Source organism: Xenorhabdus griffiniae (assembly GCF_001028135.1).
In the GTDB taxonomy this organism is placed as follows: domain Bacteria; phylum Pseudomonadota; class Gammaproteobacteria; order Enterobacterales; family Enterobacteriaceae; genus Xenorhabdus; species Xenorhabdus bakwenae.
Map to the genome: position 1 here is coordinate 1 of NZ_LDNM01000047.1, position 44,336 is coordinate 44,336.

Annotated in this window: 22 protein-coding genes and 2 pseudogenes; 19 read left to right on the plus strand and 5 right to left on the minus strand. The window is 42.1% G+C overall.

Annotated elements, in window-relative coordinates:
* Positions 1-297: 297 nt before the first annotated feature.
* The 4 genes from metA to aceK all read left to right on the plus strand — a co-directional run bounded on the left by metA (position 298) and on the right by aceK (position 6,400).
* Positions 298-1,227, plus strand: coding sequence for a homoserine O-acetyltransferase MetA (metA, locus tag AAY47_RS11280; RefSeq protein WP_047769922.1), 930 nt, complete (start codon positions 298-300; stop codon positions 1,225-1,227).
* Between the two features lie 310 nt (positions 1,228-1,537).
* Complete coding sequence (gene aceB / locus AAY47_RS11285) at positions 1,538-3,133, plus strand: malate synthase A (RefSeq protein WP_369813284.1); 1,596 nt, start codon at positions 1,538-1,540, stop codon at positions 3,131-3,133.
* A gap of 150 nt (positions 3,134-3,283) precedes the next feature.
* Positions 3,284-4,591 carry an isocitrate lyase gene (gene aceA / locus AAY47_RS11290; RefSeq protein ID WP_047769925.1) on the plus strand — a complete coding sequence of 436 codons (1,308 nt, stop codon included), beginning with the start codon at positions 3,284-3,286 and terminating at the stop codon, positions 4,589-4,591.
* Between the two features lie 84 nt (positions 4,592-4,675).
* Complete coding sequence (aceK, locus tag AAY47_RS11295; protein ID WP_047769927.1) at positions 4,676-6,400, plus strand: bifunctional isocitrate dehydrogenase kinase/phosphatase; 1,725 nt, start codon at positions 4,676-4,678, stop codon at positions 6,398-6,400.
* A 223-nt stretch (positions 6,401-6,623) separates the two neighbouring features.
* Here the strand turns inward: aceK and iclR are convergent, their stop codons facing one another.
* Both iclR and lysC read right to left on the minus strand, forming a co-directional pair.
* Positions 6,624-7,454, minus strand: a complete 831-nt coding sequence (iclR, locus tag AAY47_RS11300) for a glyoxylate bypass operon transcriptional repressor IclR (protein WP_047769929.1) — start codon at positions 7,452-7,454, stop codon at positions 6,624-6,626.
* Positions 7,455-7,663: 209 nt separating this feature from the next.
* Positions 7,664-9,037, minus strand: coding sequence for a lysine-sensitive aspartokinase 3 (gene lysC / locus AAY47_RS11305; protein WP_047769931.1), 1,374 nt, complete (start codon positions 9,035-9,037; stop codon positions 7,664-7,666).
* A 277-nt stretch (positions 9,038-9,314) separates the two neighbouring features.
* Between lysC and pgi the strand changes: the two genes are divergently transcribed.
* From pgi to ubiA, 3 genes are all read left to right on the plus strand, one after another.
* On the plus strand, positions 9,315-10,961 hold the full coding sequence (gene pgi, locus AAY47_RS11310) for a glucose-6-phosphate isomerase (RefSeq protein ID WP_047769933.1): 1,647 nt from the start codon (positions 9,315-9,317) through the stop codon (positions 10,959-10,961).
* A 183-nt stretch (positions 10,962-11,144) separates the two neighbouring features.
* The gene (ubiC, locus tag AAY47_RS11315; protein ID WP_047769935.1) at positions 11,145-11,657 is read left to right on the plus strand and encodes a chorismate lyase; all 513 of its coding nucleotides are present in this window, start codon (positions 11,145-11,147) and stop codon (positions 11,655-11,657) included.
* A 41-nt stretch (positions 11,658-11,698) separates the two neighbouring features.
* On the plus strand, positions 11,699-12,553 hold the full coding sequence (gene ubiA, locus AAY47_RS11320; RefSeq protein WP_047769936.1) for a 4-hydroxybenzoate octaprenyltransferase: 855 nt from the start codon (positions 11,699-11,701) through the stop codon (positions 12,551-12,553).
* 57 nt (positions 12,554-12,610) lie between these two features.
* Here the strand turns inward: ubiA and plsB are convergent, their stop codons facing one another.
* The gene (gene plsB / locus AAY47_RS11325) at positions 12,611-15,079 is read right to left on the minus strand and encodes a glycerol-3-phosphate 1-O-acyltransferase PlsB (protein ID WP_047769938.1); all 2,469 of its coding nucleotides are present in this window, start codon (positions 15,077-15,079) and stop codon (positions 12,611-12,613) included.
* A 138-nt stretch (positions 15,080-15,217) separates the two neighbouring features.
* On the opposite strand from plsB, the gene AAY47_RS11330 reads away from it, so the two are divergent.
* Positions 15,218-15,589 (plus strand): diacylglycerol kinase, encoded by a 372-nt coding sequence (locus AAY47_RS11330; RefSeq protein WP_047769940.1) that lies wholly within the window; start codon positions 15,218-15,220, stop codon positions 15,587-15,589.
* Between the two features lie 119 nt (positions 15,590-15,708).
* Positions 15,709-16,326 (plus strand): transcriptional repressor LexA, encoded by a 618-nt coding sequence (lexA, locus tag AAY47_RS11335; RefSeq protein ID WP_047769942.1) that lies wholly within the window; start codon positions 15,709-15,711, stop codon positions 16,324-16,326.
* Positions 16,327-16,474: 148 nt separating this feature from the next.
* Here lexA and zur read toward each other — a convergent pair whose 3' ends face one another.
* Positions 16,475-16,987 carry a zinc uptake transcriptional repressor Zur gene (gene zur / locus AAY47_RS11340; RefSeq protein ID WP_047769944.1) on the minus strand — a complete coding sequence of 171 codons (513 nt, stop codon included), beginning with the start codon at positions 16,985-16,987 and terminating at the stop codon, positions 16,475-16,477.
* Positions 16,988-17,453: 466 nt separating this feature from the next.
* Here zur and AAY47_RS19995 point away from each other — a divergent pair, with 466 nt between their 5' ends.
* Both AAY47_RS19995 and AAY47_RS20000 read left to right on the plus strand, forming a co-directional pair.
* Positions 17,454-17,969: a hypothetical protein gene (locus AAY47_RS19995; protein WP_053014266.1), complete on the plus strand. Its 516-nt coding sequence runs from the start codon at positions 17,454-17,456 to the stop codon at positions 17,967-17,969.
* Between the two features lie 21 nt (positions 17,970-17,990).
* Positions 17,991-18,605: pseudogene (locus tag AAY47_RS20000) on the plus strand (DUF1266 domain-containing protein); the annotation flags it as partial.
* A 106-nt stretch (positions 18,606-18,711) separates the two neighbouring features.
* Here AAY47_RS20000 and AAY47_RS11350 read toward each other — a convergent pair.
* A complete protein-coding gene (locus tag AAY47_RS11350) occupies positions 18,712-19,836 on the minus strand; it encodes an IS4 family transposase (protein WP_072059781.1) in 1,125 nt (374 codons plus the stop codon).
* 365 nt (positions 19,837-20,201) lie between these two features.
* On the opposite strand from AAY47_RS11350, the pseudogene AAY47_RS11355 reads away from it, so the two are divergent.
* From AAY47_RS11355 to AAY47_RS11385, 8 genes and pseudogenes are all read left to right on the plus strand, one after another.
* A pseudogene (locus tag AAY47_RS11355) lies at positions 20,202-21,466 on the plus strand (IS4 family transposase).
* A gap of 583 nt (positions 21,467-22,049) precedes the next feature.
* Positions 22,050-26,648 (plus strand): AMP-binding protein, encoded by a 4,599-nt coding sequence (locus AAY47_RS22720; RefSeq protein WP_235428345.1) that lies wholly within the window; start codon positions 22,050-22,052, stop codon positions 26,646-26,648.
* Entirely contained in the window at positions 26,645-29,986 is a 3,342-nt protein-coding gene (locus tag AAY47_RS22725; protein WP_235428346.1) for an AMP-binding protein, read from the plus strand. Before AAY47_RS22720 ends, AAY47_RS22725 begins: the two co-directional genes overlap by 4 nt.
* 394 nt (positions 29,987-30,380) lie before the next feature.
* Positions 30,381-31,253 (plus strand): 3-hydroxyacyl-CoA dehydrogenase family protein, encoded by an 873-nt coding sequence (locus tag AAY47_RS11365; protein ID WP_047769946.1) that lies wholly within the window; start codon positions 30,381-30,383, stop codon positions 31,251-31,253.
* Complete coding sequence (locus AAY47_RS11370; protein WP_152669804.1) at positions 31,253-32,314, plus strand: HAD-IIIC family phosphatase; 1,062 nt, start codon at positions 31,253-31,255, stop codon at positions 32,312-32,314. Before AAY47_RS11365 ends, AAY47_RS11370 begins: the two co-directional genes overlap by 1 nt.
* A 12-nt stretch (positions 32,315-32,326) precedes the next feature.
* Complete coding sequence (locus AAY47_RS11375; RefSeq protein ID WP_047769949.1) at positions 32,327-32,584, plus strand: acyl carrier protein; 258 nt, start codon at positions 32,327-32,329, stop codon at positions 32,582-32,584.
* A 7-nt stretch (positions 32,585-32,591) separates the two neighbouring features.
* Positions 32,592-33,743, plus strand: coding sequence for an acyl-CoA dehydrogenase family protein (locus tag AAY47_RS11380; RefSeq protein WP_047769951.1), 1,152 nt, complete (start codon positions 32,592-32,594; stop codon positions 33,741-33,743).
* A gap of 208 nt (positions 33,744-33,951) precedes the next feature.
* The gene (locus tag AAY47_RS11385; protein WP_047769952.1) at positions 33,952-44,223 is read left to right on the plus strand and encodes a type I polyketide synthase; all 10,272 of its coding nucleotides are present in this window, start codon (positions 33,952-33,954) and stop codon (positions 44,221-44,223) included.
* The last annotated feature ends 113 nt before the right edge of the window (positions 44,224-44,336 follow it).

Genomic DNA, 44,336 nt, shown 5'->3' on the forward strand with positions numbered 1-44,336 from the left:
CAGTTGATGAGCTGTTTACAGAGCATATTGAATATGCCATGTTATGATGATTTTGCTATATCAAGTTATGAACTCTGCCTATCTTTAATTTCACTTATGAAATATTGATATTGGTCACATCGTATTGCGACTAATATCGGCTTAATTTTTCTTCCTTATTCTGATAACTATTTCCTATATAATAAAATGAAATAATTTCAATTTGAGTACAATAACTCGACATTTAACTTCCATTTGGGGTAAATTTGGCTATCTGGAAGTCTAAATACACAAGTTCAATAGTCGAGGTTTTAAGCAATGCCAATTCGTGTACCAGATGAATTACCTGCGGTGAACGCTCTTTGCAATGAAAACATTTTTGTGATGACCTCAACACGGGCCAGTATTCAGAATATTCGTCCATTGAAGGTATTGCTCCTCAACCTAATGCCAAAGAAGATAGAAACAGAAAACCAGTTTATTCGGTTATTGTCTAACACACCGCTTCAAATCGATATTCAATTGCTGCGTATTGATAGTCGCCAATGCAAAAATACTCCCGCTGAACATTTGGATACTTTTTATTGTGATTTTGATTCAATAAAAGATCAAAATTTCGATGGGTTGATTGTCACAGGCGCTCCTTTGGGACTCATTGAATTTGAGGATGTGGTTTATTGGAGCGAGGTTGAAAGAATAGTGATGTGGGCAAAAGAGCACGTTACCTCGACATTTTTTGTTTGTTGGGCTGTTCAAGCAGCATTGAAAGTGCTTTACCACCTTCCTAAATATACGCGAAAAACTAAACTCTCTGGCGTTTATTCCCATTCAACTTTAGATCCTCTGGCATTGTTAACCCGTGGATTTGACGAAACATTTTTTGCCCCCCATTCGCGTTTTGCTGATTTTCCTGAATCGTTGATTCGTGGACATACAGATTTGGCTATCTTAGCCAGCTCAGAAGAAGCAGGCGCTTATTTATTTGCCAGTAAAGATAAAAGATTAGTATTTGTGACAGGGCACCCTGAATATGGCGCAGGTACATTGGCCGCAGAATATTGGCGTGATCGTTCTGCTGGTCTGGAACCGGAATTACCGGTTAATTATTTTCCAAATAACGATCCTGCAAATAAACCTATTGCGTCTTGGCGCAGTCATGGTCATTTACTATTTTCAAATTGGTTGAATTATTATGTCTACCAAATTACGCCATATGATCTGGCTGTTATGAATCCCACCTTAGATTAAATCCAATTTGAGTTTTAAATAAAAATGAGCGGTTGCTGAAGCGAGCCACTTCTCATTTTTTTAATTTTCCTTCCGTTGCTGTCGTTCAATAGTCATTCGTTATTTTTCATGCATAACAAAAACTTAACATTGTTGCGTGTTATTTTTTAGAATTCATTTCCCAGATTTTTTTATCTTTTATGTACCTTAATTTGTTGATTTTAATTAATTAATTTTCATTATTAAAAATAATGGAAACTGTTTTTGATTTATTTTCTTAATTGATTACTCTTAAGCAGATGAGTGTTTAAAAGTGAGAAGTGGGGAGATTATGCAGCAGGCATTAGCAACAAAATTAACTTTTATTAAACCTTTTGGAGAGGAGGAGAAACAGGTGTTATCACCTGAATCTATTCGCTTTTTAGAGGATTTAATTATCGAATTTTCTGACAGACGTACAAAATTATTGGATGAGCGTGTACATTGGCAGGAAAAGATAGATAGTGGCTCATTACCTGACTTTATTTCGGAAACAGATTCCATTAGAGGTGGGGCTTGGAAAATTCAGGGAATACCCGATGATCTCAAAGATCGTCGGGTTGAAATAACAGGTCCTGTAGAGCGCAAGATGGTCATCAATGCCTTAAATGCCAATGTAAAAGTATTTATGGCAGATTTTGAGGATTCATTAGCGCCTGAATGGGATAAGGTCATCAATGGACAAATTAACTTACGGGATGCCGTTAATGGGACGATCTCATATACCAATGAGCAGGGTAAGCGTTATGAGTTGAAAGCAGATCCCGCAGTATTGATTGCCCGGGTTAGAGGGCTGCACCTGCCAGAAAAACATATCCTCTACAAGAACGAACCGATTTCTGGTGGACTGTTTGATTTTGCTCTCTATTTCTATTTGAATCATAAGAAATTACTGCAAAAAGGCAGTGGTCCTTATTTTTATCTACCCAAAATACAGAGCTACCATGAAGCACAATGGTGGAGTGATGTTTTCAGTTTTACAGAATCACGTTTCAATTTGCCAATAGGTACGATTAAGGCAACGGTTTTGATTGAAACATTGCCAGCCGTATTCCAGATGGATGAAATTCTGTATCACTTGCGTCATCACATCGTTGGCCTGAATTGTGGGCGCTGGGATTATATTTTCAGTTATATCAAGACACTGAAAAATCATGCTGATCGCGTTTTGCCGGATCGTCAATCCGTTACGATGACACAACCTTTCTTGAGTGCTTACTCTCGCTTACTGATTAAAACCTGTCATAAACGTGGGGCATTTGCAATGGGAGGAATGTCGGCATTTATTCCTAGTAAAGATCCTGTGCAAAATCAGCAAGTTTTGGACAAAGTCAGAGCGGATAAAGAGCTGGAAGCCAATAACGGCCATGATGGTACATGGGTTGCGCATCCAGGGCTTGCAGATATTGTCATGGAGGTCTTTGACGCAAAACTGGCCGAGCGTCAAAACCAATTAACCGTTTTACGTGAAGAAGATGATGTGATTACGGCTGAACAATTGCTGGCGCCTTGTTTGGGAGAAAGGACAGAAGAGGGAATGCGCGCAAATATTCGCGTTGCCGTTCAGTACATAGAAGCCTGGATTTCGGGGAATGGATGTGTACCGATTTACGGTTTGATGGAAGACGCGGCTACGGCAGAGATTTCCCGAACGTCTATTTGGCAATGGATTCGCCATGAAAAATCACTCTCTAATGGTAAAAAAGTGACAAAGGAACTGTTCAGAGAAATGTTGAAAGAAGAATTAGATGTGATTAAACAGGAAGTTGGGGAGCTGCACTTTAATCAAGGACGGTTTATGGAAGCTTCTGATTTAATCGAAAGAATTACCACTCAGGACAACTTAATTGATTTCCTAACATTACCTGGTTATCAGTTATTAGACTAAATAGCGTTTCAAAATGATAGGAGTATTCCTCACCCCGCGCGGGGTGAGGAACTCCAACATCTGATACTCTCAGTATTATGAAAACCTATTTAGCTTAAAGACAATAATGGCAAAAATATCCGATTAATTAAGCATAGGAAGTAGAACATCATGACCATATCCCGGAAACAACAAATCGCTCAATTGGAACAAGAGTGGCAACAACCGCGTTGGAAAGGTATCACTCGTCCATATAGTGCTGAAGATGTCGTCAAATTGCGGGGTTCGATTAATCCTGAGCATACTTTAGCGCAACTGGGGGCGAAAAAGTTGTGGAACTTGCTGAAGGGTAACTCGAAAAAAGGCTATGTGAATGCGCTTGGGGCGCTGACAGGCGGGCAGGCACTTCAGCAAGCTAAAGCTGGTATTGAGGCGGTTTATCTTTCCGGTTGGCAAGTGGCGGCAGATGCAAATACCGCAGCGAGCATGTATCCCGATCAATCATTGTATCCTGTTGATTCTGTTCCTAATGTAATCAAACGTATTAATAATAGCTTCCGTCGTGCAGATCAGATCCAATGGTCAAATGGTATCGATCCAGATAGTCAAGAATATATTGACTATTTCCTGCCGATTGTCGCAGATGCGGAAGCGGGATTTGGCGGGGTACTGAACGCATTTGAATTGATGAAAGCGATGATCGAGGCGGGTGCTGCGGCTGTGCATTTTGAAGATCAACTGGCCGCAGTGAAAAAATGTGGACACATGGGCGGCAAAGTCTTGGTTCCGACTCAAGAGGCTATTCAGAAGCTGATAGCAGCACGGTTAGCAGCGGATGTCTCCGGTGTACCCACCTTATTAATCGCACGCACCGATGCAGATGCAGCAGATTTGCTGACTTCAGATTGTGATCCTTATGACAAAGCGTTCATTACGGGCAAGCGAACCTGTGAAGGCTTCTATTGTACTCACGCTGGTATTGAACAAGCTATCAGCCGTGGGTTAGCTTATGCCCCTTACGCCGATGTTGTCTGGTGCGAAACCTCTACACCGGATATTGAAGCAGCTCGTTATTTTGCTAAAGCCATCCATGCTAAATATCCTGGCAAGTTGTTAGCTTATAACTGCTCACCTTCTTTCAACTGGAAAAAGAATCTGGATGATAAAACGATTTCCAGTTTTCAAGAGCAGTTATCTGCTATGGGATATAAATTCCAGTTCATCACACTTGCGGGCATACATAGCATGTGGTTCAACATGTTTGATTTGGCCTACGATTATGCACGTGGTGAAGGAATGAAACATTATGTTGAAAAAGTTCAGGAACAAGAATTTGCTGCCCTTGACCGTGGTTATACATTCTCCTCACATCAGCAGGAAGTGGGAACGGGATATTTTGACAAAGTGACCACGATTATTCAGGGAGAAGGGGCTTCTGTTACAGCATTAACCGGTTCGACAGAAGAACAGCAATTCTAAGTTCATTATACTGATTGGGATAATAAACTGTGGGGGAATTCCCAAAAGGGATACCCCTTTACGTGCCGAGTAAGGTGGCTAAATATGGAAATAGATCTCGCACATTTAATTGCACAAACCATTTTGCAGGGATTTGATGCGCAATATGGTCGATTTCTGGAGGTCACTTCTGGGGCACAGCAACGTTTTGAACAGGCCGACTGGCCGGCTGTACAGCAGGCCATGAAAAAGAGAATTAACTTGTATGATCATCATGTTGGATTGGTGGTGGAGCAATTGAAGCGCATTCACACTTCATTACAATATGATGAAGATTACATTGCTGAAGTTAAAGCGGTTTATACCCGTTTATTGCCTGATTATCCGCGTTTTGAAATTGCCGAAAGTTTTTTTAATTCGGTTTACTGTCGCTTTTTTAAACATCGCAACTTGAAACCAGAAAACCTCTATATCTTTTCTTCCCAACCCTCTTCCCGTTTTCGTCATATTTCTCGCCCATTATCCCGGGATTTTTTTCCTAATGATAATCTTGCAGCAACGTTGCGAACCATCTTAAATGATTTGCCATTACGCCTTAAATGGGAGAATTTGGATCGGGATATTAGTTATATCACGCAATATTTACAGAATACATTTTCCCAATCTGATTTATTACACGCCACATTCCAGATCGCGAATGAATTGTTTTACCGCAACAAGGCAGCCTGGTTGGTAGGAAAGATCAGGATGGGGGCGATTGTTTATCCCTTTTTGTTACCGATTCATCACAATGAATCGGGGGGAGTTTTTGTTGATACCTGTCTGACCCATTACGATGATGCCAGCATTGTTTTTGGTTTTGCCCGTTCCTATTTTATGGTTTACGCGCCCTTGCCTGCCGCTTTAGTTGAGTGGTTGCGTGAAATTATTCCGACGAAATCCACAGCAGAACTCTACATGGCGATAGGCTGTCAAAAGCACGGTAAAACAGAATACTACCGTGAATATCTGACATTCATCAATTCCACTCAGGAACAGTTCACAATTGCACCGGGTGTGAAGGGCATGGTCATGCTGGTTTTCACTTTCCCGTCATTTGATCGTGTATTTAAAGTGATTAAAGACAAATTTGCACCACAGAAAGAGGTTTCTCAAGAGCGTGTTCAGGAGTGCTATCGTCTGGTAAAAGAGCATGATCGTGTTGGAAGAATGGCTGATACTCAGGAATTCGAAAACTTTGTGATTGATAAACGCCATATTAGCCCTGAGTTAATGGAGGAATTGCAAAAAGAGATACCAAAAAAGTTAGAGGATTTAGGCGATAAGCTCTTGATAAAGCATCTTTATATGGAGCGTAAAATGATGCCGTTAAATATTTATATGGAACAGATCAATGATGAGGAGCAATTGAAGGATGTGATTGAGGAATACGGAAATGCCATTAAGCAACTGGCTGCGGCAAATATTTTCCCTGGTGATATGTTGTTTAAAAATTTTGGTGTTACACGCCACGGAAGGGTGATTTTCTACGATTATGATGAAATCTGTTATATGGACGAAGTGAATTTTCGGGATATTCCTCCGCCACGCTACCCAGAAGATGAATTAGCGAGCGAACCTTGGTTTAGTGTTGCTGTTAACGATGTTTTTCCAGAAGAGTTTCGGCATTTTTTATGTACTGACAAACGTATTCGACGTTATTTTGAAGAAAGTCACAGTGATCTGTTTAAATCAGATTACTGGCGGGCATTGCAAGAGCGTATTACAAACGGATATATAGAAGATGTTTTTGCGTATCGCAGTAGACAGAGATTTAGTCAACGTACTTAAATAAACCAAATAAGAAAGATATACCAATCCAACTTCAAGATGCGTGTTATATCTCCCCGTGCAGCGGGGAAATATAAGGCCTCGCGTCATCTTGCAGATTGCAACTTGAAGTTTATCGAGTATAAGCCGTGATATTATGTTAGCTGTTAAAAACGACCGCAGGTGTTTCAATAACTTGACATAATTCGCGGCATGATGAGGCCTGGTTATTTTTTGGCGAAAATTACTTAATGCCACCGTATTCCCGGCTAATTGCCTTTGCTGCCCGCATGACAAGAGCGCCAAGTTCAGTCACTCGATCATCAGAGATACGTGATACTGGGCCGGAGATGGAAATAGCGGCAAAGGCTTCATGATGCTCATCATAGATACAGGCAGCAATACAGCGTAATCCTAACGCATGTTCTTCATCATCAAATGAAAAACCCTGCTTGCGGATCTGTTCGAGATTTTCTGTTAATGCTGCGGCGGTGGTACAGGTATGCTGGGTATAAGCGTGCATTCCTTTTTTATGCAGCAATTGGAAGCGTTTTTGTTCAGAGAGGGTAGACAGCAGGGCTTTTCCAGCGCCGGAAGCGTGCATCGGTAGATTGCCACCAATGGGAGCAGACATTCTCATCAGCGCATTGCATTGCACTTGATCAACAATCACGGCTTCATATTCGTCCAGATTAAGGATAGCAAGGTTGACGGTTTCACCGGAGTCTTCCATTAACTGACGCAATATCGGATGAACCAGCACCATCAGATTACGGCTTTGTAAGAAACTACTCCCAACGACAAAAGCATGGGAAGCGATCACCCATAACCCTAGATCACCTATTTGGCGAACAAAACCATGTTGCTGCAAGGTGGTCAAAAGACGGTGGGTCGTAGAGTTGGGCAGACCGGCTTGTATCGCCAGATCAGTCAAAGCAACACCAATCGGCGAATCGGAAATGTATTCCAAAAGTGTCAGTCCTCGGCTTAAAGACTGAACCTGACCGCTTGCAGCGGCACTATTTGTCATCATTTTCGTTTTTTTTGTGCGTTTGCTGGCAACGGCTGTGCTCATAAGATTCCCTCTGAATAATTGTCTGCTTGCAGCAACGATAGCTGCGATGGACAAAAAATGGAATTTATTTTCGTTTTCTTATTATGAATGATAAAGAGGGGAAAAACACATCCGATGTGTTGTGGTTTGATTAATTAATCCTCTTTGCAAGATCAAGAAAACCCGCTTTTCATGCGGGTTTTTCTGGCTCGATGTTTGACTTTATTTTGTCATCCTTCAAACAAACTCTGATGCAATGTCTGAATGACTTGTTCTGCATCGTTACCCGGAACGAGCAGACAGACATTATGGCTGCTTGCACCACAGCTAATCATGCGGATATTAAAGGGTTCCAACACGCCAAAAATTCCTTTTCCCAATCCTTTTGCTCGTGAAAGTTCATTACCGATAATTGCTACTAATGCCATATCTTCCTCGACTTCCACATGGCACAATTTAGAAAGTTCAGTGAGTAATGCATTGGTCAGCAGGTTGCCATTAGTGCTGGTGGAACCTTTAGTATCCAGTGTCAGGGCGATGCTGACTTCTGATGTAGTAATCAAATCCACCGAAATATTATGGCGTGACAGTAGGGTAAAAACTTCTGCCAGAAAGCCCCTGGCATGCAGCATTTTCAGGCTATGTAATGTCAGTAAAGTCTGTTTACGGCGCAAGGCCAATGCACGAAACAGCGGGGAATTTTCTGTTTTATCACAAACCACCGTACCGCCTGCTTGTGGATCTTTGCTGGAGCCGACAAATACCGGAATGCCACAGCGAACAGCCGGTAGTAATGTGGCCGGATGGAGGATTTTGGCACCAAATGTTGCCATTTCTGCCGCTTCATCAAAGGCAATTTTATTGATGCGTTTAGCGGTAGGAACAATACGGGGATCGGTTGTGTAGATGCCGGGAACATCTGTCCAGATATCAACACGTTGTAAACCAAGTGCTTCACCCAGTAAGGCTGCGGTATAATCACTGCCGCCTCGTCCCAGCGTAGTTGTCCGTCCTTTTTCTTCTCTGCCAATAAACCCCTGAGTGATGACGATTGTGTTATTCAGGCGAGGATGAAGGTACCTCATTGCCAAAGTATGGATCTGGCGTATATCTGGCTCTGCCCGCCCAAAGTTATCATTGGTTCGCATGATCCGACGGATATCAAACCATTCGGCACCCATATTGCGTTGACGTAGCAACTCTACAAACAATAAGGTAGACATCACTTCACCGTGGCTAACCAATTCATCCGTCAGTGCTTCTGATGTGGCGAGCGATGCGGCTTCTGACAGCATCTCAATATTTTCCAGCAGGCGATCAATTTCCCCACGGATCACATCGGCTTCATTCAAGCGGTCAATAATGGCATATTGAATGTCACGGATCTGTTTCAGGTAACTCTCCCGTTTGTCATTCCCGCAGCCAGCCGCCAATGCAACCAGCAAATTAGTTACGCCAGCAGAAGCTGACAGAACGACCACCCGGACATTTGTGTTCGCCAGGATAATGTCGGCGCAATTATTCATGGCATCAAAATCTGCCACACTAGTACCACCAAATTTTGCTACTACATACTGCGAGTTAGGAGATGAAACAGCACACATGGATGATAACCCTTTGTTTGGAGAATAGTTCAGAGAATAGGCTGTTAGAAATATCGGGTTAGGCGTACGGAGTCAATATTTGACAATAAAGCATAAATAATTTTCATGATGGAAAGGAAATTATCGTTTTTGCCTATCTCAACAATTAAGACTGGAAATCATGAGCTATTTTGACCAATATCAGTAATTACAAGGAAAAGGAGATCAATCACAGAATTAAGCCGTTACAATCTGTGCATTCCTATTATTTATTGACAGTTGATAGAGAGCATTATTCATGAAAAGCATCAACCCTAGCCAGACCGAAGCCTGGAAAGCATTGCAGCAGCATTTTGAGCAAATGAAAAATGTGCATTTGCGGGATCTGTTTGAACAGGATAAAAAACGATTTACGGCATTTTCTGCGACATTTGATCAGCATATTCTAGTGGATTATTCCAAAAACCGCATTACGACGGAAACACTGGAGAAATTACACGCATTGGCACAAGAAACCGATTTAGCCGGTGCAATTCGCAGTATGTTCTCTGGTGAGAAAATCAATCGTACTGAAGATCGTGCGGTGCTGCATATTGCCCTACGTAACCGGAGTAATACCCCGATTATGGTGGATGGGGAAGATGTGATGCCGCAAGTTAATGCGGTGCTGGCGAAAATGAAATCATTCAGTGAACGCATCATTAGTGGTGAGTGGAAAGGCTATACAGGCAAAACCATTACAGATGTTGTCAATATTGGTATTGGTGGTTCTGATCTTGGTCCTTATATGGTGACTGAAGCACTGAAAGCGTATAAAAATCACCTGAATATGCACTTTGTTTCCAATGTTGATGGAACCCACATTGTTGAAACGCTCAAAAACTTGGATCCAGAAACCACCTTGTTCTTGATTGCTTCCAAGACGTTTACTACGCAAGAAACCATGACCAATGCACATTCTGCCCGCCATTGGTTCCTGCAAAGTGCCGCTGATGAAGCGCATGTCGCAAAACATTTTGCGGCATTATCCACCAATGAACAAGAAGTGAGAAAATTTGGTATCGATCCCCAAAACATGTTTGAGTTCTGGGATTGGGTAGGGGGGCGTTATTCGCTCTGGTCTGCAATTGGTTTATCTATTGCGATTTCCATTGGTTATGAAAATTTTGAACAGCTGTTGAGTGGTGCTCATGCTATGGATAAACACTTTCAGCAAACCGCTTTCGAGCAGAACATTCCTGTTTTGCTGGCACTGATCGGCATCTGGTACAACAATTTCTTTGGGGCAGAAACTGAAGCGATTCTGCCTTACGACCAATACCTGCACCGTTTTGCTGCCTATTTTCAACAAGGCAATATGGAATCAAATGGTAAGTACATCGATCGTGATGGCAATCCGGTGAATTACCAGACAGGGCCAATTATCTGGGGCGAGCCTGGCACCAATGGTCAACATGCGTTCTACCAGCTTATCCATCAGGGAACTAAATTGATCCCGTGTGATTTTATTGCGCCAGCAATTAGCCATAATCCAGTGAGTGATCACCACAGTAAACTGCTCTCTAACTTCTTTGCACAAACTGAAGCATTGGCATTTGGTAAAACACAGGCTCAGGTGGAAGCTGAATTTGCACAAGCAGGAAAAAATGCCGAAGACGTGGCGAATGTTGTGCCATTCAAAGTGTTTGAAGGTAATCGTCCGACCAACTCTATTTTATTACGTGAAATTACCCCATTCAGTTTGGGGGCATTGATTGCTATGTATGAACATAAGATCTTTGTTCAAGGCGCCATTTTGAATATCTTCTCATTTGACCAATGGGGCGTAGAATTGGGCAAACAATTGGCGAACCGTATTTTGCCTGAACTGCACGATGCAGACGCTGTAACTAGCCATGACAGCTCTACAAATGGCCTGATTAACCAATTCAAAGTGTGGCGTTAATCTGAGCTTCCATATTATCTAATCTTTTCTCACCTTAATAACAACTGTTGTTAAGGTGAGTTTTTTTGTGATTTACATAATTTGTTATCAACTTTTAATTTTATTGGTCTGCAACATGATATCCTCACTCCCCATTCGTTGTGCTGTCGGGGAAATTGCTCTTCCCCGCAATGGGAAAATGATATGGCAGATGACACAATATTAAATTCAACCCCCATCCACTGGTTATCATCAAATGAGACTGACCTTCTGCCTGAATCTGTTTTAGATTGGTTGATGGAAGTCGGCTCAATGACACGTCGCTTTGAACAACATTGTCAGCAGGTATCGGTTGCACCTTTCCGAGAAGATTTTATTACTCTGGCAGAGTTAAATGATGAAAGTGAGCACTTACCTGTAAGTGGAAAATATTGGTTACGTGAAATTGTCTTGTATGGAGATAACATCCCGTGGCTTTTGGGGCGCACAGTGATCCCTGAGGAAACACTCACTGGCCCAGATAGAAAATTGGTGGATGTCGGCACGGTTCCACTTGGACGTTATCTTTTTAGTGGTCATAATTTAACGCGGGATTATATTCACATAGGCCGGCAGGGGGATCGTTGGGCGCGTCGTTCTTTATTGAGGCTGTCGGGCAAGCCACTGCTGCTCACAGAGGTTTTTTTACCGAATTCACCTGTATATAAAGAGAATTAAGATCAACAGAACTAAAAGGGAGAAATAGATTGAAGGTCAGTATGACGCGGGATAAATGGCGTGCTTATTGTCGTTTAATGCGTATCGATAAACCGATTGGCACATTATTACTATTATGGCCAACCTATTGGGCATTGTGGATCGCCGCAAAAGGTATGCCAGATTGGCACATAGGGTTAGTCTTTACTCTCGGTGTGTTTTTCATGCGTGCTGCGGGATGTTGCATTAATGATTTTGCAGACAGAAAATTTGATGGGTATGTAGAACGGACAAAATCTCGTCCTCTTCCCAGTGGCGATATTACCGAAAAAGAAAGTAAAATCTTGTTTGCCACACTGATACTTATTTCTTTCGCGCTGGTTCTGACACTGAATAAAATGACGATTGCATTATCGGTCGTTGGTCTGGCACTGGCGTGGGTTTACCCTTTTGTCAAGCGTGTTAGTCACTTGCCACAAGTTGTGTTAGGTACTGCTTACGGCTGGTCAATTCCTATGGCATTTGCCGCAATCAGTGAGTCCTTACCTTTAGAATGCTGGCTGTTATTTTTGGCTAATATCATTTGGTCTGTCATTTATGATACACAGTATGCCATGGTTGATCGTGACGATGACCTGAAAATCGGCGTGAAATCGACCGCCGTGCTTTTTGGGCGCTTTGATAAACTGATCATTGGCATTCTGCAATTCATCATGCTGGGCATTTTGGTTTTAGTTGGCGGGATGGTGAATCTGGGGGGAATCTATTATTGGACGGTATTGCTGGCAACCGCATTATTCGGTTATCAGCAGAAACTGCTCACAAATCGGGAAAGGTCTGCCTGTTTTCAGTCATTTATGAACAATAACTACGTTGGTTTAGTTCTATTCCTCGGCATCTTTTTTAGCTATGTCTAATATAACGGGCGGTAAACCGCCCGTTAATTTCTTGTTGCCATCACCAGCCTGGCATTGTTATGGTTGATCTTGTGCTATCTGTATAGGTTCATTCTGTTCTGGTGGCATACTGACACTTTCAATCGTCAAGCGAATTTCAGGTGACATCAACTCACTCAATACATGATAGAGTTCCTGGGCACTGGTGGTGATCATATCGCCGCTGTCTTGAATATAACCCTCTTCACGCAACGTATTGACCGAGCAAGCAAAAACGGCCTTATCAAAGAACTCTGGCGCATTGATGCCATGCAGAACTGACAGACGTTGTGCCAGCATCCGGCTCTCTTTTTCCAGTACACCACGGCTGATTTCAGGAGTGGCATTCAACAAAGAGAGCGTTATGGCATAACGTTGCAGCGTTTCCCTGATGCCTGCTGCCAGCAATTGCAGTGGGCGAATACGCGCAGGATTCAGCACCAGCATTTCTTGCTCTTTGTTGCAGATAAGGCATTGGCGCGCAAGCTCATCAATCAAGGTATTGACGACGTCCGGGAGCGTTTCCTTACTGTAACGCATGAAAAGTTCCTGCTTGATCAGCGGATAAATCAGTGCTACCTGTCTGAGCAATTCACTGCGACTAATGCGGCGGTGATGCATAATAATACTGGTAATCAGGGATGGCAGGATCAGTAAGTGCTGGATATTATTACGATAATAAGTCATCAGTACCGCGCTTTCACGTGGCAGGATAATAATATCGCCCAGGCCGTCTTTCTCAACCTCAAACTTATTCATCATAAGAGCGTGATCTAACAACTCTTCTGCGGTTTGGTTTGGCACCGTGATATCGTTAGTGTAAGGCACATTACGCAGTAATTGCAGATAGCAATCTAACTGCTCAATAAGTTGCTCGCGTGTAAGTGCTCGCTGACGTGATGATAACAGTGCTGTAGTGCATAAATTGATAGCATTAGCTGCGGCAGCATTATTGATATTGACCATAATATTGTTAGCCAGTTTACTGACTGTTGGCGTCAGCCATGTTGGACGCTGAGATTCTATCGGGTCAATGGAGTCACGCCACTCTGGTACATGCTGATTCAGGTATTGTATCAACGGGATCGGTTCACCAAAATTTACGTAACCTTGTCCCAGATTACGTAATTTGCGCAACCCTCGAACCATCTGGAAAAAGCTTTCTTTTTCCTTGGTGGCCCCGCGCAGCTCTTTGGCATACGTTGCCACTTCCATCACATATTCATAACCGATATAGATCGGCACAATCGTGATGGGACGAGATTCTCCCCGCAGCATGGCTTGCAAGGTCATGGAAAGCGTCCCCGTTTTGGGATCAAGCAAACGACCAGTACGGGAGCGTCCTCCTTCGACAAAGTATTCAACTGAATAACCGCGGGTAAACAACTCACCGAGATATTCCCGAAAGAGGGTTGAATAGAGCTTATTGCCTTTAAATGTACGGCGGATAAAGAACGCACCAAGACGACGGAATATCGGCCCGGCAGGCCAGAAATTCAGGTTAATACCCGCAGCAATGTGCGGTGGAACCAGCCCTTGGTGATAGAGCACATAAGAGAGCAGAAGGTAGTCCATATGGCTGCGATGGCAGGGAACATACACCAGTTCATGACCATCCTGTGCCAACTGGCGAATTCGTTCGGCGTTATGGACATTGATGCCCTGATACAAACGGTTCCAGGTCCAACTTAAAACCCGGTCGGTCAAGCGTACGGTTTCATAGGAGAAATCCGCAGCAATCTCTTCCAGCATATTGATAGCATTCTGCTTTGCCTTTTCGGGAGAGATTTTCTTGCTACGGGATTCATCAGCAATCGCTTTTTCTATTGCTTTTGATGTCAGTAACTTGTTGAACAGATCCTGCCTGGCAGGCAAACGAGGTCCAACAGCCGCAAGACGCTGGCGGGAATAGTGCATCCGGGCCACACGGGCGAGTTTATTGGCGATGATATTATCTGTACCATGTTCGTCGGCCATACGGCGTAAAGACACCGGAGTGGAGAAACGGACAAAACTATCCCGTCCAAGCCATAAGATCGCAAAAAACTTCTGCACGCCATTTAGCAAGCGTAATCGTGGGGTTGTATGCCCTTCTTGCCCTTCGCGCCCAGGGGATCGGCCAAACATGACGGAAACAGGCACCATCTGGATATCCAGATCGGGATTATTACGATGCAAGTCCAGATAGGCATGGAAAATTTTCACAGATTCATGTTTTGGTGCATAACAACGGAACACACGTGGACCGTTATCAATAAAGACACAACTGGGCAGCTGTGTATCACTAATTTCCAAAGGATTCAACGGATCAGGCAGATCTTGCGCCAGACATTGTTGACGCAGAGTCAATAAGTCTGTTTTTGAGCGGTACGGTAATATGTACAAAATAGGCCGAGTCGTATCAAGACGCAGCTCCGCAATAGGATCCGTAGGGATTAGTTTACTTTTCACTAAAAATTTTAGTGGTAAATTCAATAACTTATAATATATTTTACGCCAACCTGACATAACTGCTTTAAGCCTCTTGTTAGCAACGCATCGCAAGGATACCAGAAACGGGTTTTGAGATCTGTGGAAAATAAGACAATAATAAGGGCTAAAAGTTATATAACCATACAATTAATAAGTTCATTAAAGAAAATTTTTATGGCAAATCAATCAACAGGTTTGAATCGCATCATTAAAGCGGCTGGGTATTCGGCGAAAGGAATCAAGGCAGCATGGCAAAATGAAGCGGCATTTCGGCAGGAAACAATGGCCGCCATACTTGCGATCATCATTGCATTTTCTATAGATTTTGGCTTACTTGAAAGACTCCTTCTGATTGGCTCTGTTATGCTGGTGGTCATTGTCGAAATCCTCAATAGTGCCATAGAGTCAGTCGTGGATCGCATCGGTAGTGAATATCATGAATTATCGGGTCGAGCGAAAGATATGGGGTCTGCGGCGGTATTGCTCAGTATACTTTTGGCGCTGTTTATTTGGGGAATGATCTTTTGGTCGCATTTTATGCGTTGAGGTAGCGTGTTTTTTCAGCAAACTATGTTAGTTCGCTGCTTTTACATGTTGACCGGTTCCCAATTCGGCTTTACCTGTATATACTCACAGTTTGACTGTATAAACAAACAGGGGGCGAAATGAAAGCATTAACTGCCAGACAGCAGCAAGTCTACGACTTGGTGCGTGACCATATTTCGCAAACGGGTATGCCACCAACACGTGCTGAAATTGCAGCGCGGCTTGGTTTTCGTTCACCTAACGCAGCAGAAGAGCATTTAAGGGCTTTGGCGCGTAAAGGGGTGATAGAGATTATCTCTGGTGCATCCAGAGGTATCCGTTTGCTTCTTGAAGAGGATGATGGAGGAGCAGGATTGCCGCTGATCGGTCGTGTTGCTGCTGGAGAACCACTGCTGGCTCAGGAACACATCGAAAGTCACTATAAGGTTGATCCTGAATTATTCAAACCAAGTGCTGATTTTCTGTTACGTGTCAGAGGGATGTCCATGAAAGACATTGGGATTATGGACGGAGATTTACTGGCTGTGCATAAAACACAAGATGTTCATAATGGGCAAGTCATTGTGGCGCGCATTGAAGATGAAGTTACAGTAAAACGCTTCAAACAAACAGGAAACAAAATTGAACTGATTGCTGAGAATCCAGAATTTAAACCCATTGTTGTTGATTTGAGCGAGCAGAATTTCACTATTGAAGGATTGGCAGTCGGCGTTATTCGTAGCGGGGACTGGTTCTGATTGCAAAGGCGGATAATTGCAGTTTGCCATTCAGGGGCGGTCATTTTCCCAGTGTCCGTTAAACTTAAGTTTAACGGACACTGGGAAAATATATGATTATATTAGTTATGATCGCCTCATTGCTCAATTTGTCTTCAAGTGTCTTTTCTTATTTCTTTTTATTTTCTTCAACCGAATGATTGTGCTGGCATATATCACGCTCTGTACAGGATTCAATCTCATGGCAGGAAGAACACATGCCATGCACTTCTATCACGCTATTTCGCAAGTGAAATCCCGTACCTTGTGCTAGCTGTTGGATAGCTGATTCAATATCCTTTGCATCCTTTTCGGTTACTGAACCACAAAATTCACAGATAAACATTGCCGAAGTATGGCAAGGCTCTTCAAAATGATGGCAAAGCACATAGCTATTTGTAGATTCTATTTTGTGAATAAAACCTTGTTCCAGCAGAAACTCCAACCCACGATAAACTGTTGGAGGCTTGGCTTGTGGCTCGACTTCACGCAATAAATCCAGCAAATCATAGGCACTTATCGCGCTAGGTTGTTCAGTGATTAAGCGGAGAATTTCAAGGCGTTGAGGTGTTAAACGAACCCCTCTTGACAGGCAGATTGTTTCAGCCTGTGCCAGTAACTTTTTTTGATTGATAGTTTTCATTACACCTCTCACCCCGACACGATGCTAATGACTTTAATATTATCATGTTTTTTAACCTGAGAGTGGGATCTCTATGATGTTCAATTCTCGTCTGATGTGTAACATACCGGTGAAGAAGAGTGGCTCACTTGTCATGATGAGATACTTGAAAATAAAGTTAATCCGTGAATAAGAACAATAAAATGGGCTGAAAAACGGAGAAAATAAAGCTGAAAATATTGGATAATATCCAGGTGCTTAAGTTAATTTATCCGGCCAATTATATTGAGAATTAAAATTATATGTTTTTTAAATATGTCATTCTTCATAATTAACACTGAAAATAGTATTCTCCATTACTAATATTAGAGATGGTTTATAATGATATATAATATAAGGCTGTTTATTCTAATGGTTTCACTTAAGAAAGAAAAAATTCCAACATTAAAAAATTCTAAATACATCTTACTTAATTAATGGATTAAAAATGAAAGAATTATTGCAAAACCACCCGAATAATAGAAGATTTCCTGTTAATGGTTTTAGGATAATCAAAAATATCCTCAAGGAAAGAAAGGGAGTGGCATTTCTCAAGCCTGTTCAGGTAGTTGGCTTTAGTGTTCTTTGGATTGCAACACTTTTGTTAGGGGGATTATCGATCGGAATAACGATACTGATCCTTGATGCTAATAACGTACCTTCAAAGGGATACATACTTTGGGCTAGCTTGATTGGCTTGAGCTTACTTGGTATCTATTTCTCCACTTATAGTTTACAACGCATCAAAAATCTCCCTATTACTGAACAGAAACGTTATTACTTACAGGCAAAGTATTCTGTTTTGCCGGAAGAAAAACGTCAGGCATTGCGTTTGCATATCGTTAGTTGTTATTACAATGGTTTTTGGACAGAAACATTAGAACATTACCCTTTAAAAAGCCGTGTTTCTCGTGATAATTACCAATACCGTATCTTGCCCTTATCTGATGCAGAGCCTCACTAATCTCAAGTCTATACAGATTGGGGAATACTTGATGAAAAAGACTATTGGAAAGTATTGCATGATTTATGGGCGGGAATGCACTCAGAGCGTTTTGCGGTTGATGCGGTTTTTACCGATGGAGAAATGTTTAAGGTACTTGGCAGTTTAATTGAAGAGCCAGAGGAATATGTACAGCAATGTTCTCGCTCAATTAATGGACGCCCACCCGCTTTACTTTGGGGATTTGATCTCTGGCGAGCGATTGTTTTGAACCGAAATTGTTTTGCTGCGGGCTATATTAGTGAAGAAACAGCGTGGAAAAATATACTAAAAACAGCCGATTATGTTTATGAAATCTTTGGCAGCTTTGATGAATTCCATACGAATTATCGGTTAGGTAATGCCTATTGGAATCGGGATTTTGACACAGTGAAAGGGCGCTTGAAAGCGTTTTGGTTTTACAAGGAACACTGTGACTGGCCGATGGCTCAGTTACCCTGGCCAAACCCGAAAGGTATATTTATGGAACAATATATGAAAGATGGTTTTGCTGATGCGGTCAATTCCATATTGCGCGATCAACAAATGGAAGATTCATTTGACGACGAAGTAATGGATGAGGAGTATAACCATACCGAAATTCGTGTATTGCATTAACAGCCTGTAGGGATAGGTATGTATACTCTATGACACAAAGGAACAACGACAAAAATACTACAAGTAACGCGATGCTCGACTTTAACATCCTATCATAGACAGGATCTTAAGAATTAAGTCTTTCAAAACACGCATCCAATGTTTTGTTTTTACATGATTTTTTTTGTGATGTTTTGAAAGCGTTCCGGCATAAATATTCTTGCGCTTTTTCCAGCCAAAAATACGTTTCCGACCACGCTGTTTGGAGCAGAGTTTCTATAATTGGCCTGAGCCAGATGTCTGTATTTTGGGCTGCTTTGAACAATGAGACGGTAGAAAATAACTGGCTTGCCAACGAACGCCTGAGCAGCAGTGCCAGTAAACTGAGCCAGATCAGTCCCGTGGCTATCGTTTCTTTCCTGGTGGTAAATCCGTGCCAATTTGTATGCGATTTTAGCTCTTTGAACAACAGCTCTATTTGCCAGCGGCAACGATAAATATCCATGATGTCACTGGCTGTAAACGCTTCCACAGACAAATTCGTCAGCCAGAGGCAGAAGCGTTTTTCTTCGGCAAACCATCGGCGGACAAGGCGGAACTCATAACCATTACGCCGACAAATCAGATCCAGCACTTCTGAGCGGTTGGTTCTGCGTGTAATGGATTTCAAAGGCTTATCAGCCAGTTTGGGCAATAATTTTCCCGGTCCATTGCGGGCTGTGATTATTTGAGGATTGAGCGATTTGCTTCCCCGGACAATAAATGAACCGCCTGAATAGGATACCCGCTCAAAATAATCAAAATCGACATAACCGGCATCCGCCAGTAATAATTGGCCATACAGTGTCTCGGGGGCAGGCAGGTAAGCCCGCTCTGATGCCGTATCCGCAGTCACCGTCATCTTAACCGGCGACTGGGTGAACAGTGACAGCGTCATGTGACACTCAACGGCTGCATCAGTTGACCTGAATCGATAAGGAAAAACATCAGACAGGGCCGAATGGACTTTGAATGAACTGCCATCCTGCAAAATAACATTTTGAAATTTTGTGAGTTTCTTGGGTATGGCAACGGATTTATCTGCCCATTGCGCCATAGCAAATCTCACCAATATTTTGACAAATTCGACAAAAGCGGTTTTACGTAGCTGATTATAAAAGGGACGGTAACTGACCTGTTGTTTTTTATCGGGGCACAGGCCATTAAATTTTTGGTGTAACTGGGCGATAGACGTAACTTTACCGGTACTCATAGACAGGATCTTAAGCAATAACCGTTTATTTTAGATAGAAAAAAGGCTTCATTTATGATCTGATAATCGTCGCCAAACTAATACCAAAACCACGGATGAAGCCTGTGACGATTATCGCTATAAAACACCAGCTAATGCAATTCTTCAGTGATGTTTCTTTGAATAAAATAGCCTTTCAGTGTGGATTTATTCAACGTGTGAGAAATATCGAGCCTCGTGTATTAATCCTCAGCCTTATCGCAGCACTTAGTACCGGTACATAGACAGGATCTTAAGCAATAACCGTTTATTTTAGATAGAAAAAAGGCTTCATTTATGATCTGATAATCGTCGCCAAACTAATACCAAAACCACGGATGAAGCCTGTGACGATTATCGCTATAAAACACCAGCTAATGCAATTCTTCAGTGATGTTTCTTTGAATAAAATAGCCTTTCAGTGTGGATTTATTCAACGTGTGAGAAATATCGAGCCTCGTGTATTAATCCTCAGCCTTATCGCAGTACTTAGTACCGGTAAAGTTACGTCTATCGCCCAGTTACACCAAAAATTTAATGGCCTGTGCCCCGATAAAAAACAACAGGTCAGTTACCGTCCCTTTTATAATCAGCTACGTAAAACCGCTTTTGTCGAATTTGTCAAAATATTGGTGAGATTTGCTATGGCGCAATGGGCAGATAAATCCGTTGCCATACCCAAGAAACTCACAAAATTTCAAAATGTTATTTTGCAGGATGGCAGTTCATTCAAAGTCCATTCGGCCCTGTCTGATGTTTTTCCTTATCGATTCAGGTCAACTGATGCAACCGTTGAGTGTCACATGACGCTGTCACTGTTCACCCAGTCGCCGGTTAAGATGACGGTGACTGCGGATATGGCATCAGAGCGGGCTTACCTGCCTGCCCCCGAGACACTGTATGGCCAATTATTACTGGCGGATGCCGGTTATGTCGATTTTGATTATTTTGAGCGGGTATCCTATTCAGGCGGTTCATTTATTGTCCGGGGAAGCAAATCGCTCAATCCTCAAATAATCACAGCCCGCAATGGACCGGGAAAATTATTGCCCAAACTGGCTGATAAGCCTTTGAAATCCATTACACGCAGAACCAACCGCTCAGAAGTGCTGGATCTGATTTGTCGGCGTAATGGTTATGAGTTCCGCCTTGTCCGCCGATGGTTTGCCGAAGAAAAACGCTTTTGCCTCTGGCTGACGAATTTGTCTGTGGAAGCGTTTACAGCCAGTGACATCATGGATATTTATCGTTGCCGCTGGCAAATAGAGCTGTTGTTCAAAGAGCTAAAATCGCATACAAATTGGCACGGATTTACCACCAGGAAAGAAACGATAGCCACGGGACTGATCTGGCTCAGTTTACTGGCACTGCTGTTCAGGCGTTCGTTGGCAAGCCAGTTATTTTCTACCGTCTCATTGTTCAAAGCAGCCCAAAATACAGACATCTGGCTCAGGCCAATTATAGAAACTCTGCTCCAAACAGCGTGGTCGGAAACGTATTTTTGGCTGGAAAAAGCGCAAGAATATTTATGCCGGAACGCTTTCAAAACATCACAAAAAAATCATGTAAAAACAAAACATTGGATGCGTGTTTTGAAAGACTTAATTCTTAAGATCCTGTCTATGAATCACCCCTAATAAAAAAGAGAGGAGCTTATCACATATATAATTATTAGAATCATGACCACTATGTTTAACACTAATCAAAGGATTGGATACGTGATCTTTATTATGAAAGCTTAAGATTCTTAGTGTGGCAGAAAAAACGGAAATTCATTGTGGTATAATATCATAATTTCAAGTTATTATTTTTTTATAATTAATTTCGAGTGTTTTTTGTGATTGATTTCACGAAGTTTTTTAAAATAAATTTTGCAATTTAATTCGGCGCTGATACCATAAGTTAATTGTTAAATAAGATTGTAATTTAATGAATTAAAATAACATTTAGTTTATTGCTGGTGCGTTGTTATTTTTAATGCCATTTATCGAATTGTTTTTGTATTCCAATAATAGCCATTGATGTTTTTTTAGGTTTCTCTTAATGTACTCTCATGTGCATGTGCGTTTGAATAATGACTAGTAATTCTTACAGTGATTAAAATTAAGTATTCTGAGGCTAATTACAATAGTCGACAGTGAAGATTTTATTAAGAATAAATAACACGGTTATTCGTCCAAATGAGTATTTTAATCATGGGTAATCCTATTTTTGAGCTATCTAGATCACAGCAAGCTATTTTCAAAATGGAAGCGTTCCATTTAACTGGCTACCCGTTTTATTTGAGTGTTGCGGTACGTTTAAGCGGGGATATTCCTCTGGATAAACTGACTCAGGCCGCTGAAACGACCCAGAATTCAATGGATATATTTCATATTGGATTCGTTAATGACCATGCGGAAACAGATCACTTGACAACACAGTGGCATGGCATCCGGCGGCTCACTCCTCATGCGGAAGTCATACAAGTCGATTTTAGCGGTTATCCGGATCCTAAACGGGCTTTCGAAAGTTGGGCGGAGCGCCAGACGTTGATAGAAGAAGATTTATCATTGACACCGGTGCGCGTTTTTGCCGTGCGTTTTCAGCCGGAACAGACAGGCTGGTTTATTAAGGCACATCATGCGGCTACCGATGGTGAGGGATTGTCAGTACTGATAGAACATCTGATGGGTGCGCTGGAAGAAGAAGAACCGGATACGGAATATCTGCTATTTTCGGTTAACGCGGAGGGTGAGCGGAATTATGAAAACTCCCGGCGTATGCAAAGAGATGAAGCGTATTGGCGGAGTATTTTCAGTGACAATGCCGGTAACGAAACGGAATTCGTTAATGCCGGCAAAATAGCCAGCCGTTATCCGATTGGTGACTATCGCAGGCTAACGCCTCAATCCCGGCGTGTACGTTACGAACTGAGTGAAGCTGAAAACGATATACTGCGCCTGTTTAAAAGTCGTGGCGGCTCTATTTTCAGGCTGTTTTTCGCGGCTGTCGCCTATACACAAATGGTTATTGAAGATGGTAATGGCGCTTTATTGCAGGCACCGATGCTTAACCGCTGGAGTAATGAAGAGAAACGTTCTGCCTCTATGGCAGTGGCTCCGGTTTTGATCCCCGTATCCCGTGAAGCGGGGGAGACGGTGACAGATTGTTACCATATGCTTAAGCAGCGCTTGCAAAAAGCGGTTGCTCACTCACGTTATGCGCCAGGTGCCCGATGGAATGAATTTGCATCACAAGATTGGAAACGGATCATTCCCGCTTTCGGGGTTTCCTATCAAACTGGTATTTTCCGGAAAACTGTCTTAGGTGCTGACGTATCAATTGATCATATGCAGGCAGTAGAAGCACTGTTTGCGACCATTCATATCCATGACCGCTTTGAAGGTGGGAACTTCAAATTTGAGGGGGATTTCCGCAAGATATGGTCATTAGATCAATGTCATATGTTTCTGAAAACAGTCACTGATTATGCAATGGAAGCTGCCTGCGAAATTTTGGCGCAACAAGAAGTCACGCAGACACCATTAAGTAAAAAAGAGCAAGAAACCCACTCTTGGAAAGAACCTCAGACAAAACCGATCGGCGTTCATTTATACCATGCGTTTGAACGTTATGCTGATAACCTGTTATTCCAGCAGGGTGCTGATGCGGTGACTTATCGTCAGGGATTGCAATGGATTAACCAGTTCAGAGAACAGTTGCATACCATACGAAATGGGCAAAATGAGCACAATCCGGTATTTATTCTGGGAAGACGTACACCTGAAACTGTGCTCGCTTATCTGGCTTGCCTGATTGAAAATGTGACTGTAGTTCCTGTTTGTCCGACCATGCCCTTAGCTAGATTATCGACTATTGCCCGTAATTCGGGGGCATCTCTCTGTATTTATACGGAAACCGACCATCACCTTGCAGAAATGCTGGGCTTGCGTTTGTTACGTGTTTCCTTGGATAAGGCAGGGCTTGATGTTGCATTGAATCCAGTAACATGGACAGAACAGACACATTGTCACCCTGCTTATATTCTCTATACTTCAGGATCGACCGGAGAACCTAAAGGCGTAGTGATTTCCCCGATGGCGCTGGCAAATTATGTATTGGCGGCTAAGGTGGCTTACGCTGCGCAGACTCCATTTAATGCGCCTTTATTTACCTCCTTTGGTTTTGATTTAACACAAACCGCTATTCTGGTTCCGGTTTTGTCGGGCGGATTTATCCAACCTTATGAACAAGATATCCGTGATAACCCTGAACTGCTGCAAACGTTACTGGCTGATGAGTCATTGACGGGCGTTAAATGCACGCCATCCCATCTCTCATTGCTGATTGAGCACAGCCCGGAAAGAAGTCATCCGCTGACTTTTGTTGTGGGTGGAGAAAATTTGTCCTCTTCTCTGGTGAAGAAAGCTCTCGATTATTTTCCTGTGGGAAGCAAAATAATCAATGAATATGGGCCGACAGAAACAACAGTCGGATGCTGTATCTGTTCAGTGAGTGGGGGAGAAAGCTCTCCTGACGGTCATAACAAGATAAACACCGCAGTTATGCCTATCGGTACAGCGTTAGGTAAAGCAGAGATGTCGATAAAAAATTCTTGGGGGCAAAATATGCCCCGTGGATTCATGGGTGAAATTAGTATCAGTGGCCCGGTGCTGGCCATGGGATATCTCAACGACAGTATCCAGACGCAGGAAAAATTTGTGTGCCGTGCTGATGGTTTAAGCCGTTGGTATCGTACTGGTGACTTAGGCTTACAGGACGAACAAGGAATATTTCATTGCCTTGGACGTATTGACGATGAGTTTAAGGTACGTGGCTACCGGATCCACCCAGCGGAAATAGAGAAAGCGGTGGAAAGTGTACTGACGAGTGTTGGGGAGAACGATAACTATAGTTGGGAGTTGAAGGCACTGAAACTGGTGGTTGATGAAGCGGATGGGTATGAAACAGTCGCTTTGTGCAGCAGTCAGGCCATACCGCATGACAACCCGGAATTTCAACGTAGCCTGAAAACGAAAATTCCTGATGCTTGGTTGCCAACGCTGTACTGTACCGTACAACCCTGGCCGATTAATGCCAACGGTAAAGTTGATATGGCGGCGCTGACTGCCGCAGCTCAAGCGACGTTGATGGCGAGTGGTTCTTCCCTGCCCGGTTCAGCCAATGCACAACGGCAGAGCGCGCCGGGCACCTATCAACTGCCGGTCTGGTTAAATGCAAAGTTTCTGAAACCAATCTGGCCACAGACCGTTGATCTAACCACTTCATTTCTGGAGCAGGGAGGAGACTCGATCAAAGCGATCAGGCTCGTCGCATTGTTAGCCAGAGAAGGGATTCGGATTGGTGCAGGTGAACTGTTAACGTTGAATTCTTTAGGCTCTGTTCTTGAAAAAGCCTGCGCAGCGGCGTTGGAAAACGGAGTCACTGATTCGGTTATATCAAAAGAACTTGAAGCAGGTTGGATTAAACACCTACCCAGTATTTGCTGGTTCCGGCAACAATGTTTCAAATATGGCAATCGTTTGCAACAAGGTATGGTGCTTGAGTTGAAATCTTCGCTCTCGGCTGAAGAAATAAACGCGGCTGTCTCGGTGGTTAAAGCAAGGCATAAAATTTTTGCTTTGAGAGCAAATCAAGATTTGAGTGAGTTTTACTTCGCATCCCCGGAACCGGAAGTGCATGACTTCGGTACAGTGACAGAAGGCGAGGTTCTGGCGCCGGGTGAACACCTTGAAAACAGATTGAATAAATTACAAAGCAGGGTTTGTCTGGAGAAACAGCCCAGCGTGCATTCGGTCGTATTTGATCCGGTTTCAGCCAGAAACTATCTGATTTGGGTTTGTCATCACCTTATTTGCGATGTGCATTCATGGATTTTCTTATTGGATGAGTTGGAGCAAGCTATCAATGGTTCTTTATTCCAGAATGCGAATGCAGAGGAAACGACCCACGAACAAGGCGCATTCCTTTGGGGTAAATGGTTGGGAGAACACGTTCCTGAGGTGGATTATGTACCTTATGACGATACCGTCCATCACCCTCCGGTGACTCCGGTTACTTTGGCGCTGTCAATTTGTGGTTATGATTTGCGATTGATGGAGCAACGCCTTAAGGCTGAGCGTTCACAATTGATCGCTGCTGCTTTGATGGACGTTATGCAGGATAACGAAATATTGCCTCCACAGCCTGTCATCCTGTTTGAAAACCACGGGCGTTTATTCTCTGAAGCAGGTATTCCCGCAACCCGGAATGCAGAAATAGCGAATGCGGTAGGTTGGTTTACCGGCTTTAATCAGTTGACCCTTAATGTTTCGTCAGAACACCCATGCCGACTTTCTCAGGCTGCTTTTTTGCGAATATTAAAGTCGGGTCTCTATGAAGATAAGCAGAGCTGGAAAGCACAATTGGGGCTGAATAATCCGGGAAAAAGACCACACATGTGCATTAACGACATTGGCTTGGGATTAGAAGGGCGCGGAACATGGGGGCATTTCGATCTGGTGCAGTCCTTGTCGGGAGGTTTCCGGCATCCTGCCGAAAAGAGTGTGGCCGACTTTGACATACTTATTTGTGATTGCCGTGAATCTGGCTCTGTTTTAGTTGAGTTGAGGCTGGGCATTCCCAACGCTAATGGTGATGATGCGCAGCATTACCTGGCACAATTAAACGAAAAACTATTCTCGAACGAAAAGTTATTATTGAGCGAAAAGCCATACATACCTGCCGATTTTCCTCTTTGTCAACTTTCACAATCGGAGCTTGATCTCATTATTAAGGGAGCCTCAGTATGAGAACCGCTATCGATTCAGCAAATACAGTATGCAGCGATAATTATATTGAAGAACTGCTACAAGTGACGCCTCAAGCGAATGGGTTACTGTTTCACGCATTAAAAGATGGAAACAGCGCTTATCACATTGGTGTGGCATTCAGCTTGAAGGCGGATGCCGATAAAGAAACCCTCTTTGAAGTATGGCAGCAAATACAGCATTCACAGCCCGCTCTCAGGTCGGTTTTTGTCTGGGAAGGTATTCGCATTCCCCATCAGGTTATTTATTCTTTGCCTCGAATTCCGTTCGAATATATCCGTATTGACTCAACGGCTCCAGTCCCGTCAATTAAACAGCGTTGCCTTGATTGGCTGGCACATTCTAAAGCCACGCCTTTTGCGTTGAACAAAGAAGTGTTTCGCATTGTTGGCTTCCACGATGTTAAGGCGGGAACGGTAAGTCTGGCCTTCTCTTTTCACCATATTCTGATGGATGGCTGGAGTAGTTCGCTGTTGATTTCCCTCTGGTTGCAGGAATTGCGTCAGCAAAAAATTGTTCCTCTGGATGCACGTATCTATTCACAGCAACTCTGGCAGGGATTAAGTCAGGAAGCGTTGATGTCCAGTCGCGAATATTGGCGGGAAGTGTTTCAACATTTGCCCGGTGGAGAGTCTGCTGCAACAACCCGGCTCTTGGCTGAATCCCTGTTCCGGACCATTGGTTACGATGCGGCTGAGAAAACAATAAATGAAAAAATCGTCGTAAATAGCCTATGGAGCGAAGAACGTAAGGCGGCCATAGAATCACTTTGCCGCCGCGCGGGGGTAACGTCAGCCAGTTTTATTTATCTATGCTGGGCATTGACGCTGGCTAAATTCACCTTCCAGAAAACCATTACGTTGGGCTGTACATTTTCCGGCAGAGGTGGGGCTTTGACGCAAGACATTGACCGTCAACCCTTAGGTCTGTTTATCAATACCGTACCGCTTATCCTTACGCTTGAAGGTAAGTGGAATGTAGAAGCGGCTTTGCGTTCTGTTTTTCAAGCGTTACAACAGGCGCAACAATATGAAAAAACGCCTCCTTTATTGATCCGCGAGGAAGCGGGAATACGTGAAGAACTCTATGACTCTATTGTGGTTTTTGATAACTATCCCATTGATGCCACATTGAAAGATGCCAGTTGTGGTGCCTTCGTGACGGATTTATACAGTGAAGAAACGACGCATTTCGGTTTGACATTAACCGTTTCTGGTGTGGAGCAATGGTTAGTCGAACTCAGTGCCGGAGAAGTTTTCACGGGGGCATCTGATGCAGTAAAAGTGGCGTTTAATGGGTTTGAATCGTTGGTGGAAGATCTGATTAATCACACCACAGATACCTTGATTGAAGATTTCATCTTAAAACTTGATACAGAGAAAGAAGAAGAAGGCTCTTTGTGCATTGGGGAGATCAACGAACAGACGCCGGATATCAATTCATTGCTGACACGTATTTATCAGCGTCTTAGCGAATCTCCTCAAGGAATCAGCCTGATCTATGGACAAAATAGCATCGGCAATTGTGAGTTATTGAAAGGAGTGAGTGGCGTACAAGAACAGTTACGGTTATCGGGTTTTATTCCGGGAGACAGAGTTGCTGTTCATCTTGAAAAAGGATTGTTATCGACTCAGGCAATACTCGCAATATTATTCAGCGGTGGCAGTTACTTCTATGTCAATCCGAAAGATCCACTGCAACGTAAAAAGACCCTGTTAACGTTGGCAGATTGCAGCATTGTTTTATGTGATGCTTCCTTTAATAAAGAACTTGGCGAAGGGAGTGGGCGTTATTTGCTGCTGGATATTGAGGAAAAGATTTTGCGGCCATCTACGGCGGAGCCGACGCTATGGACCAACCGACGGCCTGAAGATGAATTTTACTTTATATTCACGTCGGGAACGACAGGCACACCTAAGGGAATTGCGATCCGTAATGAATCGGTTGCAAACCTGCTGGACTGGTTTATTAAAGAGACGGTGCTGACAGCCGCTGATCGAGTGCTTGGGCTGACCGATCTGAATTTCGACCCCAGCGTAGAAGATTTATTGGGTAGTTTTGTTGTTGGTGCTACGCTGATCTATCCATCGCCGGATGTGTTACTGGAGAGGCAGGCGTTCATTGGGCTGTTGCAGTCTGAATCCATCACCTTAATTAATTTTATTCCCGGAGCCATTGCGCAGCTTATTCAGGATGCACCATTCCTGCCTGCCATGAGATTGTGGATATTCGGGGGTGAAGAATTACCCAAACGTCTGCGGGATGATTTGTTGCAGCAAGGGTATGCCGTTAGCAATCATTATGGACCCAGTGAGACGACAGTGGATTGTCTCAACGCGAAACAATCCCTTACTGCGAATGTTGCCATCGGTTGGCCAATTCAAAATGTTATTGCCTACTGCGCTGATATATTCGGTAAACCATTGCCTGCCGGTGTTCGTGGTGAGCTTTGGGTGGGAGGCAAGGCGGTTACCCGTGGTTACACGACTAACCCCGTTGAGACGGCGAAGTATTTTGTTAAATCTAAGTATTTGGATCAATACAGTAAGCATCCTTTTTATCGCACTGGCGACATGGTTACTTTTTCCAGTGAATCAGGTTTTCGCTATCTGGGGCGGATTGATGATCAGATGAAGGTGAACGGTATTCGCATTGAACCGAGTGAACTGGAGCGTGTTGTTGAGACATTAGATACGGTTAAAGCCAGTTGTTTACTGCCCGCAATAGAATCGAAGGGAAAGCGCCAGTGGCATCTTTTTGTTGATAGCCATGAACCTTCTGCGAGATTGGAGCCTCGGGTACGGGAACATATCCGGCGTAATTTCCCGGAATCGTGGTTACCTTCACTCATTGTGGTTGTCGATGGGTTTGAACGTACCATTACCGGCAAGATTAATCGCCTAAGCTTACAGGAGTATGCTGCGCAACAACTGCAAATAAAACCTGTGCAAAATCATGTGGCATCGGCAGATCCGGTGGTGGCTAAAGTGCAAGCGGTCTGGAAAGCGGTGTTGGAAAGCCAGGTGATTGATATAAAAATCAATTTCTTTGATGCTGGTGGTAACTCGATAAAGATAATTGCACTCCAATCCCAGTTGCAACAAACGTTCAATCAGGAGATTCGTGTCACTGTCTTATTTGAGCATCCGACGATTGCCTCTTTCTCAAACTGGATTAAACAGAGCCGGTTGTCACCTGAACAGGTGAACTTAGACAAACAATCATCCCCGGAGCATATGCTGTCGTCATTCCAATCCGGCAAGAGCAGATTAGCGGACAGGCGACGCAAAGCAAAAGGCAGTACAGGAGAGCCTGTTTAATGAATGACGATGTATTTTATGTGCTCATAATAAATATTAATTATCAAATAGGAAATAATGATAGGTATTTATGGTTTTAATGTCTTTTTTATTTCTTATTAATTGATAAGGTATATTGCATCTGTGTTTTTAGTGTTGGCTTTTCGAAATTAACATGAAGATTATGTTTTGATTTATAAATTATTTCATAAGTCAACTCTATTTGATTTAAAAAATAGAGTTGACTGTGCTGTCAAAATTTTTTTGCGGAAAATATGAGTTTTACATTGGTTTTAAGGCCATGACTTAAGGGCGGTAGCGTATCTAAATAACACTGATGAAATCGGGAATTATATATTTTGTTTTTATCTTTTCCGACAAGCTGATTTTAATCATAAAAAGTGGGGGGTAATCGTTGAAAATATCAATTATTGGTGCCGGTATCATGGGGTTAGACACTGCAATAACATGTGCTGCATATGGACATAATATATTACTTATAGATATATCCTCAGAAGTTCTGGTAAATCTTGCTTCGCGAGTTTCAAGTGAATTCCGTTTATATCGGATGCTTAAACCTGAATTTAAATCTCTGGATATATCAGAATTGAAAGCGCGTATTCAATTTACTTCATCTTATGAAGAGATTGAAGATAGTGACTGGGTAATTGAAAATGTCAACGAAGAGTGGGCGACTAAACAAGATGTTTATAAAAAAATAACGCCATACATTAAGCTTGAAACTTATGTTGCTGCAAACACAAGTTGTATATCCATCACAAAAATTGCAGCAGCGTTACCTTTTCCTCAAAAAGTACTTGGCCTCCACTTTATGAATCCCGTGCCTATAAAGAAATGTGTAGAAGTGATTAAAGGTTTCCATACTTCCGAACAAACATTGACTGAGGCAAAAAAATTCTTACAGGGCATTGAAAAAAATCCTGTGGTTGTAGAAGACTTTCCCGGATTTGTTTCTAATCGGCTTTCTCACTTATTCATGAACGAAGCGGCATTTCTCGTACAGGATAATCTCGCCAGCCCACAAGATATTGATCGCATCTTCAAAGAAGGTTACGGACATGCTATGGGGCCATTAGAAACCGCAGACCTGATTGGGCTGGATACGGTCGTTAACTCTTTGCAGGTTCTCTATGAAAGTTATCAGGATCCGAAATACCGTTGCTGTCCTCTGCTAAGGAAAATGGTTGAGGCGGGAAATATTGGCAAAAAAAGTGGTAAAGGCTTTTTTAATTATAAAAACAGCAATGATAAAAATACGGAATATTAATGATGGATGACTTAACAAATAAGCGGGTAAGCAATGATATACCGGTAAAATGTATCATCTGGGATTTAGACAATACGCTATGGGATGGGGTTCTTTCTGAAGGGGATGATCTTAAGTTAAAGCCCGGGATAGAAAAAATCATAGACCAATTGGATCAAATGGGTATTTTGCAGTCAATAGCAAGCAGGAATGAAGCGTCTGATGCTTTGGAAATGCTGAGTAAGTTTAATTTGAAACATTATTTTATTTACCCTCAAATTCATTGGGGCGCTAAATCTTCCTCGATTGAAAAAATTCAGAGAAGTTTAAATATTTCAGCGGATACATTTATTTTTGTGGATGATCAGATTTTAGAGAGGGATGAAGTTAACGCTAAATTCCCGGAAGTCACCTGTATTGATGCGCTGGAATATCAATCAATACTTCATTTGCCGCGAATTGCCAACATGGAAATATCGGATGATGCAAAATTAAGAAGGCAGCGTTATCAAGAAGATATTCTGCGTAAAGAAGAGGAAGATGAATTTATTGGTACATCAGAAGAATTCCTCAGCCAACTCAATATGAAGTTTTATATCGCCAAAGCCAAACACGAAGATCTCCTTCGGGCTGAGGAACTGACACAACGGACTAATCAGCTTAACTCAACAGGTATAACTTACAGTAGAGAAAAATTAAATGAATTAATTCACTCAGATAATTATGGCGTATTTGTTTTTGAATTGGTGGATAAATATGGCTCTTACGGGAAGATAGGTCTGGCATTAGTACACTATAAAGAAGGGATTGATTATATTAAATTATTGTTAATGTCCTGTAGAACACTTTCCCGTGGAGTGGGCAGTATAGCATTGACCTATATTATGCAGCAGGCAAAAGCAAAAGGGCATAAATTGTATGCTGAATTCAGACGTACACCTCGTAATCGGCAAATGTTTGTGACTTACCAATTCTCAGGGTTTAAAGAAATAGAAAAACTTGCTGATGAGACGATGCTGTTTGAAAATACGTTAGAGCAAGTATCTGACTACCCTTACTATGTTGATGTCATTATAAATTAATAGGATATGATAATGAAAAATCTGGACGCAATTGCCAAAGAAATTCGTGAATTTATTGAAAATAATATTACTGTATTTGATGATGATGTTGAATTGTTGGACGATACCAATATATTTACAAGTGGTTTGGTTAATTCACTTTTTGCCATGCGTTTACTTTGTTTTATCGAAGGGAAATGTTCTATAACTGTACCGGATGAATATATAGAGCGTGAGAATTTTGTTTCAATCAATTCAATGCTGAACTTAATTAATAAAATAAGAGAGTAAGATTTATATGATAGGACATGAAATTCATTCTTTGGTGGAAGCCGCGAAGAAATTTTCAGATAACGTCTTAAGACCCGCCGCAACTTTAATTGATAAACAGGGTAAAGTGCCCGGTGAAATTATCACTGAGATGGGAGCACAGGGATTTTTAGGTGCGATGTTACCCAAAGAATATGGCGGGCAAGGTATGGACCCTCTTTCTTATGGTTATTTGACTGAGGAAATCGGTAAAGGATGTAATTCAACACGCGCTCTATTAACTGTTCACATAAGCTTAGTGGGTGAAACAATTGTAAAACTAGGAAGCCAACCGCAAAAAGAAAAATATTTACCACCAATGGCAAGAGGTGAAAAAATCGCATGTTTTGCCTTATCTGAACCGGACGCTGGCTCTGATGCTAATGCTATCAGAACAAAATATGAAGCCACGGAAAAGGGGTTCAGAATTAACGGCAGAAAAAAATGGATTACTTATTCAGGGATTGCTGATTTATTCCTCGTATTTGCCCGTTGCGAAGAAAAAGTGAGTGCATTCATCGTCGAGTTTGGGGTGAAAGGGTTAACGAGAAAACCAATGCAGGACTTAATGGCAAGCCGTGGTGCTTATTTATCAGAACTTTATTTTGATAATGTAGAAATACCAAAAGAGAATTTAGTCGGGCGTGAGGGAGAAGGGTTTAGCTTTGTCGCTAATACAGCCCTCTACTTTGGTCGCTACAGTATCGCCTGGGCGGGTGTTGCTATTGCCCATGCCGCGTTGGAAGAGATGGTGACTTATGCGCGTAAGAGGAAACAATTTGGTCAAAAAATCGCACAGCATCAACTCATTCAAGGCATCATTGCTGATTCAGCTACGGCATTTTATGCCGCAAAAGCCACTTGTGAAAAGATTGGCTATTTAAGGAATCAGGGTGATCACAATGCCATTATGGAAACGAATATAGCGAAATATAATAGCTCGGCAGTCGCTATGTTGGTTGCCAATAATGCCGTTCAGGTTCTCGGAGGAAATGGGCTATCCAGCCGATATCCGGCAGAAAGGTTATATCGTGAAGCCAAAGTTTTGGAAATTATCGAAGGAACTAATCAAATTCAGCAAATGCTAATCTCGCAACATGCCTTGCGTAGTTTTTATAGAAAAGACTCGATTATTGAGTAATACCTATAAGAGTACGAATCTATCAGCAAATCCCGAAAATTTAAAATTAGCTATATAAACTAATCCGGGGAAACCTGAATACTGAAATTCGTAATGAATTTGATGTCTTGAACCAATAGGTCATTTTCTTCTTTATAGAAATAATTAATTATTTAAATTGAAGAAGCCAGCTCTTTTTATTAACAAATGATTATAATAAAGGTTAATTATGGTAAATAATCTTACTGGTCTTGAAGTTGCCATAGTTGGAATGGCAGGTCAGTTCCCCGGTGCAGATAACGTACATGATTTTTGGGAAATGCTCCGTGATGGAAAAGAAGGTGTTAGCAGATTCACGCAAGAAATATTAGAAAATAATGGCGTATCGGCTGAAGAATATTTACATGAAAATTATGTTTTTGCCAAAGGTGTAATCAATAATCCATATCATTTTGCGGCTGATTATTTCGCAATTAATTACTCAGATGCAGAAAAAATGGACCCGCAAACTCGTTTGATGATTGAAACCTGTTGGCAGGCACTTAACCATGCTGGTATTGATGCCAAAAATTATCCGGGAGAAATTGGTGTTTACGCAGGAGCAGGTAATCAGTGGTCATGGTTTAAAACATTAAATACAGAATTCAGTTCTGCGGCAGAACAGTTCCATGTCGCTACATTAAATGACTCGGCATTTTGTTCCCGTATTTCCTATTTACTGAATTTACGCGGCCCGTCAGTCACGATACAAACAGCATGTTCAACTTCATTAGTTGCCGTGCATACAGCGTGTCAGGCTCTGCAAGCCGGAGAGTGTGAGGTTGCTTTAGCAGGGGGCGTCAGTGTAACGCACCCACATCAAACCGGCTATATGTATCAGGAAGGGATGATAAATAGCGCAGACGGCAAAACACGGGCATTTGATGAACATGCGGGTGGTACGGTATTCAGTAATGGCGTTGGTGTTGTTGTACTAAAAAGATTGAGTGATGCGATAGAAGATAACGATAGAATTTATGCCGTTATCAAAGGCAGCGCAATTAATAATGACGGCAGTGACAAAATAAGTTTTACTGCCCCTAGTACTTTGGGGCAGCAAAATGTGATTCAGGCTGCATTGGATGTCGCAGAAGTTGATCCTGACAGCATTAGTTATATAGAGGCACACGGGACAGGAACTTTACTGGGAGATCCGATTGAAATTGCCGCCTTGAAAGCCGTTTTTAACGGGTCACAATCTTGTGCTATAGGTTCCGTCAAATCAAATGTGGGGCATTGTGATACCGCCGCAGGGATAATATCACTGATAAAACTCGCATTATGTGTCTATTTTAAAACGTTAGTGCCATCCATTAATTTTGAGAAAGCGAATAAAAAATTAGAATTAGAAAAAACACCTTTTCATGTTAACACGCAAACAAAAAACTGGCTCAATAAAACGGATGAACTCATCACTGCGGGCGTCAGTGCCTTTGGTGTTGGTGGAACCAATGCGCATCTTGTGCTCCAGGAATTTGGGGAGCAAATGGAACCCATTTCGACAGAAAACTTAAATTATGAAGAACTTCCGAATCGAATTGAGTTTAAACCGTTAATAAAACCAGATACTCCCCATCATCTGGCCGATGAGCAGGAAGAGAGTGTCATTTTTGCAGAAAAAATAGACATTAAATCTCTGACTAAAAATATACTGGATATTTTTAAGGTATATTTTTCAAATAAGAAAATTTCGCCAGAGGATAATTTCTTTGATATCGGTGCCAGCTCTTTAGATATCGTTCAACTACACGAAAAGATCAATAACCATTACGCAATAAAATTAGCAGTTAATGATTTTTATCGCTATACAACCTGCCAGAAACTTTCTGGAAAAATACACAGCTTAATCGGTGAAGCATCCCCTAAGATCATAAATAAGCCGAAAAAAGCAGCAAGAGGAAAGGCGTCAGGCAGTGAAAAAAGCGTATTTAATGATTATCCGGCGCATGCCATTGCCGTCGTTGGCATGAGCGGCCGATTCCCCGGCAGTCATAACATACAGGAATATTGGAAAAATATACTGTCTGGCAAAGAGGGTATTTCTTTCTTTACGGATGATGAACTGATCGATGCCGGATTTCCTGAACACATTTTCAAGAATAAGCATTATATCAGGGCAAAAGGCATTATTGAGCATTCATTGGATTTTGATAAAGATGCTTTTGGCTATACCGCACGTGAATCACAATATATGGACCCACAATTCCGTTTGCTGCATGAAATAACGTGGCAAGTGCTGGATGATGCAGGATACGGTAACCCAAAATATCGCCCTGTCACGGGTCTGTTCGCCTCTTCCGGCTCTAATTACGCATGGCTGGATTTGGTAAAGGATGAAGTACAGGACACCACAGAACAATTTGGTATTGGATTATTAAATGACCGGGAATTTCTCACAACCAGAATCGCTTACAAATTGAATCTTACCGGGCCGGCCGTGACCGTTCAGAGTGCATGTTCCAGCTCTGCATTAGCGATAACGCTTGCCTGTCAGAGCCTGCGGGTCAATCAGTGTGATTTGGCACTGGCCGGAGGTGTTTCCGTCACCGTGCCGATAAAAAGCGGTTACATGTATGTCAATGGAATGGTGAATAGCGCAGATGGTCATTGCCGCCCGTTTTCTGAAGATGCCAGTGGTACTGTTTTCAGCGATGGCATTGGCATGGTTGCTTTAAAAAGGCTGGAAGATGCCATTGAAAATAATGATCATATTTATGGCGTCATCGTTGGTTATGGTGTTAACAATGATGGTCATGAAAAAGCAGGATTTACCGCCCCGAATGCAAACGGGCAATCTGCCTGTATCAAACAATCTTTAGAAATGGCGGGTCTCTCTGCCAATGACATTGAATATCTGGAAGCGCATGGAACGGCAACACTGATTGGTGATGAAGTTGAATTAGAAGGCATTAAAGATGCTTTAAACGTTACCAGCGACCACCCTAAAACTTGTCATATCGGCAGCGTTAAATCGAACATTGGTCACACCGATAGTGCCGCAGGTGTTGCGGGGATTATTAAGGCATTGCTGGCGTTGAAGAATAAGAAGATCCCACCCACTTGCCATACTGAAACTGCGCATCATTTATCGTTAGAAGGTACGCGGTTCCGTTTGATCAATACTGCCACTGATTGGGAAGATAACAATAATATCAGAACCGCAGGTGTCAGTTCGTTTGGCATTGGCGGAACCAATGTGCATATGACCGTCCAATCAATCTCAGATCAAGCCAGTAACGGGCAGGATCGTGCAGAACTCATCACGCTTTCAGGCAAAAGCAGAGAAGGGGTGATTAAAACGGCAGAAGCCCTGAGCCGGTTTTTGAGTACAGATGTTCATACAAAGGCGCTTTCTGATATCGCTTATACACTCCAGATTGGAAGAGGAGAATATGAATATCGCACCTCGTTTGTTGCAGGAAATACAGAGGAGCTCAACACCGCATTATCTGGTGTTAAAGAGACAAACAAGATCGCGGAAATTTCCTCTGATCACATACCGGGTATTGTATTAATGTTCCCCGGTCAGGGTGCCCAATATATCAATATGGCAAGGGATTTATACAATGAGCTGAGTATTTTCAGAATGCAGCTTGATGAGTGTCATGAATATCTATTAGAGCATTTTGGAATAAATTTACTTGCATTACTCTATGATGAGAAGAGTCAGGAGAGTGCAGAAAAACTCCGTAACACTCAATTTACCCAGCCGGTTATTTTTGCCGTATCTTATTCTCTTGCCAGAACTTTGGAGGCACTAGGAATAGAAATGAACGCAATGATTGGCCATAGTATTGGTGAATACGTTGCAGCAGCAATGGCAGGCGTCATGACATTGGATGAGGCCCTAAAACTCGTTGCTGTCAGGGGCCTTATCATGCAGGAATGTGAGCTAGGAGCGATGCTGAGTGTTTCGGCGGGCAGAGAAGATATTGAGCCTTATTTGACAGATGAAGTCACGCTGGCAACGGTAAACTCATCGAGTGCCTGTGTTATCGCGGGGCCGCAGGTTGAAGTTGAGAAAGTTCAGCAAAATTTGCTTGCACAAAACTACCGTACCCGATTACTGGAAACCTCTCACGCCTTTCATACCTCAATGATGAAGCCTGCTGTAGAGAAATTTAAACAGGTTTTGAGGGAGATAAAGTGGAAAAAGCCCAATAAAGCCTACATATCAAATTTAACGGGCCAATGGATCACGGCAGAACAGGCAAATTCTGTCGATTATTGGGTTTCGCACTTGTGTCAGACAGTCGAATTTCATCAAGGTATTCTGACTTGTTTGGAACAGTCTGAACTGAACACCTTTATTGAAGTCGGGCCGGGCAGAACATTGTCTACGTTTGTTAAACAGATTGTTGCGACGAATCCAGATCTCTCTGTTATTAATGTGATGCGTCATCCATTAGAAGAGGAAAACGACAGAGTTTATTTATTAAAATTACTCGGACAACTCTGGATGAAAGGCCAATCCATCAATTGGCCGATTATTTACCAAAATCTGAATCCAAAACGAGTGAGTTTACCCGGCTATCAATTTATTTCAGAAAATATGGAGCTTGGAAACTCCGGCGTCAGTTTGAATGATTCAGAAAAAATATCTGAAATTCGAATCCCAAAAAATAACATTTCAGAATGGCTCTATGGTGAAATATGGCAGGATGCTCTCTTACCAAATAAATCGAGCCAATCTGACGTGAAAATGGCGCTCTGTTTTGTGCCGGACATCGAGTGGTGCGAGCCTCTTTGTCGTCATATGAATATTGACGAAAAAGCAGTAAGGTTTGTGTTATCAGGCGATAATTACACCACTGCGAACAATGTTATTACCTTGTCAGCAGGAGAAGTCAGCCATTTCGAAAGGCTGTTTAATGAATTAAAAGAGAATCAATTACAACCTGATTCGATAATATTTGCCTGGCCTTTATCGGGAAGCGATGAAGTAAAAAACACGTGGTTTTCTGCCATTACTCTGCTTCAGGCATGGACAACAGTCGGAAATATGTGTGATTTCCGTTTGTTGCTGGTTAATACGGAACAACCTGAATCCAATATGCTCAATGGCTTAGTAAAAGTCATTACGCAAGAAGTCAGCAAATGTCATCCCAGATTAGTACAAATCAACCCGACAGAATCGATTGAAAAAAACTGTGAGATATTAACTGAAGAATTATTAGCAACAGGTGAGCGATTTATTGTTCGCCGGACAAAAGAGGGGTGTTCAAAGCAAGCCTATGAGCGGATTGCAATAAATCCACTGAAAGAACACTCGCTCCTTAAACCGCAGGGTATATACCTCATTACCGGAGGATTGGGGGATTTAGGGCTTTTATTTGCAGAATATCTCCTGAAAGAATATCGGGCGACAGTGATACTTTCCGGGCGAAGGGAATTACCTGATCAGCGTGAATGGAAACAAGCCATTAAATCGCATTCGCCATCCTTCGAAATATTGCAGCGTCTCGATAAACTTTCCGATCTTGGTACAGGAAACTTAGCTTATTATGCTGCCAATGTCGCTGATAAGTCGGCAATGCAACGTTTATTAACGACGATCTCCAAACAATATGGAGAATTGAATGGCATCATTTGTGCGGCGGGTGTCACGGAAGGAAACTCATTCCAGGGCATTAATAGGATAACGTTGGACGCCTGTTTACCACAGTTAGAAACCAAAGTTGAGGCTTATAAGATTCTGGCAGAATTAACAGAAAATCAGCCGCTGGATTTCTGCCTGCTTTGTTCTTCAATTGCTGTGGTACTGGGAGGATTGAGTTTCTCTGCATATAGTTCTGTCAGTGCGTTTGCTGATTCTTTTGCGAAGCAACAAAGCAAGAAAGGTAAGCCCTGGATTAGTGTTAACTGGGACGGATGGGTTTTCGAACGTAATGATTCGGGTGATGCGCTGGGCTCCTCATTGAGTCAGCTTTTAATCGAACCCGATGAAGGGATTAAAGTTTTAGAGCGTGTTTTACAATCACCATTAAGAGATCAAATTATTGTCTCCACTGGTGATCTAGATAAACGTTTTGCACAATGGGTTGGTAGTTATTTAAAAACGTTCGATATTAATAAAGTCAATCAATCCCAACGAAAAACAATTTCCAAAGCCCAAATCGTAGAAACTATCCTTTCGGTGTGGAAAGACTTTTTAAAAATAGCACATATTAACCGTGAAGATAATTTCTTTGAATTAGGTGCTAACTCATTGGATCTGGTTCAAGTTAATAAAAGATTAACTGATGCGCTCAATATCGATATTTCCGTTGTTGATATGTTTAGTTATCCCACTTCTGATCTATTAGCTGACCATATAACAAACCAGTTTGGAACAGTCAGTACCGATAACGTTCAGGATGAAAGCGTTGAAGATAGCTATGACAGTGCTTATGTAGCTAAAAACATGATTAAATCGGAAGCGATATTTGATAAACACATTGCGATTATCGGCGTAGCCGGAAAATTCCCAGGTGCTGAGGATATTCATGAGTTTTGGGATAACTTATGCTACGGAAAAGAATCAATCAGCACAATGAGTAAGGAAGAGCTAATTGAAGAAGGTATTGATTCAGCATTATTAGACAATCCGAATTATATTCGGGCCAAAGGTATTATGCCTCATTCGGGTGAGTTTGATGCTGAATTCTTTGGTTATACCCATTACGAAGCGCGTCAAATGGATCCGCAAGTACGGGCTATGCATACTTGCAGTTGGCAGGCATTGCAGGATGCGGGAATATCGGCAAAAAACAATAAGCTAAAAATTGGATTATATGCGGCTGCATCAGGGAATTTACAATGGTTAGCGCAGGCAATGGCAATGGCGGAAGGCAGTGCGGGTCAATATAGCGCTATGGTGGTTGCAGATAAAGATTATATGTCGACGAGCGTGTCATATAAATTAAACTTGTCCGGGCCAAGTATGGTTATCTCAACGGCCTGTTCTTCATCGCTTGTTGCCGTTAGTGAAGCGGTTAAATCACTGCGTGCGGGAGAATGTGATGTCGCTCTGGCAGGAGGTGTTTCAATTACCTTGCCAATCAAAGCGGGCTATTTATTTGAAGAGGGTATGATTTACTCTAAGGATGGAAAATGCCGGCCATTTGATATTCAGGCAAACGGAACGGTATTTAGTGATGGCGTTGGTATGGTGGTGCTGAAACCACTAAAACAGGCAATAGCAGACAAGGATAATATTTATGCGACTATTATCGGCAGTGCAATTAACAATGATGGAGGTATGAAAGTCGGTTACACCGCGCCAAGCACAAAAGGTCAGATTGACGTTATTCAGGCTGCATTACGGGATGCAAATGTATCATCAGAAAGTATCAATTTTATAGAAACACATGGTACGGGAACGAATTTGGGTGATCCCATTGAGTTCAATGCGTTGAAACAGGCTTTTTCAACGGATAAAAAGAACTATTGCAGAATTGGCAGTGTGAAATCAAATATAGGCCACCTGAATTTTGCTTCCGGAATCGCCGGGCTGATTAAAGCCGCATTATCCATCAAACATAGGGTGCTGCCACCCACGATAAATTTCGCCCGTCTCAATAAAGAAATGGATATCACGAACAGCCCATTTATCGTTAATAACCAATATACGGAATTACGTGATAGTAAGAACCCAATCAGGGCAGGCGTTAGTTCTTTTGGCTTGGGTGGAACGAATGTGCATATTGTACTTGAAGAATTTCAGGTTGATCAGAACAAATCGTCCAGACAAAACGTCAATAATCGATTGCCATTAATCTTGTCAGCACCGGATGAGAAATCATTGCAATCCTATAAAAAACAATTAAAGCAGGTAATTCAGAGCGATAACCAACAACTGAATGTGAGTGATATCACTTATAGTCTGATGTTAAGGGAGCCAATGGCATCACAAATTGTTGCTACAGTAAACAATCGTGATGAATTGGTTCAGGCGCTGTCTTCAACAGAAAAAGACAATATTAATATATCACTTGGTATTAAGCGAAAAGTGGTATTTTTGTTCCCTGGTCAAGGTGTTCAATATAGGGCTATGGGGCAGGATCTTTACAACAACAATGTGTTATTTAAACAATGGTGTGATAAAGGATTTTTAATTGCGAATGATTATTGCACAACTGACTTGAAAGCATTGCTTATCAATGACTCTCAGGATGAACATGTTTATGAAACGGAATTTGTCCAACCGTTGCTGTTTATTATCGAATATGCGCTGGCACAAGTTCTGAAATCTTATGGTATCACCCCCGATGTAATGATAGGCCATAGTTTGGGGGAATACGTGGCAGCGACACTGGCCGGAGTATTCTCATACGAAGATGCGGTTAGAATTATCTGCATTCGCGGTCAATGTATGCAGTCAACAGAAGCGGCGGCTATGCTTGCCGTAATGTCTTCAACCGAGAAAGTGAAAGAAATAATAACTGAGGATATTGAAATAGCCTTAGACAACAGTAGTGAGCTTTGTGTTGTCGCGGGATCTGATGATGGAATAACCCAATTCGAAGAAGTTTGTCGCGGGTTATTCATTAAAACGAAACGTCTGGAAATTAAAAGAGCGTTCCATACTTGTTATATGGACCCTGTGCTGGACAAATATGGTCAGGCTTTCAAAGAAATCACACTCAATAAGCCTCAAATTGATTTTATATCGAATGTAACGGGGACGTGGGTTGATAACAGCAAAGTCATGGCAAGTGACTATTGGATTAATCATATCCGCCAACCTGTACTCTTTAAACAATCTATTACGATGATCTTAGAAAATGATAATTGCCTGTTTATAGAAGTCGGGCCAGGAAGTGGACTTTCTACTTTCGTTCAGAATCACTCAGATTATGGCGTAAGTCATGCTTGTATCTCATGGCAAAGCCATAAAACCAGAGACATGAGTCACCATAATGAGCTGATAGAAAAATTAGCCTTGATCTCCTTACAGGGTGTTGATGTGAATTGGCAGCAGGAGATCAATGTCCAGCAGCCTGAATTGATTCATCTTCCCCCGACACCGATACGCGGAAAAGCATACCCGACAGATATAAAAAGGTTGCAGGCATTATTTTCTGGCAATTCCCCTCATGTTGTTGAAAAAGAGGAAAGGAAAGAAGAACACGCAAAAGTGGGCAACACAATCAGAGAGGCCAGCACAAATATCAACTTGCTGGTACAGGAACGGGATAGAGTTATCACCGAATTAGGTTCTATTTGGAAACTCATTCTTGGTATTGATAGCGTTGAAAACAGTGATGACTTTATTTCTCTGGGCGGGAGTTCTCTCTCCGCAGTGCAAGTGGTTGCAAAAGCGAAGGCAATCAATTTACCGATTAACATGAATATGTTGCTGTCGGGCCAGACTCTGGCTGAGATAAGCCGGCTATTAGATAATGACCTCAAGATTGAATATAACGGTTGGAAATTCAATGAGAATTTTTCACCTGAATTATATCCAACGTATGCCAGTTGCTTGTATTCGGCAGTCAGAGAAAAACTGAAACATGAACATCATCTAAACTGCGATGATGCCATTATGCAGGTTTCAGATGGCAGCCACTTAATTGGCATTGTATTACAACAGGCTGAAAATAAAATTAGATTAGCTAATCAGGAGGTTAACTTTGGTAATATGCTTGGCTGGCCTTCATTAGAAGAAAATTATGCTTTCTCTTACGCTAAGACATTCTTCGAAGATTACGAATCCTATCAGAGCTACTGTGAAAAAGAGTTATCTCTTGGGAATGTCGTCATTGTAACCGGAAGTGACTACTATCTGCCTTTTTCACCTTCATACGGTTTATCAGAGGTGGAGTATATAACAAGGCCGCTATTCCAGGATATCGTGCTGGAAGACGAGACAATCCCGCATGCTTTTGTACTGGTTGGAAAGACCGATGCAGGGTATCAAATATATGATGGAAGCTTCCAATACTTTGGGGAGATCAGCGCACAGGAATTTGAGAAGACGGTTGTAGGGTTCAGAGGTTTAGATTTTATGGAGTCACATGAAGTCTTCAATAAATCCCGGCCTTATTTAGTGATTACCGTAAATTGCGCTGGTGATTTTCCTGATAGCCATGGACAGAAGGAACTCATTTTAAATAACCTGATTAATGATTTCAGAAGAAAAGAAGAGATAAAATATAATGAAAATGAGTTTTCTTGTTATATAGGTCTGGCCGCGATAGAAAAACTTATTGAAACCCCAGGGATATTAACTAACAGTACTGCTAATAATTTGGAGGAAATATTCACACGTTGGAATAATCAATTTAATTCATTAAGGGATTTTTTAATTCTCGTAAGGCCAGAACATGCCGAACAATTCGAAAGCTCATTCTATTTTATCAATGGAAGAATGAAAGAATTGATTGCATCGTGTCAGAATAATGACCATGACAGGAATAGGTTGAATTGCTTAAATCTCATAAAATCGGAATTGAATTCCGTTATTGATATTCTCGGTTAATAAAATCTTCACCTTTCAGGTTTTTTTAGTGAAGTGTATCATTCCGGTCATATATAGCTAAATCATACCAATATGGCATAATATCCCAATCCAATATGACAAGGCATAAAGTG

Coding starts and splice junctions, on each gene's coding strand:
- metA (WP_047769922.1), top strand. CDS start 298: ATGCCAATTCGTGTACCAGATGAATTACCTGCGGTGAACGCTCTTTGC.
- aceB (WP_369813284.1), top strand. CDS start 1,538: ATGCAGCAGGCATTAGCAACAAAATTAACTTTTATTAAACCTTTTGGA.
- aceA (WP_047769925.1), top strand. CDS start 3,284: ATGACCATATCCCGGAAACAACAAATCGCTCAATTGGAACAAGAGTGG.
- aceK (WP_047769927.1), top strand. CDS start 4,676: ATGGAAATAGATCTCGCACATTTAATTGCACAAACCATTTTGCAGGGA.
- iclR (WP_047769929.1), bottom strand. CDS start 7,454: ATGAGCACAGCCGTTGCCAGCAAACGCACAAAAAAAACGAAAATGATG.
- lysC (WP_047769931.1), bottom strand. CDS start 9,037: ATGTGTGCTGTTTCATCTCCTAACTCGCAGTATGTAGTAGCAAAATTT.
- pgi (WP_047769933.1), top strand. CDS start 9,315: ATGAAAAGCATCAACCCTAGCCAGACCGAAGCCTGGAAAGCATTGCAG.
- ubiC (WP_047769935.1), top strand. CDS start 11,145: ATGGCAGATGACACAATATTAAATTCAACCCCCATCCACTGGTTATCA.
- ubiA (WP_047769936.1), top strand. CDS start 11,699: ATGACGCGGGATAAATGGCGTGCTTATTGTCGTTTAATGCGTATCGAT.
- plsB (WP_047769938.1), bottom strand. CDS start 15,079: ATGTCAGGTTGGCGTAAAATATATTATAAGTTATTGAATTTACCACTA.
- AAY47_RS11330 (WP_047769940.1), top strand. CDS start 15,218: ATGGCAAATCAATCAACAGGTTTGAATCGCATCATTAAAGCGGCTGGG.
- lexA (WP_047769942.1), top strand. CDS start 15,709: ATGAAAGCATTAACTGCCAGACAGCAGCAAGTCTACGACTTGGTGCGT.
- zur (WP_047769944.1), bottom strand. CDS start 16,987: ATGAAAACTATCAATCAAAAAAAGTTACTGGCACAGGCTGAAACAATC.
- AAY47_RS19995 (WP_053014266.1), top strand. CDS start 17,454: ATGAAAGAATTATTGCAAAACCACCCGAATAATAGAAGATTTCCTGTT.
- AAY47_RS11350 (WP_072059781.1), bottom strand. CDS start 19,836: ATGAGTACCGGTAAAGTTACGTCTATCGCCCAGTTACACCAAAAATTT.
- AAY47_RS22720 (WP_235428345.1), top strand. CDS start 22,050: ATGGGTAATCCTATTTTTGAGCTATCTAGATCACAGCAAGCTATTTTC.
- AAY47_RS22725 (WP_235428346.1), top strand. CDS start 26,645: ATGAGAACCGCTATCGATTCAGCAAATACAGTATGCAGCGATAATTAT.
- AAY47_RS11370 (WP_152669804.1), top strand. CDS start 31,253: ATGATGGATGACTTAACAAATAAGCGGGTAAGCAATGATATACCGGTA.
- AAY47_RS11375 (WP_047769949.1), top strand. CDS start 32,327: ATGAAAAATCTGGACGCAATTGCCAAAGAAATTCGTGAATTTATTGAA.
- AAY47_RS11380 (WP_047769951.1), top strand. CDS start 32,592: ATGATAGGACATGAAATTCATTCTTTGGTGGAAGCCGCGAAGAAATTT.
- AAY47_RS11385 (WP_047769952.1), top strand. CDS start 33,952: ATGGTAAATAATCTTACTGGTCTTGAAGTTGCCATAGTTGGAATGGCA.